The sequence below is a fragment of the Cellvibrio sp. UBA7671 genome (assembly GCA_002483145.1).
GTDB classification, from domain to species: domain Bacteria; phylum Pseudomonadota; class Gammaproteobacteria; order Pseudomonadales; family Cellvibrionaceae; genus Cellvibrio; species Cellvibrio fibrivorans.
Genome location: DLHJ01000004.1, coordinates 115344 through 173014, shown reverse-complemented (window position 1 = coordinate 173014; position 57671 = coordinate 115344). Strand labels below are relative to the sequence as shown.

The 57671-nt window shown below is 46.3% G+C and carries 49 protein-coding genes (2 of these 49 cut by a window edge); 26 read left to right on the top strand and 23 right to left on the bottom strand.

Annotated features, from left to right (window positions below; all coding sequences use genetic code 11):
• Positions 1–172 carry the final stretch of an STAS domain-containing protein gene (locus tag B4E62_RS05770; protein WP_310075634.1) on the top strand. Its footprint begins 491 nt before the window's first position, so 172 of the gene's 663 nt are visible here — the last part of the coding sequence; its start codon lies beyond the left edge, outside the window; it ends in the stop codon at positions 170–172.
• 76 nt (positions 173–248) lie between these two features.
• Here B4E62_RS05770 and hisC read toward each other — a convergent pair whose 3' ends face one another.
• Positions 249–1301, bottom strand: a complete 1053-nt coding sequence (gene hisC, locus B4E62_RS05765) for a histidinol-phosphate transaminase (protein WP_310075635.1) — start codon at positions 1299–1301, stop codon at positions 249–251.
• Between the two features lie 62 nt (positions 1302–1363).
• The gene (gene fabF / locus B4E62_RS05760; RefSeq protein ID WP_310075636.1) at positions 1364–2638 is read right to left on the bottom strand and encodes a beta-ketoacyl-ACP synthase II; all 1275 of its coding nucleotides are present in this window, start codon (positions 2636–2638) and stop codon (positions 1364–1366) included.
• Positions 2639–2765: 127 nt separating this feature from the next.
• On the opposite strand from fabF, the gene B4E62_RS05755 reads away from it, so the two are divergent.
• The 5 genes from B4E62_RS05755 (at position 2766) to B4E62_RS05735 (ending at position 11426) form a co-directional block, all read left to right on the top strand.
• Positions 2766–3332, top strand: coding sequence for a TetR/AcrR family transcriptional regulator (locus B4E62_RS05755; RefSeq protein ID WP_331351451.1), 567 nt, complete (start codon positions 2766–2768; stop codon positions 3330–3332).
• Positions 3333–3467: 135 nt separating this feature from the next.
• Complete coding sequence (locus B4E62_RS05750; RefSeq protein ID WP_310075641.1) at positions 3468–4253, top strand: TIGR01458 family HAD-type hydrolase; 786 nt, start codon at positions 3468–3470, stop codon at positions 4251–4253.
• A gap of 502 nt (positions 4254–4755) precedes the next feature.
• Positions 4756–7647: a TonB-dependent receptor domain-containing protein gene (locus tag B4E62_RS05745; RefSeq protein ID WP_310075642.1), complete on the top strand. Its 2892-nt coding sequence runs from the start codon at positions 4756–4758 to the stop codon at positions 7645–7647.
• 133 nt (positions 7648–7780) lie between these two features.
• Positions 7781–9556 (top strand): peptide MFS transporter, encoded by a 1776-nt coding sequence (locus B4E62_RS05740; protein WP_331351450.1) that lies wholly within the window; start codon positions 7781–7783, stop codon positions 9554–9556.
• 19 nt (positions 9557–9575) lie between these two features.
• The gene (locus B4E62_RS05735; RefSeq protein ID WP_331351449.1) at positions 9576–11426 is read left to right on the top strand and encodes a M2 family metallopeptidase; all 1851 of its coding nucleotides are present in this window, start codon (positions 9576–9578) and stop codon (positions 11424–11426) included.
• Positions 11427–11501: 75 nt separating this feature from the next.
• On the opposite strand, the gene B4E62_RS05730 is transcribed toward B4E62_RS05735, so the two are convergent.
• The 5 genes from B4E62_RS05730 to cobU form a co-directional block, all read right to left on the bottom strand.
• Positions 11502–11744, bottom strand: coding sequence for a Rho-binding antiterminator (locus B4E62_RS05730; RefSeq protein ID WP_331351448.1), 243 nt, complete (start codon positions 11742–11744; stop codon positions 11502–11504).
• 18 nt (positions 11745–11762) lie between these two features.
• Positions 11763–13094 (bottom strand): lytic murein transglycosylase, encoded by a 1332-nt coding sequence (locus tag B4E62_RS05725; RefSeq protein ID WP_331351447.1) that lies wholly within the window; start codon positions 13092–13094, stop codon positions 11763–11765.
• A 190-nt stretch (positions 13095–13284) separates the two neighbouring features.
• On the bottom strand, positions 13285–14709 hold the full coding sequence (locus B4E62_RS05720; protein ID WP_331351446.1) for an MATE family efflux transporter: 1425 nt from the start codon (positions 14707–14709) through the stop codon (positions 13285–13287).
• 112 nt (positions 14710–14821) lie between these two features.
• Positions 14822–15451, bottom strand: a complete 630-nt coding sequence (locus tag B4E62_RS05715; RefSeq protein WP_331351445.1) for a histidine phosphatase family protein — start codon at positions 15449–15451, stop codon at positions 14822–14824.
• Positions 15448–15969, bottom strand: a complete 522-nt coding sequence (gene cobU, locus B4E62_RS05710; RefSeq protein ID WP_331351444.1) for a bifunctional adenosylcobinamide kinase/adenosylcobinamide-phosphate guanylyltransferase — start codon at positions 15967–15969, stop codon at positions 15448–15450. The genes B4E62_RS05715 and cobU overlap by 4 nt, the downstream gene beginning before the upstream one ends.
• 86 nt (positions 15970–16055) lie before the next feature.
• Between cobU and B4E62_RS05705 the strand changes: the two genes are divergently transcribed.
• The gene (locus B4E62_RS05705; RefSeq protein WP_310075657.1) at positions 16056–16316 is read left to right on the top strand and encodes a hypothetical protein; all 261 of its coding nucleotides are present in this window, start codon (positions 16056–16058) and stop codon (positions 16314–16316) included.
• Here the strand turns inward: B4E62_RS05705 and B4E62_RS05700 are convergent.
• Positions 16306–17073: an adenosylcobinamide-GDP ribazoletransferase gene (locus tag B4E62_RS05700; protein ID WP_331351443.1), complete on the bottom strand. Its 768-nt coding sequence runs from the start codon at positions 17071–17073 to the stop codon at positions 16306–16308. The genes B4E62_RS05705 and B4E62_RS05700 overlap by 11 nt on opposite strands.
• Positions 17070–18104, bottom strand: coding sequence for a nicotinate-nucleotide--dimethylbenzimidazole phosphoribosyltransferase (cobT, locus tag B4E62_RS05695; protein WP_331351442.1), 1035 nt, complete (start codon positions 18102–18104; stop codon positions 17070–17072). The genes B4E62_RS05700 and cobT overlap by 4 nt, the downstream gene beginning before the upstream one ends.
• A gap of 162 nt (positions 18105–18266) precedes the next feature.
• Here cobT and B4E62_RS05690 point away from each other — a divergent pair, with 162 nt between their 5' ends.
• The 6 genes from B4E62_RS05690 (at position 18267) to katG (ending at position 26973) form a co-directional block, all read left to right on the top strand.
• Complete coding sequence (locus tag B4E62_RS05690; RefSeq protein ID WP_331351441.1) at positions 18267–19457, top strand: amino acid aminotransferase; 1191 nt, start codon at positions 18267–18269, stop codon at positions 19455–19457.
• Positions 19458–19540: 83 nt separating this feature from the next.
• Positions 19541–20101, top strand: a complete 561-nt coding sequence (locus tag B4E62_RS05685; protein WP_331351440.1) for an outer membrane beta-barrel protein — start codon at positions 19541–19543, stop codon at positions 20099–20101.
• Positions 20102–20269: 168 nt separating this feature from the next.
• Positions 20270–21811 carry an ATP-binding protein gene (locus B4E62_RS05680; RefSeq protein WP_331351439.1) on the top strand — a complete coding sequence of 514 codons (1542 nt, stop codon included), beginning with the start codon at positions 20270–20272 and terminating at the stop codon, positions 21809–21811.
• The gene (locus B4E62_RS05675; protein ID WP_331351438.1) at positions 21808–22524 is read left to right on the top strand and encodes a response regulator; all 717 of its coding nucleotides are present in this window, start codon (positions 21808–21810) and stop codon (positions 22522–22524) included. Before B4E62_RS05680 ends, B4E62_RS05675 begins: the two co-directional genes overlap by 4 nt.
• A gap of 79 nt (positions 22525–22603) precedes the next feature.
• Positions 22604–24523 (top strand): potassium transporter Kup, encoded by a 1920-nt coding sequence (locus B4E62_RS05670; RefSeq protein WP_331351437.1) that lies wholly within the window; start codon positions 22604–22606, stop codon positions 24521–24523.
• Between the two features lie 266 nt (positions 24524–24789).
• The gene (katG, locus tag B4E62_RS05665; RefSeq protein WP_414633252.1) at positions 24790–26973 is read left to right on the top strand and encodes a catalase/peroxidase HPI; all 2184 of its coding nucleotides are present in this window, start codon (positions 24790–24792) and stop codon (positions 26971–26973) included.
• A 66-nt stretch (positions 26974–27039) separates the two neighbouring features.
• Here katG and B4E62_RS05660 read toward each other — a convergent pair whose 3' ends face one another.
• Together B4E62_RS05660 and B4E62_RS05655 are read right to left on the bottom strand one after the other, a co-directional pair.
• Positions 27040–28140 (bottom strand): hypothetical protein, encoded by a 1101-nt coding sequence (locus tag B4E62_RS05660; RefSeq protein WP_331351436.1) that lies wholly within the window; start codon positions 28138–28140, stop codon positions 27040–27042.
• A 310-nt stretch (positions 28141–28450) separates the two neighbouring features.
• Positions 28451–29077, bottom strand: a complete 627-nt coding sequence (locus B4E62_RS05655) for a mechanosensitive ion channel domain-containing protein (protein ID WP_331351435.1) — start codon at positions 29075–29077, stop codon at positions 28451–28453.
• Between the two features lie 113 nt (positions 29078–29190).
• Here B4E62_RS05655 and B4E62_RS05650 point away from each other — a divergent pair, with 113 nt between their 5' ends.
• The 5 genes from B4E62_RS05650 to B4E62_RS05630 all read left to right on the top strand — a co-directional run bounded on the left by B4E62_RS05650 (position 29191) and on the right by B4E62_RS05630 (position 35499).
• A complete protein-coding gene (locus tag B4E62_RS05650; RefSeq protein WP_331351434.1) occupies positions 29191–29916 on the top strand; it encodes a glycerophosphodiester phosphodiesterase in 726 nt (241 codons plus the stop codon).
• A gap of 60 nt (positions 29917–29976) precedes the next feature.
• Positions 29977–31935, top strand: a complete 1959-nt coding sequence (locus B4E62_RS05645; RefSeq protein WP_331351433.1) for a DUF1800 domain-containing protein — start codon at positions 29977–29979, stop codon at positions 31933–31935.
• Positions 31936–31939: 4 nt separating this feature from the next.
• The gene (locus B4E62_RS05640; RefSeq protein ID WP_331351432.1) at positions 31940–33316 is read left to right on the top strand and encodes a DUF1501 domain-containing protein; all 1377 of its coding nucleotides are present in this window, start codon (positions 31940–31942) and stop codon (positions 33314–33316) included.
• Positions 33317–33647: 331 nt separating this feature from the next.
• Positions 33648–34046, top strand: a complete 399-nt coding sequence (locus B4E62_RS05635; protein WP_331351431.1) for a hypothetical protein — start codon at positions 33648–33650, stop codon at positions 34044–34046.
• A gap of 370 nt (positions 34047–34416) precedes the next feature.
• The gene (locus tag B4E62_RS05630; RefSeq protein ID WP_331351430.1) at positions 34417–35499 is read left to right on the top strand and encodes an SGNH/GDSL hydrolase family protein; all 1083 of its coding nucleotides are present in this window, start codon (positions 34417–34419) and stop codon (positions 35497–35499) included.
• A 46-nt stretch (positions 35500–35545) separates the two neighbouring features.
• On the opposite strand, the gene lpxL is transcribed toward B4E62_RS05630, so the two are convergent.
• The 3 genes from lpxL to B4E62_RS05615 form a co-directional block, all read right to left on the bottom strand.
• Positions 35546–36496, bottom strand: coding sequence for an LpxL/LpxP family Kdo(2)-lipid IV(A) lauroyl/palmitoleoyl acyltransferase (gene lpxL / locus B4E62_RS05625; RefSeq protein ID WP_331351429.1), 951 nt, complete (start codon positions 36494–36496; stop codon positions 35546–35548).
• Between the two features lie 81 nt (positions 36497–36577).
• Positions 36578–37714, bottom strand: coding sequence for an endo-1,4-beta-xylanase (locus B4E62_RS05620; RefSeq protein WP_331351428.1), 1137 nt, complete (start codon positions 37712–37714; stop codon positions 36578–36580).
• Between the two features lie 24 nt (positions 37715–37738).
• Positions 37739–38656: a diguanylate cyclase gene (locus tag B4E62_RS05615; protein WP_331351427.1), complete on the bottom strand. Its 918-nt coding sequence runs from the start codon at positions 38654–38656 to the stop codon at positions 37739–37741.
• Positions 38657–38813: 157 nt separating this feature from the next.
• Here B4E62_RS05615 and B4E62_RS05610 point away from each other — a divergent pair, with 157 nt between their 5' ends.
• Complete coding sequence (locus B4E62_RS05610) at positions 38814–41018, top strand: alpha-glucuronidase family glycosyl hydrolase (RefSeq protein ID WP_331351426.1); 2205 nt, start codon at positions 38814–38816, stop codon at positions 41016–41018.
• A 1-nt stretch (position 41019) separates the two neighbouring features.
• Here the strand turns inward: B4E62_RS05610 and B4E62_RS05605 are convergent, their stop codons facing one another.
• A complete protein-coding gene (locus B4E62_RS05605; protein ID WP_331351425.1) occupies positions 41020–41505 on the bottom strand; it encodes a Fur family transcriptional regulator in 486 nt (161 codons plus the stop codon).
• 100 nt (positions 41506–41605) lie between these two features.
• On the opposite strand from B4E62_RS05605, the gene B4E62_RS05600 reads away from it, so the two are divergent.
• Both B4E62_RS05600 and zigA read left to right on the top strand, forming a co-directional pair.
• The gene (locus B4E62_RS05600) at positions 41606–42052 is read left to right on the top strand and encodes a TraR/DksA family transcriptional regulator (RefSeq protein WP_331351424.1); all 447 of its coding nucleotides are present in this window, start codon (positions 41606–41608) and stop codon (positions 42050–42052) included.
• Between the two features lie 61 nt (positions 42053–42113).
• Positions 42114–43334, top strand: a complete 1221-nt coding sequence (zigA, locus tag B4E62_RS05595; protein ID WP_331351423.1) for a zinc metallochaperone GTPase ZigA — start codon at positions 42114–42116, stop codon at positions 43332–43334.
• A gap of 13 nt (positions 43335–43347) precedes the next feature.
• Here zigA and B4E62_RS05590 read toward each other — a convergent pair whose 3' ends face one another.
• Positions 43348–44379 (bottom strand): methionine synthase, encoded by a 1032-nt coding sequence (locus B4E62_RS05590; RefSeq protein ID WP_331351422.1) that lies wholly within the window; start codon positions 44377–44379, stop codon positions 43348–43350.
• 70 nt (positions 44380–44449) lie between these two features.
• A complete protein-coding gene (locus tag B4E62_RS05585) occupies positions 44450–45433 on the bottom strand; it encodes a DUF1852 domain-containing protein (RefSeq protein ID WP_331351421.1) in 984 nt (327 codons plus the stop codon).
• A gap of 699 nt (positions 45434–46132) precedes the next feature.
• Here B4E62_RS05585 and B4E62_RS05580 point away from each other — a divergent pair.
• From B4E62_RS05580 to B4E62_RS05565, 4 genes are all read left to right on the top strand, one after another.
• On the top strand, positions 46133–46936 hold the full coding sequence (locus tag B4E62_RS05580; RefSeq protein ID WP_331351420.1) for a DUF4238 domain-containing protein: 804 nt from the start codon (positions 46133–46135) through the stop codon (positions 46934–46936).
• Positions 46937–47019: 83 nt separating this feature from the next.
• Entirely contained in the window at positions 47020–47649 is a 630-nt protein-coding gene (locus B4E62_RS05575; RefSeq protein ID WP_331351419.1) for a DUF6988 family protein, read from the top strand.
• Positions 47650–47722: 73 nt separating this feature from the next.
• A complete protein-coding gene (locus tag B4E62_RS05570) occupies positions 47723–48529 on the top strand; it encodes a hypothetical protein (protein WP_331351418.1) in 807 nt (268 codons plus the stop codon).
• Positions 48530–48780: 251 nt separating this feature from the next.
• Positions 48781–48978, top strand: a complete 198-nt coding sequence (locus B4E62_RS05565) for a hypothetical protein (RefSeq protein WP_331351417.1) — start codon at positions 48781–48783, stop codon at positions 48976–48978.
• Positions 48979–49088: 110 nt separating this feature from the next.
• Here the strand turns inward: B4E62_RS05565 and B4E62_RS05560 are convergent, their stop codons facing one another.
• Entirely contained in the window at positions 49089–50378 is a 1290-nt protein-coding gene (locus tag B4E62_RS05560) for a GGDEF domain-containing protein (RefSeq protein WP_331351416.1), read from the bottom strand.
• A 495-nt stretch (positions 50379–50873) separates the two neighbouring features.
• On the opposite strand from B4E62_RS05560, the gene B4E62_RS05555 reads away from it, so the two are divergent.
• On the top strand, positions 50874–51371 hold the full coding sequence (locus tag B4E62_RS05555; protein WP_331351415.1) for a hypothetical protein: 498 nt from the start codon (positions 50874–50876) through the stop codon (positions 51369–51371).
• Positions 51372–51543: 172 nt separating this feature from the next.
• Here B4E62_RS05555 and B4E62_RS05550 read toward each other — a convergent pair whose 3' ends face one another.
• The 5 genes from B4E62_RS05550 to B4E62_RS05535 all read right to left on the bottom strand — a co-directional run.
• Complete coding sequence (locus B4E62_RS05550) at positions 51544–52359, bottom strand: alpha/beta hydrolase (protein ID WP_331351414.1); 816 nt, start codon at positions 52357–52359, stop codon at positions 51544–51546.
• Positions 52360–52423: 64 nt separating this feature from the next.
• Positions 52424–52957: a DUF1566 domain-containing protein gene (locus B4E62_RS21390; protein ID WP_414633251.1), complete on the bottom strand. Its 534-nt coding sequence runs from the start codon at positions 52955–52957 to the stop codon at positions 52424–52426.
• Positions 52958–52986: 29 nt separating this feature from the next.
• The gene (locus B4E62_RS05545) at positions 52987–53877 is read right to left on the bottom strand and encodes a DUF1566 domain-containing protein (protein ID WP_331351413.1); all 891 of its coding nucleotides are present in this window, start codon (positions 53875–53877) and stop codon (positions 52987–52989) included.
• An 80-nt stretch (positions 53878–53957) separates the two neighbouring features.
• Complete coding sequence (locus tag B4E62_RS05540; protein ID WP_331351412.1) at positions 53958–55250, bottom strand: DUF1552 domain-containing protein; 1293 nt, start codon at positions 55248–55250, stop codon at positions 53958–53960.
• Positions 55251–55366: 116 nt separating this feature from the next.
• Positions 55367–57671, bottom strand: partial view of a DUF1592 domain-containing protein gene (locus tag B4E62_RS05535; protein ID WP_331351411.1) — the 3' portion only. 938 nt of this gene lie beyond the right edge of the window; the window shows 2305 of its 3243 coding nt (coding positions 939–3243); its start codon lies off the right edge, out of view; it ends in the stop codon at positions 55367–55369.

Genomic DNA, 57671 nt, shown 5'->3' with positions numbered 1-57671 from the left:
ATTAAGTCTAACCGGATTGGGGATGCTGCTGTTATTTAAAGAGCGCAAAGGTTCGGCGCGCGATTCAATCAAGCTATGCAATTGTAATAAAGAGGTAGCACAGTTGTTGCACTGGACTGGTATGGATAAATATTTTGCTATTGAAAATACGCAGATTTCCGAAATCAAATAAACCGTTGTGTGTTCAAATTCAATAAAAAAGCCCGATTCGTTCGGGCTTTTTTACGGCATCGTTTTTTTTAGAAAAATTACAGCATTTTTAATACATCGATCAGCGCTTGCATTTCTGCATCTGTTCCGATGGTGATACGCAGGAACTGGCTGATACGGGGCTTGTTAAAGTAGCGCACCAGGATTTTGTGGTCGCGCAAATACTGCGCAACATCCGCAGCGTTTTTGCTGACCGGTTCGGTGAACACAAAGTTGGCTTGCGATGGCAGTGTCTTGAAGCCGAGCTTATCCAACTCTTTAACTGTCCAATTGCGGGTGGCGATAATTTTATCGCGGCAGCTTTTGAAGTAGGCATCATCTTCAAATGCCACTACGGTTGCGGCTTCTGCCAAACGATCAAGCGGATAAGAGTTGAATGAATTTTTAACGCGATCAAGTGCGTCAATTAAATCTTTGTGTCCAATCGCTAAACCCACACGCATTCCAGCGAGTGAACGTGATTTGGAAAGCGTTTGTACGACAAGCAAATTGGGGTATTTATCCACTAATGTAATCGCCGTCTGCGCACCAAAATCCACGTAGGCTTCATCGACAACGACAACCGATTCAGTATTGCGTTGCAGCAGCGCTTCGATTTCTGCCAGAGGTTTACCAATCGCGGTAGGCGCATTGGGATTGGGGAAAATAATTCCGCCGTTGGCAATGGCGTAGTCGGAGAAATTAATGGTGTAGTCATCGCGCAATGGAATGGTTTGCGCATCTATACCAAATAATTTGCAGTACACAGGATAAAAGCTGTAGCTGATATCCGGGAACAACAGCGGCTTGTCCTGCTGGAAAAATGCCATAAATAATAGCGCGAGCACTTCATCCGAACCATTGCCGACAAAGACTTGGTCTGCTGTCACGCCATAATATCCGGCGATAGTATTTTTCAACTTTTTTGAATTGGGATCGGGATAGAGGCGCAAACGGTCGATGGCGTCATGGGTCATCAGATCGATCACTTTGGGCGAGGGCGGGTAGGGGCTCTCGTTAGTGTTCAACTTGATCAAGCCCTCAATTTGCGGCTGCTCACCGGGCACATAGGGCTCCAATTCGCGCACCACCTGACTCCAAAACTTCGACATGCTTGCTCCTCAACTGTTGCAGCAAAAAAAGAGTGCGCAGTATACGCGTTGAGGCGCGCGGCTCACACCCAGCGTTTTAACAAAATACTGGCGTTGACTCCACCAAAACCAAAGCCATTGGAGATGGCGTAGTCGATTACCGCTGCGCGCGCGCTGCCGTGAACTATATCAACACCTACAGCTGCATCATCCTTATGTTCGAGATTCAAAGTGGGCGGGATCATTTGGTCGCGCAAAGCCAGCGCAGTAAAAATAGTTTCAATCCCACCAGCGGCGCCGAGCAAATGGCCGGTTGCTGATTTGGTTGAAGTCACGGCTATCTTCTCCTCGTCACCAAATACACGTTTTACTGCAGCAAGTTCGCCTTTGTCGCCAACCGGGGTGGAGGTCGCATGAGCATTGAGATGCTGGATTTGCTCGGGTCTTATGCCAGCTTGTTTGATGGCAAGTTCCATCGCGCGTTTTGCGCCGTCGCCATCTTCCGGGCCCGAGGTCAGATGATAAGCATCGGCACTGGTGCCGTAGCCGACAATTTCCGCAATCGGCTGTGCGCCGCGCGCTAGCGCATGGTCGAGCGATTCAATCACCAAAATCCCCGCACCTTCGCCCATCACAAAACCATCGCGGTCGCGATCAAACGGTCGCGATGCGCGCGTCGGCTCGTCATTAAAACCTGAGGATAATGCCCGCGCTGCTGCAAAACCGCCGAGGCTTACAGTGTGTATACAGGCTTCCGCGCCGCCGCAAATCGCAACATCTACTTCGCCCGCACGGATCATACGCGCGGCATCGCCAATCGCCTGTACGCCTGCTGCGCATGCCGTAACCGGTGCCCCTAATGGCCCTTTAAAGCCATATTTAATCGAGACATGCCCAGCCGCGAGATTGACTAGAAATGAGGGAATGGTGAAAGGCGATAACTTGCGCGTGCCACGTGTATCGGCGGTGCGCACCGCATCCGCGATCGCCGGAAAGCCGCCAACACCCGAGGCGATAATGGTTGCTGTGCGCTCCTGCTGCTCTGTGGTTGTCGGTTGCCACTGCGCCTGTTGCAGGGCTTCATCGGTGGCGGCGAGCGCGAGCAAAATAAAGCGATCCATCTTGCGCTGGTCTTTGGGGGTGACAATGGCATCCGGATTCAAGCCCGCTTCAGCATCTTCATCAATAGAGGGAACTACACCGCCGACTTTAGCGGGCAGCTCATTAACCATGTCATCGGGCAGGCTGCGCAGGCCTGATTTCCCCGCGAGCAACCTCTGCCACACTGGCTCAATACCGCAACCGAGCGGTGAGGTTACACCCATTCCGGTAATCACAATGCGGGGTTGCTGGTTCATGGAATATTCCTCGGTTAATTTATACATGACAGTCGTCATTTATAATTATATGATGGTCGTCATGTATACTGTCAAACACTATTTGGTCATAGGCAGGCCGCCTTTTTATCAGTGAGCGGAAATAACGATGAGAGTAACTAGAGAGCAAGCAGCAGAAAATCGCGGAAAAATTTTGCATACAGCTGCGCAATTATTTCGCGAAAAAGGTTTTGATGGCATTGGTATAGCCGATCTAATGAAAAAAGTGGGTTTAACCCATGGCGGTTTTTATGGCCATTTTGCATCCAAAGAGGATTTGATGGCGCAGACCTGTGCATATGCCGTAGATGAGCTTTTGGAGCAAGGTGAAGCGGCGCACGCAACAACGAAAGGGTCGAAATACAAAGCGTTTATCGCGCGCTACTTATCGACCGGGCATCGCGATAATCCCGGTAGCGGTTGTTTGATGGCTGCATTGGGAATAGATGCTGCGCGTCAATCGCCCGCAATTAAACAAGCATTCACCCAAAGTTTTAATCGCCTGCTCAACGCAGTGATGAATTTATTGCCCGCCACCAAAACTGAAGCGGCTAAACGCGAACAGGCGTTATTAACACTGGCCACTTTGGTCGGTGCCCAAGTGATTGCACGCGCAGTGGATGACCCAAAATTGTCAGAAGAAATATTGCGCGTGGTGAATAAAAATTTGCACTGAGAAAAAGTGATTATATTTTTTCCATGCAAGTTGGTGCATTTGTTGCGTATTTGAATGATGTTTTGAATGGGCAGTTTAGTCGGTCTATAGTTGATCCATTCCAGTTGAACCCGTGTCTGGTGAAGGAGATAACCAATGTCGCATCTTCCGCAATTGATTCTGCTCGATTTGGATGGAACTCTGTATATCGGCAATCAACCCATCCCTGGCGCTATTGCTGCCCTTGCGCAGTTGCGCGAGCGCGGTATCGCGCTGCGTTTTATCACCAACACCACAACAAAATCACAAGACGAACTGGTTGCGCAATTGCGGGTGATGGGTTTTCAACTCCATGCCGATGAATTGATCAGTGCTGCTGTTGCCGCAACCCTGGAATTGCGCAATTTACAGCAGCAAGCCGCCCGGCCACTGCGCATTTGGCCGTTGGTTGCAGATGCGATAAAAACCGATTTCACCGAATTTATATGGGATGAAAAAAAGCCGGATTACATTGTGCTGGGCGATATAGGTGACCGCTGGGATTTACATCTGATCAATCGTTTATTTAATGTGATGCACAGTGGTGCTGAATTAATTGCACTGCACAAAGGCCGCTTCTGGCAAACCAGTGAAGGATTGAAAGCCGATATAGGATTTTTTGTTGCCGGCCTTGAATATGTCAGCAGCAAAACCGCCCGTATTATGGGTAAACCCAACCGCGATTTTTATCGGCTGGTGTTGGATTCTACAAAGGTAAAGGCAGAGAATGCATTGATGGTCGGCGATGATATCGATAGCGATGTGGGCGGTGCGCAATTAATCGGAATAAAAGGTTGTTTAGTTAAAACTGGAAAGTTTCGTCAGGTGTATTTTGAGCAGTCAGATATCAAGCCTGATTACGTTATAGGCTCGGTTGCTGAATTGTTGACTGCAATCGCTTAAATGATCAGGTTTTTTGTACGAGAAAATCTTTCAGTGTGTCGCCTCAGTTTTCCTTTCTTCTTATTAATTAGCCTTTTCCAAATGTTGTCCTGTGCACATTTTTAATCCATAGATGATTTTTTTTGTGCATTTATTTGATACGTTATGGTGCATCCAAAAAATTTCTACTAAGCTAAACAGCAATGTCAGTAAAAAATTATAAATAAATCTGGAATGTTGGCTGAACTATTACTCCCAAAAAAACCTAGATTCCTACACAAAATTCAGTAGCAATTAGCAATGCTCGTTAAATAGCAGCTAATTGGCATGAAAACCGCAATTACAAAAAGGATTTTTTAAGTGAAGTTTATCTGGATCGTTCTGTGATCGTGCAGTAAAGAAACCGCTATGTCAGACGATTCGCTACCACTTTCTAATTGCGACTTTTAGTCAGGAATTTCCTGCCATTTTTCGTGTGTATCAAGTAGTAATTTTTCAATGGACTATTCTTGGGAGCGAGTAAATGAATAAAAAACATCAGTTATCATTAAGTATTCAGTTCATTACATTGGGTGTTGCGGGCATGTTGATGGGCGTGACAGCGCCGGTTTATGCGCAATCGCCAACAGCAGAAGACAACATTGAAGAAACCCTCGTTACTGGCTCGCGTATCAAGCGACCTGATTTAACATCAAACAGTGCTATCGCTATTGTTGATGCAGCAGAGCTGAGGATGACTAACACTATTAACCCGGAAGAATTTTTGCGCGATGATCCGCGTTTTGTTGCGGCTATCGGCAACAATACCAACAATGGTAATGAGGGTGGTGCAACTGTTGATTTGCGCAACCTCGGTGAAGAGCGCACGCTGGTGTTGGTCGATGGCAAGCGTTTTGTCCCTTATGATTACAACGGCTTTGTTGATTTGGCGATGATTCCCACTGCCTTGATCGAGCGTGTTGAAGTGGTGACCGGCGGTGCATCTGCGGTCTATGGGTCAGATGCGATCGGCGGTGTTGTTAACTTTGTTATGAAAAAAGATTTTAGCGGTGTAGAACTTGATGTGGCGACTTCGTCCAGTTTTGAAAGTGATGCGCAGCGCGATGATTTCAGCTTAACCTTTGGTGGAAATTTGGATGACGGCAAAGGCAATGTGGTTGCCAGTTTGTCTTACAGTAAACAAGACGCGCTCTACCAAGGTGAACGAGGGTTTTCAGAGTTTTCGCTTGACAATATGTTGGAGCCTGGCGGTAGTGAGACCCATCCCAATGGGACTATTTATACCGCCGTTGATATTCCCGCGTTTGGTGTAGGTGTTGATACAGGAGTGCAGTTTGACGATAACGGCAACCTCACTAGCGATGTAAGCCCTTTCAACTTTAACCCTTACAACCTTTTAGTTACCCCGCAGGAAAAATACACGGCCTCTGTTATTGGCACTTACGCGATTAGTGATGATACAGAGTTTTTCTCGCGTTTTTCGTTTGCAAATAGCCGTATTGATACGATTATCGCACCCACAGGCACCTTCTTTTTCCCCTATTCACTCAATATCGACAACCCCTTTTTAAGTGCACAAGATCAGGCCATTTTTGCAGAATTAGATGCAGTTGAAGAGGGTGCTGCACAAAACGATGGGTTGGTGGATATCGCTTTCGGTCGTCGTTTAAACGAGTTGGGCACACGCGATTCACTTTATGAAAACACCTCCATGCAATTTGTGGCAGGTTTGCGCGGTAAGTTATTCGACGATTATGATTGGGAAGTGTTTGCACAAAAAGGCCGCACATCGCGCGCCCAAAATTTCCGTAATGATGTGGATTACAATAAATCGCAACAGGGCATGCTGGCGGTGACAGATCCTGATACCGGCGATATCGTCTGCCAGGATCCCAGTGGTGGTTGTGTACCTATAGATTATTTTGGTCCTGATACCATCACGCCTGAAATGGCCAATTTTATTCGCTTTAATTTGAATGAAAATAATAAGACTGATCAATTTATCGCGGGCGGCTCGGTCTCGGGGGCAACTGGAATTACTTTCCCATCAGCCGTGAGTCCAATCGAATTTGCGGCGGGTATAGAATACCGTGAAGAGGATGCAGAAAATTTGCCCGACCAAAATCTCGCCTCGGCCAACTCAGTTGGCTTTGGTGGTAGTTCGGCGGTAGATGCCGGTTTAAAAGTTAATGAGTTATTCGCCGAGGTACGCGTGCCGCTGGTGGAAAATGTATCCTTCGCTGAAACGATTGCATTAGAAGCAGCCGTGCGCGTTGCGGATTACGAAAATGAGGTAGTTATTGGTGATACAACTACCAACCAATTTGACAATACCAGTTATAAATTTGGTGGCGAATGGGCGGTGAATGATGCGCTGCGTTTCCGTTCTTTATTCCAGCATGCCGTGCGTGCGCCAAACCTCGCCGAAATTGGGTTGCCGCGTACACCCTCAACGGGTGACCTTAATATTGATTATTGTGCAGAGGATGATGCGCTTAGTGATCCAGCCTTGGTGACGCTCTGCGAGCAAACCGGCGTGCCTGCGGGTAAAGTGGGTGGGTTCAATAGTATTCAGGCTGGACAGACCAATAACTATATCGGCGGCAATCCGGACTTAACCCCGGAAGAAGCGGATACACTTACAATTGGTCTGGTGTACAGTGCAGAATCAATTCCATTTAATCTGTCATTGGATTATTACGATATTGAAATCGAGAACGTTATTCTCGCGCTGTCTGAACAGAATATTATGGATGGCTGCTATTTGCTGGATAAGGATGCAGATGGTTTGTTCTGTTCGAGAATTTATCGTAGCCCATTGACGGGTACTTTATTATCGGGCACAGAAACGGGGGTTGATGCCTCAGTCGTTAATGCAGGCAAACGCAGCACCAAGGGTGTGGATATCACCGCGGATTACAGTTTTGATCTGGCATCCCTCGGGGCGTTGGATTATCGATTGAATGCGGTTCACGTAATGGAAAATATCCAGCAGGACGCTGCGCTTTTCCCTTCAGTAGACTGTGTTGGGTTGGTGGGTAAATCATGCTTGCGTCCCGATCCAGAATGGCGCATCACGCAAACATTGAGTTGGTCGATGGATGCATTAACAATCAGCTTGCGCTGGCAATATCTTGATAGTCTGAAACAGGATGCGGTTGCATTAGGTGCTGCGGACGCGAGCGAATATGCGCTGGTTACCATCCCTTCGTATAATTATTTCGATTTGTTTGCGAGCTATGCGTTAACTGAACAGATTGAATTGCGGGCCGGCATTAATAATCTTATGGATAAAGAACCTCCGATTGTGGGTAATGAGTACGGTGGTACAGCAGAAAATAGCGGTAATACTTATCCGGCAACTTATGATGCGATAGGGCGTTCCGGCTTTATTGGAGTTAATGCGCGTTTTTAAGCAGTGACTTTTATAGGTGCGAACTTTTTAAGCGGTGCGATAGGGACCACGCGCAGTGATAATGCGCGTGGTTTTTTTATGCCTGAACGGCTAGAGTTGCACTATCGACAAACCAATAAGTAAAGATATCCATATGAATAATACCAGCGGTGATTTCCTCGGCCATCCCAAGGGACTTTACGTATGCTTTAGTACAGAATTGTGGGAGCGATTTTCGTTTTATGGGATGAAATATATCCTGCTGCTCTATATTACCAAGTACCATTTGTTTTCTGACGGAGCTGGTCTGGATATTCTCGGTGCCTATGCCGGTTTGGTGTATGCAACCCCGGTGATTGGTGGCCTGATTGCCGACCGGTATTTGGGCACGCGACGCGCCGTTTTATTTGGTGGAGTTTTGTTGTGTATCGGCCATTTCTTAATGGCGTTTGAAGGCCAGCAAGCCGTGCATTACCCTGCGGGAACAGTATTGGTTGAAGCTTTAACCCTGAAGACGGGTGAGGTATTAGCCGCTGGTACCGTACTCGCCACTGAAGTCACCAAGCAAGATACTGCCGCGTTGAATATATTTTATTTGGCGATTGCCTTTATTGTTATTGGTGTTGGTTTTTTAAAACCGAATATCTCCGTGATTGTGGGCAAACTCTACGCCGATAACGACCCGCGCCGCGATTCCGGTTTCACCCTGTTCTATATGGGTATCAACGTCGGTTCACTCGCCGCCATTTTATTGTGTGGTTGGTTAGGTGAAACCTATGGCTGGAAATACGGTTTTGGCCTTGCCGGTGTCGGCATGATTTTCGGGATGTTTACGTTTTTATATGGCCAGCGTTATTTGAAAGGTTATGCAGAATCCCCCTGTGTTGATTGGTTAAATTCAAAACGCGCTGGTATTAAGAAAGAATGGTGGATTTATATTGCCAGTTTGGCTGCGCTGCCGGTGGTTTGGTGGTTAGTGCAAAGTGAACCAGTGGTGCATGTCACGCAAAATATATTCCTGTTATTGGGGATTGTGGGAATCATTGCATACTCGATGATTTACTCAAAATCCCGGCAATCACAAAAAGGTTTCCTATTTTTTGTCGCCATGGTCTTGGTGGTTGGAATTGGCAGTGTGCTCACCCAGAACAAGGTTATTCAGCTATCTGAAGATGCGACGGAATATTGGCTTTACTCCGCGTTGTTAGCATTGGTCATCTTTGTTGCTTACGGTTTTATTTATCACCGCAGTGTTGAATTTACCCGCACCCTAGTGTTGATGGTGATGATTATTTTCACCATCGTATTCTGGTCGCTGTTCGAGCAGTCCGCCGCATCTATGACCTTATTTGCTGATCGCGTACTGGAACGCGATGTGTTTGGTATCACAATAGTGACAAGTCAATTTGCTGCACTCAATCCTGCATTTATTATGCTGCTCGCAATTCCTTTTGCGTTGCTCTGGCCTTGGTTGTCGGTGCGCGGCTTGAATCCTTCAACACCGGTAAAGTTTTCTTTTGGCATTATGTTGGCCGGCTTGGGCTTTGGTGCATTGGTACTCGGTGCACAGTTTCCTAATGATGCAGGCAAGGTGGCAGCCATCTGGATGGTGCTCGCTTATCTGCTCCACAGCACCGGCGAACTGTGTTTATCGCCGATTGGATTATCTGCTGTGACCTCCTTGTCGATCCCTCGTGTTGTAGGTGTAAGTATGGGCACGTGGTTTGTGGCAACGGGATTATCAGAAACCCTCGCTACTCGTTTATCTAAATTGGCAGCGATTGATACATCAGAAAAAACCGATGTGACGGCAATGCTCGCCACCTACACTAATTTATTTGAATACATGACCATCCTTGGGGTGGGCGCAGGCATAGTGCTATTGGTAATTTCACCACTGCTGAAACGCGGCATGGGCGGAATTAATTAATTATTCACAGGGTAATGTTATGAAAAACAAAATTAACCTGCGCAACATTTTATTCTCCAGTATTGCGCTTTGCTGTTTAGGTGCTTGCAGTAAGGCGCCATCCAATAGTGATCAAGCTACTGCGACAACGACTAAGCCTACTAAATCGGTAGATGAGTTTATTGCCGATGCAAACAAAACCTATCTCGATAATTATTATGAGTACAACGCTGCACAGTGGGTTTATGTCACTTATCTGAATGATGATTCTGCGATGCTGGCCACCAAAGCCAATGAAAAATGGATGGCGATGGAAAAAGAATTGTTGTCAGAAGCGCGTGTTTATAAAGATGCACCTATGTCGGCGGAAACAAAAAAAGCTTATATCAACATGACCCAAGGCAAAACCTTATTGCCGCCCGATACTCCTGAAGCACGCGCTGAACTTGCGCGCATTGGTACGCACATGGAAGGTGTCTATGGTGCGGGAAAATATTGTAAGCCTGAAAGCGGCACAGAAAATTGCCGCGATTTAAATCAGTTGTCCGATGTGCTCGCCAAAAGCCGCGATTACAACGAACTGGTGGATGCCTGGACTGGATGGCACGGTATTGCGCGTGCCTATCGCGGCGATTATCAGCGCTATGTGGAGATCGCCAATAGTGGTGCACGCGCTTATGGGTTTAGTGATTTGGGCGCATCATGGAAATCTGGCTACGATATGCCCGCTAATGAATTCGAAGCGGATGTGGAGCGTTTGTGGCAACAAGTAGAGCCGCTGTATAAAGCATTACATTGTAAGGTGCGTACCGATCTTTCCAAGCAATACGGTGCAGACAAAGTACCACTGGATAAGCCCATTCCTGCTCATTTGCTTGGGAACATGTGGAGCCAACAGTGGGACAGTATTTATGATTTGGTAGAACCTTATCCCGGCGTTGGCGATCTTGATATCACCGCTGCATTGGTCAAACAAAATAAAGACGCTATCGCAATTACCAAAATTGCAGAAAACTTTTTTACTTCTTTAGGTTTACGCTCACTGCCAGACAGCTTCTGGAAAAACTCCATGCTCACCAAACCGCGCGACCGCGAAGTGGTGTGCCATGCAAGCGCCTGGACGATGGATGCCAAAGAAGATGTGCGCATTAAACAGTGCGTAGAACCTACAGACGAAGAATTTGAAACCATGCACCACGAGTTAGGCCATATTTATTATGACCTTGCGTACAACGACAAGCCCATGCTATTCCAAAACGGTGCTAATGACGGCTTCCATGAAGCAATTGGCGATACGATTGTGTTATCCATTACGCCCGGTTATTTAAATGCAATAGGCTTAATTGAAAGTACAGAAAGCAGCGAGCAAACTGTTATCAACCAACAAATGAAATTAGCGCTTGGAAAAATCGCATTTCTGCCGTTCGGAAAATTAATTGACCAATGGCGTTGGAAAGTATTTTCCGGTGAAATTAAACCGGAAGATTACAACAAAACCTGGTGGGAACTACGCACAAAATATCAAGGTATTAGCGCTCCCGTTGAGCGCACCGAGCAAGATTTTGACGCGGGCGCAAAATACCATATAGCAGCCAATGTTCCCTACACCCGCTATTTCATTGCACACATTTTACAATTCCAATTTCACAAAGCCCTGTGCGACGCCGCCGGATTTAAAGGCCCTTTGCATGAATGCTCTATCTACAACAGCAAAGAAGCCGGTGCCAAATTGCAAACTATGCTCGCTGCCGGTGCTAGTAAACCCTGGCAAGATGTTTTGGAAGAGGCCATAGGCACCCGCCAAATGGATGCCTCCGCCATCATCGATTATTTCGCACCGCTGATGCAGTGGTTGGAGAAAGAAAATCAAGGGCAGGCGTGTGGTTGGTAAAAAAAGGTTGAGTCAAACAAAAAACGGCTGATAATTTGTCAGCCGTTTTTTTTGAAGGCAAAAACAATTTGCTTATTAAAATGTAACTTTCTGCAGGTGTGGATTCTCCACCATAACTTCCAACATTTTAATTTCCTCCAAAACCACCAGCTGCTCAACGCCTTCAATATCAATTTTTATGCATTCATCGCGCTGGTCATTGCGCTGTGTGTCCAACGCAATTCCCTCGATGATGTCACCCGATTTTAGCGTGAGCTTAATCGGGTAGTGGTACATGCAGACGATTTCGATATAGTCGTGTTGGTTGCAGCTGATCATTTTATTTATCCGCGCAAGTTAGTGTTTTACCACTTTTATTCCGAGTAAACCGAGCACTTGGGTGCCGGGGAAACCGTCGGCGATCATGCCTTGCTGGTGTTGGAATTCACCGATGGCACGGCGCGTTGCTGGGCCTAATATGCCGTCGGGTGTGCCGAGGCTGAAGCCTTTGTTGTTGAGTTGTTGTTGCAGCGCGATGACTTGGTCGCGGTGCAAACGCGGAGCATCTACCGGTGGCGGTTGTAATAATTTTCCACCGCCCGCGATCTGGTCGGCGAGCTGGCCAACGGCAATCGCGTAAAATTCAGAACGGTTCCAACGCATAATCACATTGAAATTGTCGTACACCAAAAATGCCGGACCTTCGTGGCCAGAAGGTACTAGCAGTGACGCGTTCATATCCGCTTGCGGTAGTGGAGAGTTGTCGGCGCGTGTAACGCCGAGCTTGGTCCATTCTGCAATCGATTTATTATTTTTTAAACCTGCTTCAAGGAAGGGGAAATCTTTTGGTAATTTAACTTCACGCCCCCAACGTCCTTCCGTTTGCCAACCAAGGTTTTTCAAAAAATTTGCTGCAGATGCCATGGCATCTGGTGTGCTGTTCCATAAATCGCGCTTGTGGTCGCCATCAAAATCCACGGCATTTTTTAAGAAGGACGATGGCATAAATTGCACATGTCCCATGGCGCCCGCCCAGGAGCCCTTCATTTTATTCGGTGCGATTGCACCTTCATCCAAAATGCGCAGCGCGTTTATTAATTCGATGGTAAAAAAAGTACTGCGGCGCGCATCGCAGGCAAGTGTGGCGAGGGAATCGACAACCGGAATATTGCCGAAGTAACTGCCGAAATTGGTTTCCAATCCCCAAAACGAAACCAAATAAGCAGCAGGCACACCGTATTCCTGTTCAACGCGTGCGAATAAATCCTTATGTTTAATCAAGAGTGCGCGGCCTTGTACAACACGCTGCTCGGTGACGCGGCGATTAAAATAATCGGCAAAGCTGGTGGTGAATTCAGGCTGCTTGCGATCCAGTTCCAATACTTGTGTATTAAGTTCTGCTTTGGCAAGGCTGCTATTGATTGTATTTTGTGAAATGCCCGCCGCTTTGGCTTTTGCCGAAAATGCAGTTAAACAAGCAGAAAATTCTTTTTGCGTCAGCATAGGTGCAGCCACCGGAACTTGCGCGGCGTTGGTATTAATTGTGGTGTTGGCTCTAGTTGTTGTTTGCACACTTTGATTTTTTTGTGGTGTGCTCTGTGCATCGTTTTTGTTGGGTTCTGCAACCTGGGCGCAGGCAACAAGGCTCATGCCACAAATAACGGGAAATAAACTCCGTAGGTTTTTCATAGTAACTCCAGTATTTAAGCAGCTTTCAATTCTGCTTTTGTGGGAAGCCATCAATTAATCGCCGCTACTTGCATTAAGGCGATTTCTGATAATACACCTTCGTCATGCCCGCGAACGCGGGTATCCATAAACATCAATTGTCTGGATACCTGCGTTCGCAGGTATGACGAGTAATTTAGCTTTTGCCACTTTATTCGCGAGTGGAAAAATTTGCAGGCCGAAATCTAAACATCCGCACGGTTAATAAAAGCGCTGCGCAGGTCAATCCGGCAATTAATGCCATCCAAAAGCCGGGAGCACCCAAGGGTGCTGTTAGCCAATCTTTGAAAGTCAGCACATAACCGAGCGGTAAACAAATGCCCCAGAATGACAGCAGCATGATAAACATCGGGGTTTTGGTATCCTTGTAGCCGCGCTGTACGTTGATCATGGTGACCTGAATAACATCGACGATTTGGAATAGGGCGGCGAGCATAAATAATGTGGTTGCAACCTGTTGAACACTCATATCTGATGTGTATAAACCGGCGAGCCATTCGCGCCCAAAAAATAAAATCGGCGCATTAATGCAGCTAATGCCCACCGCTAGCAAAAGTGAACTGCGGGCAAGCAAGCGCGCTTCGTCATGGTCAGCGGCGCCGACTAAAAAGCTGATACGCAGTGTTAAGGCCATGCCCAAACTCAGCGGCAGCATAAATAATACCGAGGTCACATTGAGTACGATTTGATGGCCTGCAACGGTTGTTGATCCCAATGGTGCAAGAAACAGTGCGATCATGCAAAACATGCTCACTTCAATAAACATGGTAAAACCAATCGGCAATCCCAATTTCAGCAGGCGGGCGATTTCTGATTTCGCAGGTGCAACCCAATCACCAATCAAATGAAAGTTTTTGAAGGTCGCACTGCGATTTAAATAAACAAGCAGTGCAAGTGTGGCAACCCAGTTGGCAATACTCGTCGCCCAACCGCAACCGATTCCGCCCATGGCCGGTACTTGAAAAACAATAAAATCAAATCCGTAAATAAAAATGTAATTGAGTGGCAGGTTTAGCAGTGTGCTGATTAAAGAAAACACCATGATAACGCGCGTATGCCCCAAGCCATCGGTCAAGCCGCGCAGCGCCGTCAACAGCAGCAGCGCAGGTACGCCCCAGGCAAACGCATCTAGATAACCATCAGCAATCGCGGCTGTCACTGCATCAAGTTGTAAAATTCGCAGCACCGGTTGAGTATTCACCAGCAATAAAACCATCACCACCATGGCCACAAGCGCAATATAAATTCCCTGCCAGGTTGTAGGCATAATTTTTTGCAATTCCCCCGCACCACGGTGCCCGGAGATCGTAGGCTGCAACGCACTCAACACACCCGCAAAAAATAACAACACCGGCACCCACAGGCTTGCACCAATCGCCACACCTGCCAAATCTTCTGCGCTTGCATGGCCTGCCATCACCGTATCGATAACCCCATTCGCCATCTGCGCCAACTGTGCAATCAAAATAGGCGCGCCTAGCACTGCCAGTTGTTTCCATTCATGCAGGGTACGCGCAACCAGGCTTTGATTGTGATCCGGTAGGGTTTGGAGTTGATCGGTATTTAAAGGTTCCACAGTGTGTCCGTTGGTATTGGGGTGTATTGCAGGTTCTATCTAAAGATAAACAGGGGAATTTTAGCGGAATTTGGTGAGTGAGGTGTGAACTAAAGTGTAATGAGTTGATTAGCTATGGACGAGTGTTGAGATCACAAAATCCAATCCACTTAATAACCGGCACGGCCTTCTCATAATTGCCAATCTCAATTCGTGTGCAACTCGTGTAATCAATCTGCAATTGTTTGAATAGGGCAGGGTTGCGCCAATCCAGTTTTAGTATGTGAGCGATAATAATTCGGATAACGCCGCCGTGACAAATTATTGCGTGATGCCCAGATTTATTGTTGTTGATTAGTGATTCCCAGCTGGTGATAACCCGCGCTGCGAAATCGGTTAGTGATTCACCTTCTGGTGGTTGCATGAAGTGAGGTGATTCCCAGAAGGCTTCAATGTTTTTCCATTCATCGCCCAGCTCATCAAACGGGATTCCATCCCAGATACCGAAATCCATTTCTTGTAGATTGTCTTCAGTGTGCAACGGAATTTTATATTGCGCGGAAAATTCTTGTGCGACTTGGAAGCAGCGCAAACGTGGTGAACTGATTAGATGGTGGATGGGCGTTTGCATGTGCAGATTATTTAACGCGTGCGTTAAATCGTTATGGCCTGCTGCACTGAGTGCGATATCTGTGCGGCCGTAAAGCGCGGCGGGGCCTGCGACTTTTCCGTGCCTCACTAGTGTGATGATTGTAGAAGTCATTTGGTGTTGTCTTTTAATGCTAAAGGTAAACCGGCGGCGACAAACAATACTTTGTCAGCGATTTGTGCGAGTTGTTGATTTAATCGGCCTGCTTCATCCACAAATTTCCGGCTCACTTCACCCAGCGGAATTATTCCCAGCCCCACTTCATTGGCAACAAAAATTACGTTGGCGTTGTTCGCACTCAGGCTATTAACGAGTGCATCAAACAAAACGGAAAAATCTTGCTCGGGATATTCAAACAATTGGTTGTTAAGCCAGAGTGTTAAACAATCTACCAATATGGTTTGCGGTTGCTGGGTTTCTTCTTGCAATGCGGAGGCTAAATTCAACGGGCATTCGCGCAGGCGCCATTCACTTGGGCGATTGTGTTGGTGATGTTCAATTCGCGTTGCCATCTCGTCATCTAACGCGGTTGCGGTGGCGATATACACCACAGGCAATGCGCTGGCACTTGCCAGCTCCTGTGCAATGCGCGATTTACCTGAGCGGGCGCCGCCTAACACTAACGTAATCATATTGGATCCAGTCATTTTGGATGTTGGAGCTTGAATAATAACCAGGCATCACCATAACCGTTAAACCAAGGCTGAGGGAAAATGCGATGTCCGATATTTATATTCAATTTGGTTTGGTTTTTGGGTTCTTTTTGGCGATATACATCGCGGTAAAGTTTATTGCGCATTTACGCAGAAAGCGACCCAATAAAGAGCTGTGGGCTACGATTTTTGAAGGTGTTACCCATAAAACAATGGATCTGGAACCGCTTAAACAGCCTGAAGTGTATATAGAGAAAAAAGCAAAACGGGATGGTCAGAATTACGATGAAGAAACTGGCGAAAAGCAGTATCACATCACCAAGTAATATTCAGTTGACCAAGATGAATTAGCAGTACTGCATAAATTACCATTTCACTAATCTGTTGCGCTGCGCCCAAACAATCGCCGGTATAACCGCCAATCTGTTTTTGAAAATAGAATTTTGCGGCGTATCGAACCACAATCAATGTGGCGATTATTAAAATCGCTTTTTGCCAAGGCAGTAGAAAAAATATCGGCAAGCAGGTTGCTAATAAAATAACCAAATCGGTTTTGGATTGGTTATTTGCCAGCGGTTTGCTTTTGCTGCCATCCTCATCGGCAACATAGCGCATATCAAATACCAAGCTTGCGGCGACTGCGCGCGATAGTGTATAGGCGATAAATATGCCCAGCGCGATTTGGGTGTTTTCAATCAGCAGAAGATACTTCCCCAGCAGTGCCATCACCAGCGCCGCTGCACCGTAAGTGCCGATGCGGCTGTCTTTCATAATGCTGATTTTTTTCTCGCGCACAAAGGCACCGCCAAATCCATCGGCGGTATCGGCAAGGCCATCTTCGTGAAAGGCGCCGGTGAGTAGCAAACTAAAAACCATTGCCAGCCAAAGGCTGATGGAATTGGAAAAGAGATAATTGGCAGCAAGAAAAACCAGGGCAACTAATCCGCCCAACAGCCAACCGACTAACGTGAAGTAACGGCTCGCACGGTTGAGGTTTTCCGCTGAGTAGTCGATCCATGCAGGCATGGGGATGCGGCTAAAAAATCCCAGCGCGAGAAAAAATAAATTGAGCTGTTGCTTCACACTTTCACACCGGCACTTTCAAAGGTGGCCATCTGATTATAAAAACTCACCGCCGCTTGGATAATCGGCATCGCCAGTGCTCCGCCTGTGCCTTCGCCCAAACGCAAACCCAAATTCAATAAGGGTTTTGCATCTAACAAACGCAGCATTAATTGATGGCCTGCTTCTTCCGATTGGTGTGCGAAGATCATGTAGTCGCGCGCGTGTGGATTAATGGTTACCGCCAGTAGTGCAGCAGCAGTAACAATAAAACCATCCACCACAATCAACCGGCATGCTTGCGCGGTGGCGAGCATAGCACCGCAGATTTGTGCGATTTCAAAACCACCGACTTCACACAAAATATTGAGCGGCGATTTATCTTCGATTCGCGCTACCGCTTGAGCAACTAGCGCAATTTTTTTCGCGAGTTGTTGGTCATTAATACCGGTGCCCAAACCGACACACGTTTCTACCGGGGCATTACTGATGGCAGCCAGTATGGCCGCAGCAGAACTGCTATTGCCGATACCCATTTCACCAAAGGCTAATAAATTGGAACCTGCCGCGATTTCGCCTTCCGCAAATTCTTTTCCCAATGTCAGCGCGCGCTCGGCTTGCGCCAATGTCATCGCCGGTTCGTGGGCAAAATTGCGTGTGCCTGCGGCGATGCGCTGGACGATCAATGCCGAGGGTGCAGGTTTGATTTCATCTTTAATCCCGGCATCAATCACTTTGAGCGGGATATGGTTGGTGCGGCAAAAACAATTGATCGCGGCGCCGCCCGCTAAAAAATTGCGCACCATTTGTTGGGTGACACTGCTGGGGGCGATGCTGACACCTTCTTCTGCAATGCCGTGGTCGGCGGCGAATACCAACATGAGTGGCCGCTCAATGCTGAGGCGTTTGCGCTGTTGCACCAGGGCGATCTGCAGGGCGAGCTGTTCTAGCTGGCCGAGGGCGCCGAGAGGTTTGGTTTTTTGGTCGATGCGTTCCTGTATTTCAGGTATCAGGTCGCGATTTAGCGGCGCTATTTGCCAGTCAAATGTCATAGCTCAGTTTCCTTTTGTGAGGCCGCGCAACTTATCATATCTGGCCATTTCTGACGGCTTATTTACCTGACTTTAAGTCGCTGGTAAGCCGTTACCCAATTCCCGGCGTATAATCGCGCCCTGTTTTTTCATCGATTTTGCTGAATACGTCTGGAGTTTGCCATGTTTGAATCCCTTCCTCTGTTACCTGCCGATCCTATCCTGGGATTAAGTATTGCCTACGCGAATGATACCAACCCGAACAAGGTCGATCTGGGCGTAGGGGTGTACAAAAATGATGCAGGGATAACGCCAATTATGAAGGCTGTGGCAGAGGCGGAAAAATTGCGCATCGCCCGCGAGACCAGCAAGGCTTACACGCCACCCGCGGGTTACCCCGGTGCCAATGAAGCTGTTACGCAGTTGATTTACGGTGCAGATCACCCAGCCGTAGCGGCCAAGCGCGTGCGTACCATCCAAACTCCCGGCGGCTGCGGCGCATTGCGTGTAGCGGCAGAGTTGATCCAGCGCGCCAAACCCGGCGCCAGTTTATGGGTGAGCATCCCTACCTGGGCGAACCATGTACCGCTATTGGGCAGTGCCGGTTTGAAGCTTCGCGAATATCCTTACTACGACTACAGCACCCACAGCATTGATTTTGCGGCTATGCTCGCCACCATCAACGAAATCCCGCGCGGTGATTTAATTTTGCTCCACGCCTGCTGCCACAACCCAAGCGGTGCGGATTTGTCGCGCGCGCAGTGGGACCACGTTGCCGATGTGTTGGAAGCGCGCGGTGTGATTCCGTTTATCGACATGGCCTACCAGGGGTTTGGCGAAGGTCTTGAAGAAGATACTTATGGCTTGCGTCTGATGGCGGCGCGTTTGCCGGAAGTAGTGATCGCAACATCTTTCTCCAAAAACTTTGGTTTATATCGCGAGCGCGCGGGTAGTTTGAGTTTGGTGTTTGCCGATGAGCAACAAGCTAACGCTGGTAACAGCCAATTGCTGAGCGTAACCCGCGCTTTGTATTCCATGCCTCCTGCACACGGCGCTGCACTGATCGATATTATTTTGCACAGCGATGAGCTGACCAAAGTCTGGAGTGATGAGCTGACGCTGATGCGCGAGCGTATCGCCGGTTTGCGTGTGCAATTGGTGCAATCGCTGAATGGTTTGCAGCAGGGGCGCGATTTCAGTTTTATCGCCCAAGAGCGCGGTATGTTTTCATTTTTGGGGTTGAGTGTGGAACAAGTGCATTCGCTAAAAAGCGAATACAGCATTTATATGACCGATACTAGCCGCATCAGTGTGGCGGGTTTGAGCAAAGAGAAAATGGATTATGTGGCTAAGGCGATAGTGTCGGTGTTGTGAAGTAAGAGTATTTATCATGACAAGTGTAAAGCCCTCCGCTTTTCATGATTTTTTTGAGGGCGATTTACTTTAGGGAACGGAATATGTTTAAAAAAGCAATCACTGCCGCAGCACTTTTGTGTGCAATAAATGTCCATGCGGCAGACTTCTCATATAGCCATTTTGATATTGGCTTGGGGAAAGTTGAAATAGATAGCGATGGCGAAGAATACGATGGTGAGGTTCTGGGCTTGGGGCTGTCAGTTGCGCTGGGGAATGTTTTTTACGTTACCGCCGATATCGGCCGGGCGAAGATTGAAGAATCCACCCAGACCACCACAGGGCTTGGGCTTGGTGTGCATGCGCCTTTGGGTAGCAGTACGAATATTTATGCTGAGGCAGGTTATGCCCGCGTTGATATCGAAGATGGTGAATGGAGTATTGATGACAACGGTACTGCGTATACGCTGGGTTTGCGTCAACAATTGGGTGAGAAATTTGAGCTTGGTGGCGGCGTAAGCCGTGTAGATGTATTTGACTCAGCCGACAATAGTTATTTTATTGAGGCGTTTTACAAAGCCAAAGAAAGCGTGGATGTTGGTGCGGAAATTTCCACGGCGGACGATGTTATGGGGTATGGCGTAAGCCTCCGTGTCAATTTCTAAGTCCTTTCTCGTTATTTAAATAAGTCGTCAATAAGCGGCGTTTAATCTTAAATAAACAGGGTAGAAAATTTCCTCCCTGTTTATTTAACGGCATAAAATTGCTTCAGTTGAAATTCAATTCTTTAATCCTTATGCGCTCCTAATGGCGATGCTGCTAAGCTCTCGCCTATGAACGCACTCACTTCTTCACAACAACTTCTACGATATAGCATCGGCTTGGCGATTTGGTTGCTTGGCTGGTGCCTGTTGCTGTTTTTTGATGCTCATTTCGATCCCGTTAATCTCAGTCTGATTTTGGTGCTGACCTCTGCGCTTGCAGCGCTTTGGTTGCCGCTCAGTATGACCTTGCTGGCGAGTGTGGTTGGCTTGATGGCGTTTAACTGGAGCTTTGTCCCACCGCGCGGAACCTTCGCGATAGACCTTCATCAACACACGGTATTGCTGATTGCCATGATGTTGGTGAATATCATCATCGCGGGTTTGATGGTGTTTTTGCGTGAACAGTCGCGTCGCGCCCAGGCTTACGCCCATGCGGCCGAAGAGCTGCGTATTTGGGGTGATAAGCTGCGCGATGCCAGTGAACCCGGTTCGCTGCTGGATGAATTGCATCTGGCGTTGGAGCGATTGTCCGTGGGAAAAGCAAACAATCATCCGGTGGCGTTGGTCGCCTTGAATAACCAGCTTCCGCCTACTAATCAGCCCTCCGCTTTACAACGCATAGGTAGCGTTAATCCTGAACATGAAGAAGCACTTTGGCACTGCTTGCGCACTGGCCAACCGTTAGGGCCGGGCACTGGGCACTATCAGGAGTTGGATGCACTTTATCTACCACTGCGCGGGCGCAGTATGACCTCGGGTGCGGCCTTGATTTCCGGCATCACCAGTGCCGATGAGTTTCCGGCACTGACCCAAGCCCAGGCGCTGTGCGACCAAATGGGTGCGGCCTTGGAGCGGCATCATATCCAACAGCAAGAGCGGCAAGCGCGCGACCAAGCTCAGGCGCAAACGGTGCGCAACACTTTATTGGCTGCTATCTCCCACGATTACCGCACGCCGCTCGCAACCATCATGGGTGCCGCATCTTCCCTTGATCAGCAAAGCGAACGCCTGTCCGATACGCAACGCCAACAGTTAGCGCACAGCATTGTGGAGGAAGCCGATCGTCTGCGCCGTTTGACCAGCAACGTATTACAACTGGCGCGGCTGGATGCGATTGGTGGCAACATTCAAGGCGATTGGGAATCGGCCGAGGAAATCATCGGCAGTGTAATGCGTCGTATGCGCAGCCATGATCCGCAGCAGCGCTTGAGTGCAAAACTTGAATCACATTTACCGCTCTTGTGGGGCGATTCCCTTTTGCTATCGCAACTGCTGGAAAACCTGATCGACAATGCGCTCAAATACAGCCCGCCGGAATCGCCGATAAATGTGTCTGCTCATATAGACAAACACCATGTGGTCTTGGCTGTGCGCGATCAGGGTACCGATATTGCCGCAGCGGATTACGAGCAGATATTTGAGGTTTTCCAGCGCGGCGATCACCGTAAATCTGGTGGTGCCGGCGGAACGGGAATTGGGTTGGCGCTGTGCCGCGCTATCGCTCGCGCCCACGGTGGTGAACTGGAGTTTCATGCCACAGCTACCGGTGCCAGTTTTGAATGCCATTTGCCGCTGCGCGCCCAACCCGCTAATCCGGAAAGCCATTTATGAGTTTGCGTTTGTTATTGGTGGAAGACGACCGCGAACTGCGCGCAACCCTGCGCGAAGCACTGCTGGTTGAGGGTTACCAAGTGCTCACGGCGGCGAGTTTGGCCGAAGCGATTGCGATGTACGGCCAAACGCAATTGGAGGAAGCGAGCACACCGGCGTTTGATTTGATCCTGCTGGATTTAGGTTTACCGGATGGCGATGGCGGCGATTTGTTGGTGAAGCTCAGGCGCAAACAATCGACGCCGGTGATTATCATTTCTGCCCGCGAAGCAGAGGGGCAGAAAATCCACCTTTTGGATGAAGGTGCCGATGATTATCTGGTGAAACCTTTTAGCATCAGCGAATTGCTCGCGCGTATGCGGGTGGCGCTGCGTCATCGCGGCAATCAGGTGCGTGCGGCAGTCACTCGCTATGAGCAGGGTGATCTGGTGATTGATCTCGCCAATCATCGCGTTAGCCGCAAGGGCGATGCAGTTCATCTAACGCCTACAGAATTTAATTTGCTGGCGCGGCTGGTGCGCAGCGCGGGGCAGGTGGTAACCCATCGCCAATTATTGGTGGATGTGTGGGGGCAGGAATATCTGGAGCACACCCATTATCTGCGGCTTTATATGGGGCAGCTGCGCGCCAAGCTGGAAGATAATCCGGCAGAGCCGCAGTTATTGCTGACTGAGCCGGGGGTGGGGTATCGCCTGCTGGATACCGAAAGCTGATTCGGTTTCGATAATACTTATGCGATCCTGATGCGCGATTGGGAACACTGGCGATGTCTTCATTGCATAGGTTTTTCCCATGACTGTCTCCTCTTCATTACCCATCGAACCCGATTCTTCATCTCCCTCAACGCCTGCACGTCAAGGTATGGCCGCGCTGACTTTGGCTGCCATCGGTGTTGTCTATGGTGATATTGGCACCAGCCCGCTGTACACGGTAAAAGAAATTTTTGCTCCGGCGACTGGAGTACCTTTGGATGCGACTCATATTGTCGGCGCCGTATCCACCATCTTTTGGGCGTTGATGCTGGTGGTCACGCTGAAATACGTGATCCTGATTTTGCGGGCAGACAATCGCGGCGAAGGCGGCTCACTTGCGCTGACGGCGCTTGCTGCCAAAACTGCCAGCACCAATCCACAATTGCGCCGTATCATCATGATGATTGGACTGTTCGGAGCCACGCTGTTTTATGGCGATAGCATTATCACGCCAGCGATTTCTGTTCTGGGTGCGATGGAAGGATTGGAGGTGGCGACTCCGGCGCTAAAACCGTTGGTTGTCCCGATTACCTTGGCGATTCTGATCAGTTTATTTCTGGTGCAGCGCTTTGGTACGGGCGCCATGGGTAAAGTGTTTGGTCCCATAGTGACTATTTGGTTTTTGATGCTGGCGGTATCGGGCATTGCCCATATCATCGCTCAGCCTGCAATTCTTGCGGCGCTTAACCCACTGGAGGCTTGGAATTTTCTCGCGGGGCGCGGCTGGTATGTATTTGCCGCGATCGGTGCAATCGTGTTGGCACTGACCGGAGCTGAAGCGCTCTACGCTGATATGGGCCACTTCGGGCGCAAGCCGATCCAGATCGCCTGGACCTATCTGGTATTGCCATCGCTCGCACTGAATTACATGGGGCAGGGCGCACTCTTGTTGGCTGATCCAACGGCTATCGCTAATCCTTTTTATAAACTCTTCCCTCAAACCCTGATTTGGCCTGCGCTGATTATTGCCACATTGGCGGCGATCATCGCCTCACAAGCGGTGATTTCTGGTGCTTACTCAATGACGCGCCAAGCAATCCAACTAGGATTCTTACCGCGCATGACCGTGCAGCACACCTCGGCGCGGGAATCCGGGCAAATCTACATGCCTGCCGTGAATTGGATGTTGCTTGCCGGGGTGATTGCAGTAGTTCTGTTCTTTGGTAGCTCATCCGGTTTGGCAGGTGCATACGGAATTGCGGTGACGGTCACTATGGCGACAACCACTTGCCTGACGTTTTTTGTGGTGCGCGGCCGCTGGAAATTACCGCTGCCAATCGCAATCGGTGCAACGCTGTTCTTTTTGGCGGTCGATATTTTTCTGGTTGCAGGTTGCGCGCTTAAGTTTTTAGACGGCGGTTGGTTTTCGCTATTAGTCGCAGCAGTGTTGTTTTTAATCATGAGCACCTGGCAGCGCGGCCGGACGATTGTGATGCAATGTATCCATCGCGACGGTTTGGAATTAGGCGCTTTTCTTCCCACCTTGCGGCCAGAAGAAATTCAGCGCGCCGCACGGGTAGCTGTGTATATGGTGGCCGATGCATCTACCGTTCCCCAGGCATTGCTGCATAACCTGAAGCACAATCAGGTACTGCATGAACGCAATTTAATTCTGACTGTGCAATTCAAAGATGTGCCTTGGGTGGGCGAGGATGAGCGCATCCAACTGGAAGAGTTGGGTAACAGTTTCTGGCGCGTGACCGTCAACTTTGGCTTTATGGATGCACCTGATGTGCCGCGCGCGTTGAAACTCTGTGAGCGCTACGGGTTAACCATCCCGCATTTCCAAACCAGCTACTTTTTAAGCCGCGAGTCGATTGTCTCCACACCCGGTGGTGGTATGGCGCCCTGGCGCGAGCGCTTGTTTGCCGCTATGACGCGCAATGCCGGCGGCGTAGTGGAGTTCTTCCGTTTGCCCGATAACGCGGTGATTGAATTGGGTACACGGGTACAGATTTGAATGATTTTTTTTAAATTAAAAACCGGGATGTAACAATTACACCTTATAAACTCTTTTAGAAAGGCCGCAAATATGCGGCCTTTTCTTTTTATAGGTTATGACTATCGAATGCTTATCTAATATAAATTTAACTAATTCAATCGTTTTGAACTAAGGTTGTCTTGTCCGCGAAAGAGGTTAAACAGCCGCTGCCAGTGCAGGGTTTTGTTTTCCCCCCTAATCGAATCAACCCTTGCGATAAAACCAGCATAAATCAGGAGAAAATTATGGATAACAACCAATCAGCAGGTAAATGCCCGGTGATGCACGGCGGTAATACTACGTCGAGCAAGTCCAATACGGCCTGGTGGCCGAATGCCTTGAACCTCGACATCCTGCATCAACACGACCGCAAGACCAACCCGCTTGGCGATGAGTTCAACTACGCCGAAGAATTTAAAAAGCTCGACCTACAAGCCGTTAAAAACGATCTCAAAGCTCTGATGACTGACAGCCAGGCTTGGTGGCCTGCGGATTGGGGTCACTACGGCGGTTTAATGATTCGTTTGGCCTGGCACTCCGCCGGTAGTTACCGCATAGCCGACGGCCGTGGCGGTGCAGGTACTGGCAACCAACGTTTTGCCCCACTCAACAGCTGGCCGGACAATGGCAATTTGGATAAAGCCCGCCGCCTCTTGTGGCCGATCAAAAAGAAATACGGCAACAAGCTGTCCTGGGCGGATTTGATGATCCTTGCGGGCAATATGGCCTATGAATCGATGGGTTTGAAAACCTTTGGTTTTGCGGGCGGCCGCGAAGATATTTGGCATCCTGAAAAAGATATTTACTGGGGCGCCGAGAAAGAATGGTTAGCAAAAAGCGGTGGTGAAGGTACACGTTACTCCGGTGAACGCGATCTTGAAAACCCGCTCGCAGCGGTGATGATGGGTTTGATTTATGTGAATCCGGAGGGTGTCGACGGCAATCCCGATCCACAAAAAACCGCCAACGATATTCGCATCACCTTCGCACGCATGGCAATGAACGATGAAGAAACTGTCGCCCTCACCGCTGGCGGCCACACCGTCGGTAAAGCGCACGGTAATGGCAGCGCTGCGAACCTGGGGCCAGAGCCGGAGGCCGCTGATGTGGAAGAGCAGGGCTTGGGTTGGAATAACCACAAAACCCGTGGTATTGGCCGCGATACAGTGACCAGCGGTATCGAAGGTGCATGGACTACCAATCCTACCCAATGGGATAACGGTTACTTTGAAATGCTGTTAAACCACGAATGGGAACTGACCAAGAGCCCGGCAGGTGCATGGCAGTGGAAACCGATCAATATTAAAGAAGAAGATAAACCCGTCGATGTAGAAGACTCGTCGATTCGCTGTATGCCGCTGATGACGGATGCCGATATGGCGATGAAAGTGGACCCGGAATATCGCAAAATTTCCGAGCGCTTTGCTAAAGATCAGGCCTACTTTTCAGAAGTCTTTGCGCGCGCATGGTTTAAATTAACCCACCGCGATTTGGGGCCAAAAGCACGTTACCTGGGTGCCGATGTGCCGGTGGAAGATTTGATTTGGCAAGATCCGGTTCCCTCAGTGGATTACATCCTGAGCAGTGCTGAAGTTTCTGAACTGAAAGCTAAAATTCTTGCCAGCGGTCTGAGTGTGTCTGAGTTGGTTGCCACTGCATGGGACAGTGCCCGCACTTTCCGCGGTTCGGATTTCCGCGGTGGAGCTAACGGTGCACGCATTCGTTTAGCACCGCAAAAAGACTGGGAGGGTAATGAGCCTGCGCGTTTGCAAAAAGTACTGGGTGTACTGGCGGGAATCCAATCCGAAGCAGGCAAAAAAGTCAGCATCGCTGATTTGATTGTACTTGGTGGATCTGCAGCGATTGAAAAAGCGGCGAAAGATGCGGGTTTCGATATTGCAGTACCCTTTGCTCCCGGTCGCGGTGACGCTACCGAAGCGCAAACCGATGCAGAATCTTTTGCACCACTGGAGCCAATTCACGATGGTTTCCGCAACTGGGTGCAAAAAGATTATGTCGTGCAACCAGAAGAGCTGCTATTGGATCGCGCCCAGCTGATGGGCTTAACGGCACCGGAAATGACGGTGTTAATTGGCGGTCTACGTGTATTGGGAACCAATCACGGCGATAGTAAACACGGCGTGTTTACAGAGAAAGTTGGCGTGTTGAGCAATGACTTTTTCGTCAATCTTACTGACATGAACTACCAGTGGAAGCCCACGGGTAAAAACAGCTACAACATTGTCGAGCGCAACACCGACAATGTGAAATGGACTGCAACGCGCGTGGATTTAGTGTTTGGTTCCAACTCCGTTTTGCGTTCCTATGCTGAAGTTTACGCACAAGATGATAACCGCGAAAAGTTTGTGAAAGACTTTGTGAAAACCTGGGTGAAAGTGATGAATGCAGATCGGTTTGATTTGAAATAATTATTTGTTTAAAAACAAAAAGGGGCGATGAAAAATTCATCGCCCCTTTTTTGCTCCACGTGAAAATTATTTCAATTGGAATTCAATTTTCTTAAAGCTTAAATCTGCTTCTTTGAAGGTTTCCGGAATGCTTGTGCTCCAAGAGCTAATGTCACCTCGCAGTACTGCACCGCTTTTAGTCTCACCAACAAATTGGATGCCTGCAATAGTCTTACTGCTCAGTTCTGAGAAAGGTCTGTCAGCGCAATTGTAGTTAGCTTCCAGGCAATGCTTCATTCCGCTCATCGGAATAGTGACTCTAATCCATTTATCCCCGAGCGCCGATTGGTCCAACTGGATAATTTTCTTTGCCATCCATGTAGAGGCTGTTTTACCGTCGTAAATAACAATGCCTATATTGACCTTGCCGTCTTCCAGGTTCTCGACCGCATCAGGTTTTTTGGGATCTAAGTAGCTTGTATAGATGGTTTTTAAACTCGCTACGCTGGGAATGCTGGTTTTGGTGTTGTTGATTTTTACATCAACTGTCAAGCTTTCGATGTCACCGAATTTGTATCCGTATGCAAGGATGTTACGTTCAAAACCGTTGGAGTGCTGGTGATCCCAATCATTGATTTTTTTCACAAGTAACATATCAAGCGTATCAACACTGTTACAGCTGCTGTTTACTTTGGCGTTGTTGTTGAAGTTGTAATTGCTGCCCGCCAATTTCAAATTTGTCCACTCGGTGGTGCTGCCATTAGTGGCATGGTTCCATCCGCTAAAGTTCAAACTGGACAGACTTTGGTTTTGTACACCGCTATCGTAGTCAGCAAAAATCGCAAAGGTTTTATTGGCAGCGCTGATGCCGACACCGCAGTTATCAATTGCTGCAACTGAGTAGTTGGCGTAGACAGTCGCGGTTTGGGTGCTTTCGGTTCCTGCCACTGAACTTGAAGCTGCGCTACTGGACGCATCCGCTGAACTGGCCGGTGCGATTGAACTTGCTGCCAATGAGCTGGCTGGAGTGGAGCTTGGGGCTACAGAGCTGGGTGCTACTGAACTGGCTGCGGTCGAGCTGGGCACGGGGGATGGTGCGGGTTTACTGCCTCCGCCACCTCCACCGCCGCAGGCGGTTAAGCTGATGAGCACAACAGGTAGGGCGCAGGTCTTGATCAGGGATTGCATGATTATTCAAATTCTCCGTTCTTGTTATCGTGGGAATATTATGATCGCGAATGTATTAAGCTTTAAAATATGCTTTTTGAAAGCGCTATCTTTATGGGTGATTTGGCTATTTTTATTGAAGTCGCCTAAATCAGTGCACGCGACTATATAGGCGGGACTGACGGCGGTAAATGATTGGTGATTGCGCTAACACAGATAGCACAAAAACTCTCATGCTCGCGTGCTGGGTAGGATATGTATCCGCTGATGGATGATTGATACCAGCCCTAAGGGTGTTAAATCATCAGGCTGGTGGTTATAACAGTAGGGGTTAGCGCTGCTGCTGGGTTTTAGGTTCGTTCTCCATCCGCATTTGCTCCAGCGGCAAGGCTGTCAGGTCTTCGGCATTTTCGGCGATAGGTTCAACCAGCGGATAATCGAGCTTCAGTACTGCTTTTTGCAGGATCAGCGTGTTTGGATAGGTGATCAGGTTGCCATCGGCGCGCTGCAAAATCACATGGAACATACTGATTTCCACGATGATACCGCTCATATCGTCGTCTTTATCGAGAATTTTGATGCGATCATTCACTTTATAGGGGAAGCCGAAAAAGATGATCATGCTGGCAGTGACGTTACTTAAAATCGACCACTGGGCAAATAATGCGATGCCGACAACAGCGAAGATGGACGATAAAAATACCGAGATCTCGCTGTAACCCAGCCCCAAAATCAAACACATGACAACGAGACAGCAAAACACCATGCCGATTTTCATCAGTCGGGTGATGTAGAGAACACGTAAATCGCCCAAGGCTCGGCGCACACTGACATCGTGAATAATCTTGTCCAGCAATTTGGTGGCGAGATAAAACGCCACTAAACAACCGAACACGATCAGTAATTTTGAAAACACTGAGTGGGTCATAATCTCTTCTATACGGGGAAAGCTATCCACATTTGCACCTGCGTTGATGATTCAAGGGGCGACTGCCATACTTCAGCGATCGCCGCATTTCACAATGATAATTGCGCGGCATTATACCGGCTGAAAGACTGAACGAGCGCTTTATGAAACCTTTGTTGTGCATCGCCCATCGCGGCGGCCCCCAATTTATCCAATTCACACTGCCTGAAAACAGCTTGGCTGCTATTACGCGCGCGCTGGAACTCGGTGTCTATGCGGTTGAAATCGATATATTCCAGATTGAAGGTGAGTTGCTCGTCACCCACGACCGTCGCTTGGGGCGCGTGGTGTCGGGGCAGGGGATAATTACTGAACAGCCTTTGGCTTATCTGCGCGAGCAACGGCTCGAGAACGGTGAACCTATTCCCACCTTGCAACAGGTGTTGGAGCTCGTGGGCGATAGAGCCTTGCTCAACATCGAAATCAAAGGCGCCAATTCGGTGCCGACATTAAAACGCGTGTTGGATGAGTATGTAACTTCGAAGCAAGGTAATTACGAGCAGTACACCATTTCGAGTTTTGATCATCAGCAATTATTTGAATGTCTTCAGCAGATGCCGCACATAAAACGTGGCGTATTAATTGAGGGCATCCCGCTGGATTACGCTGCTTGCTGCGCACCACTCAACGCCTATTCGTTTAATACCCATTTGAGTTTTCTCACCCCGGAATTAATTCAGGATGCCCAAAAACGCGGTTTAAAAAATTGGGTATACACCGTCAACCATGAAGATGATTGGAAAGCCATGATGGCGCTCGGTGTTGATGCAGTATTCACTGATAAACCGGATCAGTTGCTTGCATTTCAGGCGCAGAATAAACATCCGTAGTTGCAATGCAGTTTTCCCAAAGATGTCGATCCAATAATTCTTATTCGATATAGGGCTGTTATGAAAAAACGTTCCGAAGTAGTTATGCTGGGTTTGCTGCGCACTGCAGTGATCAGTGCATCAGTGTTAATGATTGCCTGTGGTGGTAGTGGGGGTGGTGGGGGGGGAAATACGAATCCTGCTGGTTCATCGGCTGTTGCTATTGCGTCCAGCACATCCGCTTCCAGCCTCGCCCCTACATCCAGCCTTGCATCAATCGCATCCAGTCGATCATCAATAGCATCAAGCGCAGCAACCGCAAAAATTCCAACGCCGGATTTAACAACTGATCCCGCGTTGCCAATCAAAGACAGTCCCAATTACACCAGTGCTAAAGAGGCTGCGCGCTTTTTGGCGCAGACCACTTTTGGACCTACTGCCAAAGATATTGATCGTATCGTTCGCATTGGTAAAACCGCGTGGTTGGATGAACAATTTAGTAAACCCCAGACCAAACACCTGCTATTACTTGATCAGCGCTTTGAACAAATTGGTTTTGTTGTACAGCCGGAACAAGATGATAGTGATGAGGGTTATTTGCGCGATTTACAGCGCAGCGATATCTGGTGGGAAGTTGCGCTCTGGGGTGAGGACCAATTGCGCCAGCGTATCGCCTATTCACTCAGCCAGATTTTAGTTATTTCCAATGTGTCTGATGTGTTGTACAACGATACGCGCGGAATCGCAAATTATCAGGATATTCTCGCCCAGCACGCATTCGGGAATTATCGCGATCTGCTAAAAGCCGTTACGCTCAATCCCATGATGGGTGAATACCTGAGCATGGTGCGCAATGAAAAAGCGGATTCCAACCGCAATATTCGCCCCGACGAAAATTACGCGCGTGAATTGATGCAATTATTCACGATTGGCTTGGTGCACTTGAATCTCGATGGCAGCGTCAAGTTAGATGCACAAGGCAACCCCATTCCCACCTACGATCAAACCACGGTGAAAGAGTTGGCGCGCGTGTTTACCGGTTGGAATATGGCGACAATAAAAAATTGGTGGGAGTGGACCGAGAGTGGTGCCAGTGAAATCCTGCCGATGAAATCTTTCGATAATTATCACGACTTCAATGCAAAGATGTTATTTGGCGATAAATCTATTGCTGCCAACAAAACACCTGAACAGGATGTAGATGCCGCGCTGGATATTATTTTTGCCCATCCCAATGTAGCTCCTTTTATTAGCAAGCAATTAATCCAGCGTTTGGTGACCAGCAATCCATCACCTGGCTATGTGAGCCGTGTCGCTACTGTTTTTAACGATAATGGAGCGGGCGTAAAAGGCGATATGAAAGCCGTGGTGCGCGCTATCGTGTTGGACGACGAAGCACAAAATGGCTATAAAAATGCGCCGCAAACCTTTGGTAAACTGCGCGAGCCAATATTAAAAACCGCACACTTGTGGCGCGCTTTTAAAGGCACAGGTACGCCCACCAAATTGGAAAATAGCACTGTGACGCCGCCGCGTCTTCGCTTTTATGGTTCAGGTCGTTTGCTTGGTCAGCGTCCCTACGGTTCCTTTTCAGTATTTAATTTTTATCGCCCGGATTATCAACATCCAGGCGAATTAAAAAATACCAATATGAACTCCCCGGAATTCCAGATTCTCACTGAAAGTATGATCATGTCAAAGGCATCCACTTTGAGTAATGCGATCTTTTGGCGCGACACCCCCCACGATTGGTTAGAGCCAACAATTGGTGGCAATTGGGATGTGTTTTCTCCCCGCCTGCATTTAGATCGCGAACGTGAGCTCAGTAAAAATCCTGCGGAGTTATTGGATCATTTGAATTTAATTGTAATGGCGGGGCAGATGAGTCAGCCCATGTATGATTTAATTTTGAATCATTTGAATAATAATAAAGTCGATCCTACCTGGAGTGAAGAAGGCCAAATGTGGCAGCGGGATACGCTAGTCTATGAAGCCTTATTTTTAGTAATGGCTTCACCTGAATACGCGGTGCAGAGGTAATTCCATGAAAAATATTACGCACAATCGTCGTCATTTTTTAAAACAAGCTGCAGGTATAGCACTCGGTACCAGTACCGCTTATACAACTACTGCAGGTTTGCAACTCGCCAATGCGTTAGTGCGCCCCGATGACTCCTACAAAGCGCTGGTATGCATTTTTTTATTCGGTGGTAATGACGCGTTTAATATGCTTGTCCCACTGGGCGATGCTGAATACGCTGCTTATAAAACCTCGCGCCAAACACTGGCGATAGAAAAAGATACTCTATTATCATTGTCCAATCAGAATGGTGCAGATGTGACATTGGGTTTTCATCCCAACATGTCCCATGCGCAACAATTATTTAACTCAGGCAAATTGGCGTTGTTAACCAATGTCGGCGCTTTGGTTGAGCCTGTAAGCAAAGCTAATTATCAAGGCAATAAATCCCTCCTGCCGCCGCAACTATTTTCACACAATGACCAGCAAACTTTTTTGCAAAGTTTGCAATCAAGTACTCGTCGTAATGGTTGGGCAGGGCGTGCGGCAGATGCGATGCAGTCGATGAATATCAACAAAAAACTCTCGATGAATATTTCGCTCAGTGGCTCAAATATTTGGCAGAGTGGTGATAGCGTAGTACCTTATTCCATCGATTCTGCAGGTATTAAAGAGCTGGATAATTTCAATAAAAAAACCAGCGATGCCCGCGAGCTAAGCCGCATCCAAATTTATCAGGCGTTGCTGGCGCAGCAGCAAGAGAATATTTTCCAGCGCGAATACGCACGCACCCAAACTCTTGCGTGGGATCTGGCCGGTGAGGTAAAAACCGCATTGGATGCGCAGGTACCCTTGCAAACTGTTTTCCCTACAGGCAATCCGCTCGCGGCCAATTTAAAAATGGTGGCGCAAATGCTCTCGGCGCGCAGCAGCTTACAAGTAACCCGCCAAACCTTTTTTATCGGCATGGGCGATTTTGACACCCATGGTGATCAACTGCGTCGCCACGATATTTTACTCGCACAATTAAGTGCAGCTTTGGATGCATTTTATAAAGCTACAGTCGAACTAGGTATCGCTGACCAAGTTACTACGTTTACCACCTCCGATTTTGGTCGCACACTCACCAGCAATGGCGACGGCACTGATCATGGTTGGGGCAGTCATCAAATGATAATGGGTGGCGCTGTGAATGGCGGTAATGTTTATGGTCAATTCCCTGAATTAATTATTGGCGGTAATGACGATATTGGCGAAGGCCGTATTATTCCCACCACCGGTATGGATCAATATGCGGCAACCCTCGCCAGTTGGTATGGTCTACCTGCGGGAAGTTTTGCCGATGTATTTCCCAATTTGGCGCGGTTTAATGATTTGGATTTGGGTTTTTTTAAAGGCTGATTGGTTGTGATATTTGAATCAAAAATCAAGCAATTAACAGGTGATGATCCTTCGAATACCAGTGGTGGACATGTGGTCTTTGTGGCGCGTTGTTGAAAAGGTCTGGTCTTTAATTTTTTTGTCAGAAAGGAACTATGAGCGCAATATATAATGAAATTGGATTTGATTACGATGCAACCCGGTGTGCAGATCCTGAAGTTCTCAACTTGCTGTCGATATGGCATCAGGAAGAATTAAGCAAATCATGGAAAGTTATGGAAATCAGGCTGACGATTATTGCTTTGTTGTTGCGCAGAAGTAATTAACGTAAAAACAAAATTAAGGAATAAATATGAACCAAAGTGTTTATGAAACGCCTAAAAGTAAATTAATTGCCAAAGGGTTAGTTGTAGTTGGCTTAAAACATAGGTCTTGGGCGACGTTTTTGGTAATCATTGCTATTGCATTTTACAGTAGTATTTATGTAACTGTGCCTCAGTTTGCTGATGTTTTTACCCAGTTTGGTTCTGGGCTTCCGGTGATGACGGTATTGTTTGTGTGGTTGAGTCCGGTTTGTATATGGTTTGCGATAGCGAGCTTAGCGCCTTTGCTAATTTGGGTGGGCGGTTTCATTGGTAATTCTTTTTCGCTGTTTATGTATAAATTGAGCAAATATAACTTGGCTGTGTCTTTTATGTTTTTTGTGTCCTCCATGGTGTCTCTGTACTTACCCATTTTTGCAGTTGGTTAAATTAGATCATTTATTGTGAGTTAGTGAATTTAATTGGAATGCTAATCCACCAACTCGATATCCAACCCATTCAATAATCGCATGGCTTCACGGCGGCTGAAATTGTCCACTTTGATTTCATTATTTAAAATATCAATCTTGGTCCAATAGTGAAGGGTATATTCACACTTACGCTGCGATAAAAACAGTCTTGTTTTATCCTGCTATCGATGGGCAATTGATGCTGTGGGCAATTGTGATGCTACCGTACCTATGGTTTTACGTTTCTTTGTGTAGCCTTGGTAGCATTTACGATTGCTGGCCATTAAGATGATCAGCCATAACAATAGTGACAGCTCGATCAAACTCAAATCCTGACGCGAGATATCCCATGAAATTACTTCACTACCTTCTGCTCGGCAACCTGTGTTTTTCCAGTCTTGCCTTGGCAGAGCCAATACAGACGATTAGCGCCGATAACCAGCAGTATTTGTATACTGGCCGGATCGACTTTGCCGACAAAAAAGCCCCATCGATTTCCTGGGCGGGTACCAGCATTAAAGCCAATTTTACCGGCACCTCGCTGGCGATTAAATTAGATGACCAACTTGGGAAAAACTATTTCAATGTTTTTCTTGATGGTGAAACCCAGCACCCCTATGTGTTGGAGGCCAAACAGGGTGAACAGACCTATGTGATCTCTACTGCGTTAAAGCCTGGTAATCACAGTGTGGAAATTTACAAACGTACTGAAGGTGAAGAGGGCGCTACGGCATTTAAAGGCTTGGTGCTGGATGCGGGGGCAAAACTGTTGGCACCGCCTGCGCGCCCAACTCGCCGTATTGAGATCTATGGTGACTCGATCACCTCAGGTGCAGGCAATGAAGGCGCTGACAATGGCGTTGATCATCTGCTGAATGAAAAAAATAATTATTGGGCTTACGGTGCAATCACCGCGCGCAATCTCAATGCGGAATTGCACACCATTTCGCAAAGTGGTATCGGCATCATGATCAGTTGGTTTCCGTTTATCATGCCGCAGTTTTATGACCAATTAAGCGCGGTGGGTGATAACAAAACCCAGTGGGATTTTACGCAGTGGACACCGGATGTGGTGGTGATCAATTTATTGCAAAACGACAGCTGGTTGATCGACCGCGAAAAACGTTTGCAACCTATCCCGAGCGGTGCACAGCGTGTGCAGGCCTATATCGATTTTGTCCGCAGTATTCGCGCTAAATATCCGAATGTACCCATTATTTGTGCACTGGGTAGTATGGATGCCACCGCTAATCCAAAATGGCCAGGTTATGTTACTGCTGCTGTTGAGCGGATGAGAAAAGAAAATAAAGACACAAAACTGGATACCATTTTCTTTGAATACACGGGTTTTGGTGGCCACCCTCGCATTGCACAACACAAAGCCAATGCAGAAAAATTAACGACGTTTATCAAGCAAAAAATGAATTGGTAGGATGATGTTTTATAAGGTTATGCTCAGGCTGGGCTTGGGCATAACCTTATTTCTTATGTTTTGCATAAACGCTCTTCTCTTCCTCCGGTCGCGTTTTAAACCGTCTATGCACCCATAAATACTGATCCGGTTGTTTGCGAATCATATCCTCAATTATCTGGTTTACGCGTGTGCTATCAACCAAATCATCACCACTCGGGAAGTTTTCCAGTGGTGCACTTATTTCAATTCGATAATGTCCATTAGCTTCACGATAATGCATAAATGTCATGACTTGTGCATCGCCTAATGCAGCAAAGCGCGCTGTACCTGGAACTGTTGCAGCGGGAATTCCAAAAAAGGGCGCAAAAATACTGTGCTTGATTCCGTAATCCTGATCCGGTGCGTACCACACAATATGCCCGGCGCGCAGATTGCGTACTAGCTTTCGCGTTTCCACACTGATGATCGATTCGCCATTAAAACTTTCTCTGGCTTTCACCAGCATATAGGCGAGCAAGGGATTGGGATCTTGACGATAGAGGATGTCAAATTTTACATGTGATGCGAGCATGCGGCCGCAGATATCCATAGTCGTCATATGACAACCAACAAGTAATACCCCTTTGCTTGCTGCTTGCGCAGCCTGTAGGTGTTCTAATCCGCTAATGCTGTGAGATGAAACCAAACGCGTTACTGGTCCCCACAATGACATCGCACTTTCAAAAAAACTGATGCCGCAGGATTGGATAATACGTCGCACCATCTGCTCGCGTTCGGCGTCATTTAGTTCAGGAAAGCAAAGGCGCAGGTTGGTATCGGCGATGCGCTTACGGCTGGGCACAAGATGAAAGAGTAACCAACCCAATCCACGCCCCAGTGCAATATTTACTGGAATAGGTAGATGAGCGATCAGCTGTAAAAATCCTAATAGAATCCAGGTGGGCCAATAGCGCGGGCCTAAAAACGACCAGCGAAAAACCGGTGGAAGATGTTTGGCGTGAGGTGTTTTGTGCATTCGGGTTGCTGTAAACCTTGTTGTCGTTGGCGCAAGCCTACAGCACAACTCGGGTTACAACAATCCGCGTCTCTGGGTCAGTTATTTTTTAAGATCAAGCAAACGGAAATAAGCGCTTTTCGGTTGCTTGTTGCGGTCGAACAGCAATGGATAGTTAGTGCGGCCGGGAATAGGGAAGCCATTTAACCAGCTGGCATCATCACTGACGCCCCAGAAGGTAACGCGATCCACTTTATCTTTGTGCTTGATTAAAATTTTGAACAGAGTTTCGTAAGCTTTCGCCAGCTGTTCATCGATTTCTTTCGGCAGACCTTTGATGTAAGGGTCGCGCTCGGGTTTGTATTCAAAGCGGGTAGAAATTTCTGCAACGGGTAAATTCCACACCGATGGCAATACATCGATATCCAGTTCAGTCAAATGAATGCGCAAGCCCAATTCTGAATAGGCGATGATACTGTCTTCAAAATTTTTCATATCTGACGCAATGCCAACATGTGCTTGCATGCCCAAACCATGAATAGGAGCTTTGCGTTTTTGCAAACGTTTCAGCATCTCAATAGTAGCGTTGCGTTTCCCTTCTTGCTCATTGTTGTAATCGTTGTACATCAAGTGCGCTTTGGGGTCGGTCTCGTGGGCAAGATTAAATGCATTCACGAGAAAATCATCGCCCATGATGTTATACCAGTGGCTGGTGCGCATTTTATTGTCATCGCCCATGGCCTCATTAACCACATCCCATGCGGCAATCTTGCCTTTGTAACGGTCAACCAGGGTGGTGATATGTTCCTTTTGTTTTTTCGCCAGCGCTTCTTTTGAGATATAGCTGCCGTCTTTATTTTTAAAAACGCTTTCGGGAATTTGACTGTGCCAACCTAACGTATGCCCAACCATATGCATTTTGTGTTTGCTGCCAAAGTTGATAATTGCATCGCTGTCTTCCCATTTCCAACTGCCATCTTCGTTGCGAATTTCGCCCCACTTCTGGCAGTTTTCAGGTGTGATTGAATTAAATTCTTTGGTGATCAACGCGACCAAGGCTGGATCTTGCTGTTTGATAATGGAAGCGCTTAAAGCTGCGCCAATTAGAAAGTCGTCTTTGTAGGCTTCTTTCAAACCGGTTGCTGCCGCTGCTTTTTCTGCCGCCTGCAATTTAGCGCTGGCAATCAGTGCCGCTGTGGCACCGCTCATGGCTAACAATCCTCTACGTGAAATATTCATATTTTGTCCTCTTATATCAGTTGATTATTCAATGCTGGTAATTTGATTGGTGGCAGCGTTATTGCTGGATGTCTGACTGGTGTTATCGGGTATTGTTTGCGGATCAAACCAGAGCTCTTTACGTTCAATGGGTGTTTCTTTTGATAGGAGGGGATTTTCCAATTTAAATAGTTTGCGATTCTTCATATTCGCTTTTTGCAGCACATCCTGAATAGATTTGTCACCATAAAAGACTTTATCGAATTCGCCATTAGCAATCGCACGTTCAAAACCGGTTTCCAAATCTTTCGCCAGTGTTTGGTTGCTGGGTGATACAAATAAATAAAATGGCATTTGGTAGTAGACCATTAAATTTTTTTCAACCGTCAAGTCCATGGTGGGGCGCGCCTCAAGCTCACCAAAGGGTTCGTGCACACCGCGCGGGAAGCCATCAAAGCGGCCACCTTCAACCATGTAAAATAAACTCGGGTATTTATTCGTTTTGATGACGTTAAACCCATTGGCTTCCAGTATGCGACCGTCCGCCCAAGTGCGGCCTTGGCCAATAGTAAGTTTCTTTAAATCATCCAGTGTTTTGACTTGATCAAATTTGGCTTGATTATTTTTATTGATAATAAAAATGCGATAACCCAACAGACCTTTAAAGAGTGGGATGCGAATTGGGCGCAACTGTGATTCAATTTCTGCATCAGACGATGCCCAGCACAAATCCAATAGGCCGCCAGTGCGCACCTCTTCATTGACGCGTGCCTGAGTGAAGTCTTCTTTAATCACATCTATTTTGTAATTGGGGTTATCGCTGTGGGCGATTGCGAGCCTTAGCATTTTGATCGCATAGGCGGCGTTGGGGTCGCTAAAATCGTTTACGCGGATAGTTTGTTCTGCGGCAAAGGAGTGGATACCAACGAGAGAAATAAGGCATAAAGAAAGAATTTTTATCATTTTTTGACCGAAATAAAGAGTGTTAAGGATGATTTTAGTGTTATTGGAAACGGTGCGATCCTTTACATTTATTAAGTTGTGTTCTTGTATACCAGTGTTATATTTGTTGTGACTATAAGATAGCAGTTATTTAAGAATAATCCATGTGGAGTTACAGGTGTCCAGACGATTCTTTACCAATCTATTCATTTTATGGGTGTTTTTTCTTGCTGGAGCTGCACAAGTCAGCAACGCTGAAGATGGTTATGACATGTGGTTGCGTTATCAGCCAGTGGCAGACAAGACATTGCGCAAAATCTATCAGCAGCAGTTCACCCAGATTCTGGTTGAAGGTGATACACCCGGTTTGAGTGTAGCAGCCGCTGAGCTAGAGCGCGGGTTAAGTGGTTTGTTGGATAAACCTGTCGCTATCACTAATAAAAATTTGTCCAAAAAGACCTTGGTAGTGGGTACGCCTGCCACTTCTCCACTTATTGCGTCGCTGCAGTTAGGTGAGCGCTTGGTTGCAGTAGGTGATGAAGGCTATTTAATTGAGCGGACCCGCATCAATAAACGCCCGGTCACCGTTATCGCCGCAAATTCGGATGTGGGTGTGCTTTACGGTAGTTTTCATTTGCTGCGTTTGATTCAAACCCAGCAATCGCTCGCTAATATTTCCATTGCCAGCGCTCCCAAATTACAGCATCGCGTCATCAATCATTGGGATAATTTAAACCGTGTAGTTGAACGCGGTTATGCCGGTTTGTCGCTATGGGACTGGGGCACGCTGCCTGAGCATAAATCCCAACGTTATGTTGATTATGCGCGCATCAATGCATCGCTCGGGATCAACGGCACAGTGCTGAATAATGTGAATGCCGATCCGCGTGTATTGAGCGACCAGTTTTTGCAAAAAATTGCGGCGCTTGCTGACGTATTTCGCCCTTACGGCATCAAGGTTTATTTATCGATCAATTACAATTCGCCGCGCGCCTTTGGCGATTTGGATTTAGCGGACCCGCTCGATCCACGCGTGCAACAATGGTGGAAAGACCGCACCAAAAAAGTTTATGAATATATTCCGGATTTTGGCGGCTATTTGGTAAAAGCCAATTCCGAAGGTCAGCCAGGCCCGCAGGATTACGGCCGCAATCACGCCGACGGTGCAAATATGCTCGCCGCTGCATTGAAACCTTATGGCGGTGTAGTGTTTTGGCGTGCGTTTGTTTACAGCCCGGATATCGGCGACCGCTTTCGCGGGTCTTACGATGAATTTAAACCGCTCGATGGAAAATTTGCGGATAACGTCATCCTGCAAGTCAAAAATGGCCCCATCGATTTCCAACCGCGCGAACCTTATTCCGCATTATTTTCCGCGATGGAAAAAACCAACATGATGATGGAATTCCAGGTCACACAAGAATATTTTGGTTTTGCCACACACCTTGCTTATCAAGGCCCATTGTTTGAAGAATCGTTGCGCACCGAAACCTATGTAAAAGGTGAAGGCTCAACCATCGGCAATATTTTGGAAGGGAAAGTATTTAACACCAAGCGCACCGGCATGGCTGCGGTAATTAATCCCGGTACTGACCGCAATTGGACGGGTCATCCGTTCGTGCAATCCAGCTGGTACGCGTTTGGGCGCATGGCGTGGGATCATAATATTTCCGCTGAATCCGCCGCAGAAGAATGGTTGCGCATGACCTTTTCTAACGAGCAAAAATTTATCGATCCTGTTAAAGATATGATGATGATCTCGCGTGAAGCAGGAGTGAATTATCGCTCGCCGTTAGGGCTTACTCATTTGTATTCGCAAGGCGACCACTACGGCCCAGCGCCTTGGACTTCAAATCTAGAGCGTCCTGATTGGACTGCAATTTATTATCACCGCGCCGCAAAAGACGGTATTGGTTTTAATCGCACTAAAACCGGCTCCAATGCGATTGCGCAATATCCTGCACCGTTGGCGAAAATGTATGGTGATATAAATGCAGTGCCGGAAGATATGATGCTGTGGTTCCATCATGTGAGTTGGGATCACAAAATGAAATCTGGCCGCATTTTATGGGACGAGCTGGTGCACAAATATTATGAAGGCGTGGAGCAAGTGCGCAGCATGCAGCGCGATTGGGATAAGTTAGAAGCTTATGTGGATGCAGAGCGTTTCGAGCAAATTAAAGCGCTGTTGATTGTGCAGGAGCGCGACGCGGTTATCTGGCGGGATTCCTGCGTACTCTATTTCCAAACCTTTTCGGGCAAACCAATTCCTGCGGGATACGAAAAACCGAAACACGATCTGGACTATTACAAAATCCTGGCGCGCACGCGCTATGTACCAGAACCATGGCATCCTGCTAGTTCGAGCCGTGTGTTGAAGTGATTTATTTGCGTGTGTCTGCACCACCATGTGTTGAACAGTTGGTGCAGACACAATCCAACTCCAGCTCCCAATTTTTTAATTGAAAGCCGGACGAGTCGATGCAGGCCTTCAGCTCAACCAATATGTGCTGGTCTATCCCCAGCTCCTTCACATCGCCGCACTCGCGGCAAATCAAAAACTGTAGCACTTGCTGGTCGGTGGCCTGAGTGGTCGGGTTGATCGCTATATATTTCCCCGCTGACTTCAGTTTCCGCACCAAATGTTTTTGCTCTAAAAACTCCAGCATCCGGTAAATCGATATGGGCGTAAGCTGCCGCGAAAAATTCAAGTTAACCTGGTCAATAAGTTCATAGGCCGATAGCGCCTGCCCAGCCCTAAGCAGTGTGGTATAGACCTCCAGTCGTTTTGGCGTCATAGGAATATCCGCGCCAGCGTACGCTTGGCTCGCATTGCTTTGCCAGTCGGCTGTGGGGTGGTCGTCTTGCATTTGGCCTAGCTCCTGCTGGTTTTTATCGATTTAAGAATTGTCCTTGTGGTCTTTTGTGTTACATTATAACATCTCAATATACCTGTTCCAGAGGATATTTATGGCTAAGCCCAAGACTTCTGCGCCCATCGTGCCGCATACCGCCGCCGAGTTGCTGCAAATGCCTGCCGCTGACTATATGAATGATGTGCAGCTGGCGTTCTTTCGGCAGGTATTACTGGAGCTAAAACAGGCAACCAGCGAACACATAGAGACGATCAAGCAAGAGATCGCGGCGCCATCGACCGAGGCGGATGAGCTGGATCGCGCATTGTTGGAGGAGGAAAACCGTCAGCGGATGCGCATTGCAGAGCGTGAATATTTTTTGTTACGCAAAATCGATAAAGCACTGGATCGCATTGAACGTAAGGATTACGGCTACTGCGAAGCCTCGGGCGTTGAGATCGGATTGGAGCGCTTACTCGCTCGCCCGACCACTGAGTACAGCACCGAAGAAAAAACGCGCCAGGAAGAGTTGGAACGCAATTTTTCCAAGCAGCGTAGTTAATTAACAATCCATCAAATTAACAACAAACGTAATCAACACTGAAAAACATCAGGCAACCGTCATGAATCCACTTTTCTCTACTCTTCTGCCCGTTACCGTCTTATCCGGTTTTTTGGGTGCCGGTAAAACCACACTGTTAAACCACATTCTGAATAATCGCGAAAACCGCCGTGTTGCGGTTATCGTGAACGATATGAGCGAAGTGAATATCGACTCATCGTTGATCCAAAATCAGGTGGAATTAAATCGTGCGGAAGAAAAACTGGTGGAGATGAGCAATGGCTGCATCTGCTGCACATTGCGTGAAGATTTGCTGGTCGAAGTCAATCGTATGGCCAAAGAAGGGCGTTTTGATTATTTAGTGATTGAATCCACCGGTATTTCCGAGCCTTTGCCGATTGCAGAAACCTTTACCTTTGAAGATGAAGACGGCCAGAGCCTCTCGCAAGTCGCACGCTTGGACACCATGGTTACCGTTGTCGATGCCGTGAATTTTCTGAATGATTATTACGATGCGCTCTCTCTGCAAGAAACCGGCGAAAGCCTCGGTGAAGATGACGAACGCAACGTGGCGGATTTACTTGTCGATCAAATTGAATTTTGCGATGTATTGTTAATCAGCAAAACCGATTTAATTTCAAAAGAAAAACTTGCAGAGCTCTATGCGATTTTAACCAAACTGAATCCCGATGCTGAAATTATTCCCGTTGAGCGAGGCAATGTACCGCTCGACAAAGTGCTCAACACTAGAAAATTTAATTTTGAAAAAGCCCAGCAAGCGCCCGGATGGTTAAAAGAAATGCGTGGTCAGCACACCCCGGAAACGGAAGAATATGGCATCAGCAGTTTTTCTTACCATGCCCGCCGCCCGTTTCATCCGGAAAAAATTTATGAGTTTTTCTCAAGCCCAGCCGTAAAAGGAAAGTTGCTTCGCTCAAAAGGATTTTTTTGGCTGGCATCGCGCCCGCAATGGGCGGGTCAGTGGAGCCAGGCGGGCGGTATCGCCCAACACGGCGCCGCCGGCATGTTCTGGAAGGCCATTCCCAAAGAGCGTTGGCCAGAAGATGAAGAACATGTGAATTATATTATGGATAAATGGGTAGAACCCTTCGGTGATATGCGTCAGGAGTTGGTATTTATCGGTCAAAATCTGGATAAAGAATTTGTTACCGCGCAACTTGATAAATGTTTGCTCAGCGAAGAGGACGTATTAAAAGGCCAGGAGTATTGGAAAACATTACCTGATCCATTTCCCACCTGGACGCAAGGTCACGCACACTAATTTTGGGATCCTGCTACTGGCGCGCGAGTTCCCTGCGCACAATTTCTGCACCTGCACTCAACGCTTTCAGTTTGCCGAGCGCGACCTGGCGAGATAAAGGCGCCATGCCGCAGTTGGTGCAGGGGCAGAGTTTGTCGGCGTCTACAAATTGCAGGGCTTTGCGTAGAGTGTTGGCGACTTCTTCGGGGGTTTCGATGGTGTTGGTGGCTACGTCAATCGCACCGACCATCACTTTTTTTCCGCGAATCAGTTCAAGTAGCTCCATTGGCACACGCGAGTTGTGGCATTCCAGCGAGATAATATCGATGTTGGATTTTAGCAATTTGGGAAAAATTTCTTCGTATTGCCGCCACTCAGAGCCCAGCGTTTTTTTCCATTCAGTATTGGCTTTTATGCCGTATCCATAACAAATATGGACGGCAGTTTCACACTTAAGTCCTTCAAGCGCTCTTTCCAAAGTAGCAATGCCCCAGTCATTCACCTCATCAAAAAACACATTAAAAGCGGGTTCATCAAACTGGATTATATCAACGCCCGCTGCCTCCAATTCTTTCGCTTCCTGATTGAGAATTTTGGCAAATTCCCAAGCCAGTTTTTCGCGGCTTTTGTAGTGGCCATCGTAAAGCGTATCAATCATCGTCATGGGGCCGGGCAGGGCCCATTTAATGGGTTGTGTGGTTTGCTTGCGCAGAAATTTAGCGTCTTCAACAAAAACCGGCTTCTGGCGCGAGACGTCGCCCACCACCGTTGGTACGCTCGCATCATAGCGATCACGAATTCTAACGGTTTCACGCTGCGTAAAATCAACGCCGCTCAGGTGCTCAATAAACGTCGTCACAAAGTGTTGGCGCGATTGTTCGCCATCACCAACAATATCAATGCCTGCTTGTTGTTGTTCTTGCAATGACAAACGCAAGGCATCCTGTTTGCCTTCTATTAATTCATCACCTTGCAATTTCCAGGGTGACCAAAGTGTCTCGGGTTGTGCAAGCCAGGAAGGCTTAGGTAAGCTGCCAGCGGTGGATGTGGGCAATAATGTTTTCATAGTGAATAATCTTGTCTTTTTAAAAGGTATAGATAAAAGCGATCAATAACACGTACCGATAAAGCGCGAATTAAAACGCGTACTTGGCAGACCATTGCTCAAGAATGCTCTGGTAGGGTTTGATGAATTGTTTTTCAGCAAATTTCCCCTGCTCAATCGCCAACCTGCTGCGTTCCTCGCGGTCATAAACCACTTTGGTTAATGAATAATCCTGATTTTTTAAATTGGGTTTGTAAAAGGCTCCCGCTACCGCATTGGCGTTATAAATTTCAGGCCGATAAATCTTCTGGAAAGTTTCCATAGTGCTAATGGTGCTGATCAACTCAAGGTTGGTGTAATCCACCAGCAAATCCCCAAAGAAATAAAAGGCGAAGGGCGCAACGCTATTGGGCGGCATAAAGTAGCGAACTGCCAAACCCATCTTTTTAAAATATTGTTCAGTCAACGAGGATTCATTGGGCTGGTATTCAACGCCCAACACTGGGTGCTGATTTTCAGTGCGCCGATAGGTTTTGTTATCGGAAACACTCAGGCATATCACCGGTGGCTTGTTAAAATGCGTTTTGTAGGTAGTCGAGTTCACAAAGTGCTTGAATAGCTTGCCGTGCAAATCGCCAAAATTATCGGGAATACTGAATGTCGGTTGGTTTTTGTTGTGCTCTAACAGCAGCACACTAAAATCATAATCGCGCACATAAGAGGAAAAATTATTCCCCACAATGCCTTCAATTCGCCGGTTGTTGTAGCGATCCAGAATAGTGGTTTTCAAGATTTCAATCGCAGGGAAGGGGTCACTATTACCCTCGCGAGCAAGATCCATCTCCACCGAAATGATTTCCAGCTCAAGCGAATAACGATCCCCCTTGGGATTATCCCAATGCGCCAAGGCATTAAAACGATTGTCAATCATCTTCAGGGCATTGCGTAAATTCTCTTGCCGGCTATTTCCCCTCGCCAAATTGGCAAAATTGGTAGTCGCACGCGTATTGTCTGCCGGATGATAGTTCTCATCGAAACAAATGCTGTTGATGCTAAAAGTAAAATCGTTGTTCATGGTGATGTCGCAACCTGATGAAGAGGCAAGTGTAAAGTCGGCTCTGGTTAAGTACAGGTTGTCTTTATACTGGAATGCCAAAGTGAATAAAAACGATATAAATTCATGAAAATGTGAATATTATTCATGTTGTGGTGGTAGTGCTATCGAAAGCGGTGAGAGGGTGCTCATCGCCATGTTGTTTCTTGTTTGCTATTCTCCCGAAAAGCCTGCGGGTGGAGTGTGTTGGCTGTGTAATCGGTTTTTGTTGATTGGTGTGGTAACTGGTTTTTTTGTCGTGTTCATACCCAACATCTGAAATAGACCTGTTGGCTAGCGCGAATCGCAATAGATTGGTGAAAAGCGGAAATACTTTATATGAGCTTTACAACACGAAATCACTACGTACCACAATGGTATCAAAAAAAGATTCATGGAGAACCCAAAAGGAAAGCTGTTCTACCTAGATATGAAGCCTGAGAAGGTAATGCATGATAATGGACTCTTTCACTATAGGGATAGCTTGCGAATGTTGGGCACAAGGGAATGCTTTAAAGATGATCATCTTTATACTTTGTTTTTTGGAGATTACGCCAGTGATTTTATAGAAAAAAGTTTTTTGGACCTATCGATAGTTACGGAGCAGCATTAATTGATTGTTTCGCTGATTTCGAGTTTTCGAATAAGGCTGCTGATGGATTTTCTCATTTTTTAAGCTACATGGATGCTCAAAAAATTCGCACTCCTAAGGGGTTAGACTTTCTTAAAAAGGTTGGACTAAAGGATAACCACCAACAGGCACTTCAATTAATGAGGGGCTTTTGGCAATCCAATTGCACGATTTGGGCGGAGGGAGTCTGGGAAATTTTATCGTGCGATAATTCACCAACAAAGTTCATTATCTCTGACTCTCCTGTAACAACTTATAATAAAGGCTTATTTCCAGGGGCTAAGGAATGTACCTATCCCTTTGACGCTTCGATATTCTATCTCGGAACTCATACGATTTTTCCATTGAGTATAAATCGATGTCTTGTGATCGCAAATCTTGGGTACGTTAGAAACCCAAGTGTCAATCCACTAAAAAAAAGAATAAATCCTCGTTACTTTGCGGATTCGATATTCGACTTAAGAAAAATTCAAAAAGGTCGGCAGATAGGTGAAGAATATGTTTTGGCAATAAACTATGTGCTGAAAACTCGAGCAAAGCGTTACATCGCCTCTTCGCGGAAAGATTGGCTTTTTCCAGAGAAAAAAATGAAAAAAACTCTTTGGAGCAAAATCGGAGGAAAGACCTTTTTAATGCCTGATCCGAGAAAAGTGGGTTTCTCAACTCAATTTGTAGCACGCTATGCGAGCGGAAAAGTTTGGGGACAAGATGAATATGGTCGCTGGCCAGACGAAAAAGACCCGGAAGTTAAAATGTTACGTAAAAAAGAGTGGGATACATATCAAAAAGCTGTTAAATCTTGGGATGATATGTTTGGAGTTTTAGATCCAAAAGACTCGACTATTCGCTTTTAATAAAAATTCTCTGGTGTTCACTGTAGGTCGCATTCGAAAGATCACCTAAATAAGGTGGCTTGATAATTATAAGAGGCATCATCATGTCAAATTTTAACGAAGAACTTTTCCTAAAATCAGATTTACTTGCCGAGAAAATTCAAGTACTAATTGATATGCCATTGCTCAATGATTCGGCAAGAATCATAACCTCTGATGTTGCATGCTCTCTATCGTTCGAGCACTGGCACTCCGTAAGGGCATTACTTGAATGCGGCCTTCTACCTTCTTCAATCGTGATTCATCGCGCTCAGTACGAGGCGTTAGTGCGGTCTGTATGGATGACTTACTCAGCAACTGATGACCATATTAATAAGCTGTCCACCGACTTAAATTTAGAATCAGAGCAGGCTGCGAAGAATTTGCCGAAAGTTGCGGACATGATTTCATCTATAGGAAAGAGTGGGCCGCGTGAGGCATTTGATGCCCTTAGCAGATTCAAAGATAATTCATGGAAAGCATTAAATTCCTATGTTCACGCAGGTATTCATCCCATTCGGCGGCATAGTGAAGGCTATCCAGTTCAATTGATTTTTGATGTCTTGCGAAATGCTAATGGGCTTGCAGTGATGTCAGCAATGCAAGCAGTTGTTCTTTCAGGTGAGCAACCAATGCAAAAGGATGTACTTGAGCTTGCCTTTGAGTTTAATGACTGTATGCCGCCGCCTTTGTAAAGTTGATTAAGAGAATTCTACTTCCGTTCCTAGGTTTGATTGAAAGCTAATCTATTGGTAATAAATAAAAATCATGACTGACAAGCGCGCACTAAAAATATTGTTTGACAAGTACTGGTCTCCGGCAAAAGGTTGGCAGAGAAATACCGTACCTGAGGAAGACTTTGAATATGCTAAAACAATGGGTGTTATGTTTGATGATATTTCACTTAATCATGATGAAATAATTCAAAGAGCTATAGCGCAGTGTAATTCAATAACCAAGACTCAAGTAGTAGATGCGTTTCTATCAAGTCTCTCGACTAGACGTTTAGAGCTTAGATCTGCTTTGGGTAGCTTTGCCTGTGGGTACAAGCTTCCTCTTCATAATTTTAAAACGCAAAAAGGCTCGGTTACGTGCTCTATTTGTTCCGAAGTTTCAGCTGCAAACTTAATTGATCTTAATGTTTTGAATTTTGAGCGATATAAATTTGGTGGGGTTCGGCACTTACAGCCGAGTTACATTTATCTGGATCTTTCATTGTTCTCGAAAGTCATACTGCCTAAATCTACTGATTTCGATGTCAAGATAATTAAAAATATTTTGGATTCGTTAGCTGGGCTCACGGAAGGTAAGCTTTCCGATGCTGAAAAAGCTATAAAAAATTCTATCAAAGGGAATAAGAATGAGAGGGCGCACATTATTGCAACAATGGGCTATTGCGGTATTTTAAACGTTCCAGATTACAAACCTTTTTACAATTCATATACGCCTTGCAGCGAAAGGGAATATTCTGCTTACACTAAATCGGATTGGCCATTTCCGGCTGATTTGTGGCTTCCAAAATATGGCCTTGATCAAGACGCGATTCAGTTTTGGTTTGGGGAGTATATTAACTAGCCGGTATTTTTTAACAAATACATCCCCCGTATTCCGCTAGGCTCCATACAGGCTACGCCTCACACTTTTTCTAATTCAAAAACTCGGGTTCTTTATGGCATTCAAATTTTAGATTGCGCATGGAGTGGGTCAATCCTGTGCGTAAGTATTTATGATCCAACTGTAACAAAGCGTATCCAATAGGGAACTGCGCAATAATCTCTTGGTCGATGTTGCTTCATCCATCAATCATCGAAAGAGGTTCTCTCATCATGAAGATATTCATTCTTTTTTGCTTGGTTACCCTTACAGCTTGTTCCCAACGGCAGATTTACGACTCGGTTCAAACGAGTAATCGCAATGAATGTGAACGTTTGAGTGGGTTGCAGCGCAAGGAGTGTTTGGAGCGTTTAGCACCTGACTACCAAACCTATGAGCGGCAACGTAAGGAACTGTTGGAAGCGCAATAATTTATTTATTTCACATAAATTGCCGTTTTTGTACCGCTGGGAATTTAGTCGCCCAGTCTTGGGTTGTTGACTTTTTCTTACAGTAAAATTTTGGCGATTGATAGCATATTTTACGGACTGACAAACCTTACCTGGTTTCGACCACTATTTTTGGCGTTGTAGAGCGCTTTATCGGTACGCTTAAAAACCGCTTCGAAAGTTTCTGTGGCTTTCACTGTTGTGGCACCGATACTGACAGTGACTTTAACTAATTGGCCGTCAATAACAAAACTGTGTTGTTCGATGGTCTCTCTCAGTTTGTTGGCCAGAGTGATTAGGCGCTCCTCGGAAATTTGCGAACAAATGAGAATAAACTCCTCGCCGCCCCAGCGGCCAAAAATATCGGTTTGGCGGACTTGCTCGTTGATGATTCTGGCAATTTCACTGAGTACGACATCACCCGCGTCATGGCCCAGGCTGTCGTTTATTTTCTTAAAATAATCGATATCGAATAGCATAACGCCCATTTGGTTGCGGCTAAAGTTGCTTTCAAATAAACGTTGCAGAAATTGCTGCACTCCGGCGCGGTTCATAACTCCGGTCAGAACATCGGTGGTTGATAGCGCCTCAAACTGTTGTTTTTCAGTCTCCAGTTTCTTGTATTCACTAACTAAATTATTAATCCGCTGGGCGTCGGCTTTAGTTTGTTTATTGATAAGATAAAACCGCCACAACACTTCTATCACAATCAGTATCATCCAAAATAAAATGATGCAGAAATAGAGAGTTTCCTTTTTTATCCATTGGCCCACAGCTTCAATTCGTTCAATGCGGATTTCATTGTCGCTGTGAACATTAAAATCTAATCCGATAGCAATTGCGTTGTCCATGGACGGGGCTGAATACTGCCGCGCGATATCGAACTCGGTAATCCACCATTCGGCAACACTAAATTCACTCAGCTGTACGTAAACCGGTTGATTCAAGTCAGAGGTGCGTATTGCGGTAGACATGACTTTGCTGGTGGTGTCGAATTTTTCTATATCGCTGAAGCTGGGATCGAAATCCCGTAGTGATAAACGAATCCGGGGCGCGTTACCTTTGTAGTGAATGAAAATGTTTAGCCCATCATAGGTTGAGAGGTCGATTCCTGTTGTCCTGTCCGGCCCAAGATTGAGCGACCATCCGCAGGAATAGGCATCGCCGGGAGCGTAGTTGCAGCGGAAATGGTTGATGCTTCGGTCAATCCAATCTGCTTGTTCTGTATCATGAGCGTGTGGACTATAAATCCATGAGAGACGCTCAGGGTCTGGGTATAGGGGCAGGATTTTCGCCGGCAAATATTGATGAGTGGCGATGAGGATGATAGTGATGAGCACCGCTAATAATCTGAAAGTTGCGTAGGATTTCGGCCTAATCATTATCAATAATCCATTCGTTAACATTATGTAATTGGCAGGGAATTGATCCTGATTGCTGAGTATAGCGGCGGACGACACATAAGATGTCTTTATCCGCATTGACAAATCAATGACTTGGCAGATTTCGCGACACGACTTGTCTCAAATTGGCGACGCATCAGGTGTCTTAATCTGAGGAAAACGACACATGATGTGTCTTATTCTCAAAATAATCAATTTGCAGCCTGGATTTACTGCGAGCCGTCATGCTTCGAAACTGGATTTAATAGGTTCGCTGTTGAACTCTAAATGGAATAGGTAAAACGACTAAAAGGGAAATGATTGAAGCCGTTTCCTCTATTTATTCGCCACTGAGGATTAGGCGCGATCTAAGGTTGTTATCTGAAAACTCAATAATAAGTACTGCTAATGTGGCGGGCCATACCTTAGGCATATTCTGTGTTTAGGTGAGGGGGTTCTAAGCCTATATATGTACTGGATGATTGCTAAATATGAATGGACCCCTTTCAAAGGTATTTCACAAAAGACCTTTTACCTCCATCTTTACGCAAATTTGTTCGTGGGCATGTTTTTCTTGCATCACTAATAACGAGGGAAAAGACAACATATACAAATGTCGATACTGATGAGGCATTGCTTGATTCAGTAGGCCTGCGTAAATATGTGAGCAAAACGAAAAAATATAAAAAATCATGGTACTGGCCTTTAGCTATAACCTTTTTTATTAGCCTTTTCTTTTCGCCTATCTTTTTATTGTCAGGGATACTCTTGTCGATAGGTGTGTGGTTGGCGGAAAGTAATACTTGGAAGATAAAAACTCTCTACACCTTGATCCTGAAATTGAGAAGCGGTTTAGTCGATTTTGCGACCAATTTCCCTCTATCGATAAATCCAACGCTATATGGCTTAATATTGGCGATTACAGCGGTGACTCTGATTGAAATGCTGCTAAATTGGGATTTGGTTTGCCTTTTGAAATGTCTGGTAACTTAAATTTCCCTGCTTACAAACTAATTCATTTTCGGTATTTTTTCTCCTGATGCAGTAATTCCGCAAGTTGGAAATGATTGTTCCGTTCACTCGAACGTTGTTTTTTCTAATCAAGTTGATCACATAACGATTCAGGAATCTGGGTCATCTCACTCTGATGCTATTACTATTGGAATTAATACAGTGAATCATTTTTTTTTAAAAACTGTGTAACGACAGCGGAAAATTCCGCCGTCTGCACAGTATTGTTATGATTGCCAAGCACAGTAGCATAAGTTGCATTAGGGAAAATTGTTGCCAAATCTTTAGCTGAGCCGTTATCGTTATCCTCTATGCCAGAAACTACCAGCACTGGATTTTTGATTTCACCCAGGGCTTTTTTGCTGGTAGATGGTTGTGACTTTTGCAGATAAGCTTGCGCTTGTTGATCAAATCCTGAGTTCTCCACATACGTCACAAAACTCTCTAACTCTTTTGCTGGCTTACCAGAAAGCGCTTCGTAAAACATAATTCGGCGCGGCCAATCAGGATTAGTAAAGTCCACACCCATGCCACCAATAACTGCATGAGTAACGCGTTTGTCTAACACAAGTAGCCGCGTTGTTAATATTGAACCTCGGGAGTAACCAATTGCGGTGTACTCTTTTACTCCCAACTCATTTACTATGCCCATAATATCTTTTGCTTCTATATCATTTTCATAAAGTTCAGGTTGATGTGGCTTGTCCGATTTACCATTGCCACGTAAATCCATAAGAATTACTTTATACCCAGCATTAATTAAATCAGTATAAAGTGCAGTCCTCTTCCAAGAATCACCATCAGTAATAAAACCATGCACCAATACTATGGCATCACCTGTACCCGTCACTTCATAATAAATTTTTGTGCCATCCGGTGATTTATAATAGTTCCCTTCAATGTTAGTTGGTTGCGCCCGCGACCAAGAGATAAGTGTAGATAAAGTTACAAACAGCACTATTTTTATCATATTTCCTGCTTCGCTAAATATAAGGAAATGTCGTAGCATATATTTATTTTCAATATATAAATTTCTATCTTACGCTTCGAACCAATCGGATAACTTTTTTATTCAATCGATCATCTGTATTTGTTTCGCCTGTTGCGAAATCTATGTACCATGAGTAGAACGTTAACGTGTGATAAGGCGATGAACTCCATGTATGCGATGCAGGGGTGTTAGGAAATGACTCCATATCTATGCTCGGTTTTAAGCATTGTATGTCTATCAGAGTCGTGAGTTCACGAATATTAGGTAATCGCCAGTCTTTATGGTTTGCTAAACCTTCATTTTCATTTATTTCTGCAGTACGTAGCAGCGCCTCGCCCCAGGTAAATAATGTTGGTGTCCCTGATTCGCATCGCTCTCCATTGAGCCCATCGATACAGGTTGTCCACATAAGACCTGTTCGGTTGTCAATTACAACGTTTTTTTCGTCGTAGCTAAATCGCGAGTTTGATAAGTGTTGTGGTATGCCATCCCGTTGACATATTTGATCCGCTAGTACAGAGGAGGTTATTAGAAGAGTAGTAAATCCCAAACAGATCAAGTGCTGAAGGATATTCATTTATTTATTCCTGATAGCTAATTCTATAATTATTGTTTACTAACCCAATCTCGTACAAGCCGAACTGGGAATGAGCTTTCTCGGGAGACTAGAGAGGTATTACTGGATCTGAAATTCACGGCCCACGCGGAAAAGGGGGCATTTACGGCTGGCGTCGAACTCCAATAAAACTCCAGCTTCGTGTTGGGAAAGTAGGTGGTGTCGATGCTGGGTCCTTTGGTTCCATAATCAACTAAACTCTCTATTTCAAATCTGGTGGGGAGCCGCCAATCTTTAAATCCGCATAGTCCAACATTGTTTACACGTTGTATAAATTCTTCTGTATTGCAAAATGTTTTAGGTTCGTTAGGGATATAGCCTGAGCAAATATTCAAAACATTGTTCCAGCTTCCCACAGCCCCCCCATTAACGGAGGAGTTATTGGAGTACCATGTGAATAGATCATCACCATCATGTAATCCGCTATTTCCATAAATACCATCAATTTCGGTTTTTACTTCCCATAATAATCCAGTAACTGTATCCAGAACGCAGTTGCCGGATGAAGAATTATCTGGCAAAGGTATTCCTTGGTTATTAATTTTTTGATAGCTAAAGCCCGCTCTACCATCACTATCTTTATTGGTGATGTCCCGACCAAATGAGCAATCTTGTTGAATGGGTAAGTGAATTTTGGATTTTGGCTCTGCACTGTCTACTTCAAACCTATCATTGCAGGTATCGATGTTATCTTTTGTATAATTACCAGCCCATGTAATTCCTGAGTCATTTATTTCCTGATATATAACTGCAATGGTGTTTATGTCTGAGCTTATATTTTTTGGAGTATCATTGCTTTTTGTGCCGTCTTTGGAGCAACCACTAGCAATTATAAAAAGCACTATTGGTGTGATGTTGGTGAAGTATTTAAGGCGATGCATACACATCTCATCTAGAAATTATAGGGAGTTAAAATAAGAAGCTGACTTTGCAGCCAGCTTCTTATTTAATCGCAGAAGTTTTAAAAAATTGTCTTATTGCTGAATCCTTGATAACGACCGCTTTCATTCGCGCCGAGTTTAACCGCTAGCGAGTGCCATACATCATGGGAGTTAGCTCCACTGGCATTAATGCTTCGCCGATTCCCCACGCCACCACCCGCGATTACAATCGGAACTCTTGCTGCATCGTGCGCATCTCCGTTGCCTGCGTCAGAAACTTGGGCAACAATGGTTGAGCTTAATAAGCCTTCGTCCCTGAATTTTTTAATCATATAAGCTTGTAGTTTTGTTGCTTCGGATCGTTGTGCTAACCATTGTGGATATTGATCACAGCAACTATTTGATTTTCTGCCGTTGTTATGGTCATGGGCGGCGGTATGCATTGTTCCGTTGTAAGCGTCATTACCTACTTTTACGCCAGAAAAAGAAAGTTCTGCGTTATCATCACCAAAATATAGCATTGCAGAGTTGGTAAGATTACATTTCATTGCCAACGCAAAAACATCGGTAAAGGCTCTGAATTGTTCACGAATAGTCCCCATGTTTAATGGAAATGCACCCAGAGCAGCGGGTGATCCACAGGAGCCGCCACCGCCGCCAGTTCCCGGGTCCGATGCCAGCTGATTTGCTTTTTCTTCGATAGCAGTTAAATGGGCATCAAGACGGATTTTTTCGTCTTGCCCTAATTTCGATTGCAATGCTTTAACCGCTTCCAAATGTCCGTCGACAATATGTTTTTTAACATTAGTAGTAGCAGGCGTAGCTGTACCGGCACCAAAAATTGCCTCAAACATTGTCATTGGATTTTGATAGGTGTGCGCATCGTTACCGCTATCGCGCGAGACTCCGTTTGTTTGATTGTTAAAATTTTGGTGAATGTTACCGATAAGATATGCATGGCGCTTTCCGGCACCAAGAATGCGTCCCATATTGACGTCAAAGCTTTCACCACCGCCCCAACCTTTATTCATGAGTAGTTTAATAATCCCATGCCCAAGGTTTTGTCCTACGTGCGGATTGCGAGCTTGCACACCATCAACCATGAGGATGTTATCTGCTACTTCGTTTAGGGGGGCTGAGAATGGAGGTAAGTTGCCCGGCTGTCCATGCCACATTTCCGGTAGTGCTCCATTACCAATGTAAAGTGTCACGATTTTATCAACACTACTTTGTGCCTCTGCCATACGGGAATACATCATTGCAGATACTAATGGAGATGCACGTAACAAACCTTTCGAAATTCCTGCAGCACTTATTAGCTTTATCAGGTCTCTACGTTTTTTATCAAATTGATCTATGTTCGGCTTTTTCATTTTTTATACCTTCAATTAGATTCGAATTACAGGATCGAATAGTTATATGTTTGAGTTTATATTTAGGTTTTTTAGGGAAGTACGCAATTTTAGGATTGCGTACTTTCTCTTACTCATTACATATTGGTTGGTCGCGCCCAAGCTTTGCGATATCTTACGGTATCCAACACACCCAATTGCTCCAGCATTTTTCGAGGGCTTTGTTCCATCATGGTATGTTTCAGATCCTGGACATCGCAGGCATAAGCTTTTATTTCCGCCTCATCCACCAAAACATAGTCACCGTGTTGTTGCCAACCATCCTCTACGCCGATCCCAGTGGTATAGCGGAATAGATTTTGTGGAAGACACCTTTGTGCTGTAGGTAAAGTTGCCATAGTGTCCCCGAGTTCTTTTGCCCCTACGAATGAATAAGCAGTGCTTGCAAAGTTATTACTCCATGCTTGTGGTGCATACAGAGTTCCGCTCGCATTTACAGCATTACCTTTGGTGTCAATTGTCCGTGGGTTGCCTACAGAGTCAAAATCTTCTAATCCAAAACCAAGTGGATTAATAATATATTCATGACAGGTTTTGCAGGACTCCAGACTTGTGACCAGCTCGAACCGTCTCTTGTTGGTTGTCATTGGATTCGCAAGTTCTTGTTTATGTATTTCCAGCAATTGTTCGCGGCCTATGCCAACGTTTGCTGGTGGGTCTTGAACATCCTGGCAGAGCATGCGACCACGGACTCTAACGGCGCGGCGAATTGGTGATGGTTCAATTGCATCGGCCCAGCGTGACATGAATCCGCCATTTGCAAGAATTCCGCCTCGATTAGTTGTTGCTACTCGAACAAATTGGTTACCACTAACACCATTAATACCATAATGTTGAGCAAGTGGTCCGTTAACATATGTGTAGTCCGCGTTATAAAGCGTTTCGAACTTTCCATTTGGATCCAGCATTAAATCACTGAAGAAAACAGCTAACTCCTGTTGCATATGCGGAATAAGTGCATTGAAATCTAATGTTGGATAAGTTCCTGGATCTTTGGCGACATTATTCAGTGAATCTGTTGCCAACCAGCTATTCACAAATGTTCCCAATTTTTCCTTAAACGCGGTACTTTGCATTAAGCGGGTAATTTCTGTAGTTATCTCGTTTTCCTGTACTAAGGCACCACTGGCTGCTTTACTCAGTAATTGCGCGTCGGGTGTGGTATTCGTGTAGGTATATGCTAACCAAGTTGCCATTTCATAGGCGGTAAGTTGATAAGCATCACTTGCAAGAGCGGTATTAGCTGGATTTCTCTCCCCAACTTCATGGCGATATAAAAATTGCGGGGCTGCCAGCATGGCTTCCAATGCCAATTGCATACCGGCCTTAACATCACCATTGGTTTTGCTACCATTAGCCATGCTGGTATAAGTGAGCTTCTCTTGGTTGTCGAGTGAGCGTCTAAATATCCTTGGGGCAAACTCGTTGATTAATTTGTTCGCGCAATCCTGATTGAAATTATTGTTACAATTTACAACACCTGAAAAATTCCTATCGGCTGACCATTTGGCGATTTTTTCTGAGGTGAGTAAATATTGCTCATAAGCTCCGGAATTCATAACTCTTTGAGTGTTACTTATGAAATGACCCAGCATAGAATCTCCAGGAAGGGAGTCCACAATAAAACCACTTCCCAATAAACTATTAATAGAATTTTGGTACTCTTCGCGAGTAAGGAATCGCAATTGACGGGCACCATAATTAACAGGAGCGGTACAGCTTATTTCTTCGTTATAAACGGGTGTGGGCTCTTGCCAGAATGTAGCATCAAGATAAGCAACAATGGTCTCAGCGCATTCTCTATCACAAGTGCCAGCAGCACCTTTTGGCATTGTAGCGACAATTGTATTGATCATGCTTTCACGCAATGCACCTTCTCTTTTTACATTGAGCGCAGGAAAGGCTCCGCCCAATCCTTTTGCATCTGCACCGTGACATCCCGTACACATGGCTTGGTAGTGGGTTTTCCCAGTAATGACTGGATCTATAGTTATATTATCCACAATGACAGTGACTATTGGGGTAGGGCTCGAAGGAACGCTGCCATTTAGCGCGATTACTTTATAGTCATATGTTCCTGTATTGCTGAGTAAATCTTCCAGCATAATTTGGTTGCTTGAAAGGTTTTGAATTTTACTCCAGTAGCCAGTGTTATCTTTACGGCGAACTATAAAGCCTGTTTCATTATTACTAACATCTGCCCAAGTTAAGGTAACCATACCGCCGGAATTGTTAGTGGCATTTAAATTGACAGGAGTTGTAGGAATGCTTGGGATGTTTAACGCTGCCACTGCAGGATTACTGTTCGCTGCAAAGTTCAGGTTGAAGTAGATTGGTACGGTATGCCCAATACTTGATGGGATTGGACTTACAAGTGATCGT

What these genes read in the sequence shown, in the direction of transcription:
- hisC (WP_310075635.1), bottom strand. Translation starts at nt 1,301, where the DNA reads ATGTCGAAGTTTTGGAGTCAGGTGGTGCGCGAATTGGAGCCCTATGTG.
- fabF (WP_310075636.1), bottom strand. Translation starts at nt 2,638, where the DNA reads ATGAACCAGCAACCCCGCATTGTGATTACCGGAATGGGTGTAACCTCA.
- B4E62_RS05755 (WP_331351451.1), top strand. Translation starts at nt 2,766, where the DNA reads ATGAGAGTAACTAGAGAGCAAGCAGCAGAAAATCGCGGAAAAATTTTG.
- B4E62_RS05750 (WP_310075641.1), top strand. Translation starts at nt 3,468, where the DNA reads ATGTCGCATCTTCCGCAATTGATTCTGCTCGATTTGGATGGAACTCTG.
- B4E62_RS05745 (WP_310075642.1), top strand. Translation starts at nt 4,756, where the DNA reads ATGAATAAAAAACATCAGTTATCATTAAGTATTCAGTTCATTACATTG.
- B4E62_RS05740 (WP_331351450.1), top strand. Translation starts at nt 7,781, where the DNA reads ATGAATAATACCAGCGGTGATTTCCTCGGCCATCCCAAGGGACTTTAC.
- B4E62_RS05735 (WP_331351449.1), top strand. Translation starts at nt 9,576, where the DNA reads ATGAAAAACAAAATTAACCTGCGCAACATTTTATTCTCCAGTATTGCG.
- B4E62_RS05730 (WP_331351448.1), bottom strand. Translation starts at nt 11,744, where the DNA reads ATGATCAGCTGCAACCAACACGACTATATCGAAATCGTCTGCATGTAC.
- B4E62_RS05725 (WP_331351447.1), bottom strand. Translation starts at nt 13,094, where the DNA reads ATGAAAAACCTACGGAGTTTATTTCCCGTTATTTGTGGCATGAGCCTT.
- B4E62_RS05715 (WP_331351445.1), bottom strand. Translation starts at nt 15,451, where the DNA reads ATGACTTCTACAATCATCACACTAGTGAGGCACGGAAAAGTCGCAGGC.
- cobU (WP_331351444.1), bottom strand. Translation starts at nt 15,969, where the DNA reads ATGATTACGTTAGTGTTAGGCGGCGCCCGCTCAGGTAAATCGCGCATT.
- B4E62_RS05705 (WP_310075657.1), top strand. Translation starts at nt 16,056, where the DNA reads ATGTCCGATATTTATATTCAATTTGGTTTGGTTTTTGGGTTCTTTTTG.
- cobT (WP_331351442.1), bottom strand. Translation starts at nt 18,104, where the DNA reads ATGACATTTGACTGGCAAATAGCGCCGCTAAATCGCGACCTGATACCT.
- B4E62_RS05690 (WP_331351441.1), top strand. Translation starts at nt 18,267, where the DNA reads ATGTTTGAATCCCTTCCTCTGTTACCTGCCGATCCTATCCTGGGATTA.
- B4E62_RS05685 (WP_331351440.1), top strand. Translation starts at nt 19,541, where the DNA reads ATGTTTAAAAAAGCAATCACTGCCGCAGCACTTTTGTGTGCAATAAAT.
- B4E62_RS05680 (WP_331351439.1), top strand. Translation starts at nt 20,270, where the DNA reads ATGAACGCACTCACTTCTTCACAACAACTTCTACGATATAGCATCGGC.
- B4E62_RS05675 (WP_331351438.1), top strand. Translation starts at nt 21,808, where the DNA reads ATGAGTTTGCGTTTGTTATTGGTGGAAGACGACCGCGAACTGCGCGCA.
- B4E62_RS05670 (WP_331351437.1), top strand. Translation starts at nt 22,604, where the DNA reads ATGACTGTCTCCTCTTCATTACCCATCGAACCCGATTCTTCATCTCCC.
- katG (WP_414633252.1), top strand. Translation starts at nt 24,790, where the DNA reads ATGGATAACAACCAATCAGCAGGTAAATGCCCGGTGATGCACGGCGGT.
- B4E62_RS05660 (WP_331351436.1), bottom strand. Translation starts at nt 28,140, where the DNA reads ATGCAATCCCTGATCAAGACCTGCGCCCTACCTGTTGTGCTCATCAGC.
- B4E62_RS05650 (WP_331351434.1), top strand. Translation starts at nt 29,191, where the DNA reads ATGAAACCTTTGTTGTGCATCGCCCATCGCGGCGGCCCCCAATTTATC.
- B4E62_RS05645 (WP_331351433.1), top strand. Translation starts at nt 29,977, where the DNA reads ATGAAAAAACGTTCCGAAGTAGTTATGCTGGGTTTGCTGCGCACTGCA.
- B4E62_RS05640 (WP_331351432.1), top strand. Translation starts at nt 31,940, where the DNA reads ATGAAAAATATTACGCACAATCGTCGTCATTTTTTAAAACAAGCTGCA.
- B4E62_RS05635 (WP_331351431.1), top strand. Translation starts at nt 33,648, where the DNA reads ATGAACCAAAGTGTTTATGAAACGCCTAAAAGTAAATTAATTGCCAAA.
- B4E62_RS05630 (WP_331351430.1), top strand. Translation starts at nt 34,417, where the DNA reads ATGAAATTACTTCACTACCTTCTGCTCGGCAACCTGTGTTTTTCCAGT.
- lpxL (WP_331351429.1), bottom strand. Translation starts at nt 36,496, where the DNA reads ATGCACAAAACACCTCACGCCAAACATCTTCCACCGGTTTTTCGCTGG.
- B4E62_RS05620 (WP_331351428.1), bottom strand. Translation starts at nt 37,714, where the DNA reads ATGAATATTTCACGTAGAGGATTGTTAGCCATGAGCGGTGCCACAGCG.
- B4E62_RS05615 (WP_331351427.1), bottom strand. Translation starts at nt 38,656, where the DNA reads ATGATAAAAATTCTTTCTTTATGCCTTATTTCTCTCGTTGGTATCCAC.
- B4E62_RS05605 (WP_331351425.1), bottom strand. Translation starts at nt 41,505, where the DNA reads ATGCAAGACGACCACCCCACAGCCGACTGGCAAAGCAATGCGAGCCAA.
- B4E62_RS05600 (WP_331351424.1), top strand. Translation starts at nt 41,606, where the DNA reads ATGGCTAAGCCCAAGACTTCTGCGCCCATCGTGCCGCATACCGCCGCC.
- zigA (WP_331351423.1), top strand. Translation starts at nt 42,114, where the DNA reads ATGAATCCACTTTTCTCTACTCTTCTGCCCGTTACCGTCTTATCCGGT.
- B4E62_RS05590 (WP_331351422.1), bottom strand. Translation starts at nt 44,379, where the DNA reads ATGAAAACATTATTGCCCACATCCACCGCTGGCAGCTTACCTAAGCCT.
- B4E62_RS05585 (WP_331351421.1), bottom strand. Translation starts at nt 45,433, where the DNA reads ATGAACAACGATTTTACTTTTAGCATCAACAGCATTTGTTTCGATGAG.
- B4E62_RS05580 (WP_331351420.1), top strand. Translation starts at nt 46,133, where the DNA reads ATGGATGCTCAAAAAATTCGCACTCCTAAGGGGTTAGACTTTCTTAAA.
- B4E62_RS05575 (WP_331351419.1), top strand. Translation starts at nt 47,020, where the DNA reads ATGTCAAATTTTAACGAAGAACTTTTCCTAAAATCAGATTTACTTGCC.
- B4E62_RS05570 (WP_331351418.1), top strand. Translation starts at nt 47,723, where the DNA reads ATGACTGACAAGCGCGCACTAAAAATATTGTTTGACAAGTACTGGTCT.
- B4E62_RS05565 (WP_331351417.1), top strand. Translation starts at nt 48,781, where the DNA reads ATGAAGATATTCATTCTTTTTTGCTTGGTTACCCTTACAGCTTGTTCC.
- B4E62_RS05560 (WP_331351416.1), bottom strand. Translation starts at nt 50,378, where the DNA reads ATGATTAGGCCGAAATCCTACGCAACTTTCAGATTATTAGCGGTGCTC.
- B4E62_RS05555 (WP_331351415.1), top strand. Translation starts at nt 50,874, where the DNA reads ATGGACCCCTTTCAAAGGTATTTCACAAAAGACCTTTTACCTCCATCT.
- B4E62_RS05550 (WP_331351414.1), bottom strand. Translation starts at nt 52,359, where the DNA reads ATGATAAAAATAGTGCTGTTTGTAACTTTATCTACACTTATCTCTTGG.
- B4E62_RS21390 (WP_414633251.1), bottom strand. Translation starts at nt 52,957, where the DNA reads ATGAATATCCTTCAGCACTTGATCTGTTTGGGATTTACTACTCTTCTA.
- B4E62_RS05545 (WP_331351413.1), bottom strand. Translation starts at nt 53,877, where the DNA reads ATGCATCGCCTTAAATACTTCACCAACATCACACCAATAGTGCTTTTT.
- B4E62_RS05540 (WP_331351412.1), bottom strand. Translation starts at nt 55,250, where the DNA reads ATGAAAAAGCCGAACATAGATCAATTTGATAAAAAACGTAGAGACCTG.